The sequence below is a fragment of the Enterobacter sp. PL_is514 genome, from assembly GCF_055816715.1.
The window spans coordinates 113812-170667 of sequence record NZ_JBVPGN010000035.1 but is presented as its reverse complement, the minus strand read 5'-3'; the positions used below and the strand labels follow the sequence as shown (position 1 = coordinate 170667).

Annotated in this window: 58 protein-coding genes, 1 pseudogene and 1 other annotated feature (2 of these 60 cut by a window edge); of the genes and pseudogenes, 33 read left to right on the top strand and 26 right to left on the bottom strand. The window is 53.8% G+C overall.

The features are described from left to right. Together AC0TNG_RS19600 and trpL are read right to left on the bottom strand one after the other, a co-directional pair. On the bottom strand, positions 1-4 hold the beginning of the coding sequence (locus AC0TNG_RS19600; RefSeq protein WP_048990764.1) for an anthranilate synthase component 1. The gene continues 1559 nt to the left of window position 1, outside the view; 4 of the gene's 1563 nt are visible here — the first part of the coding sequence; its start codon is at positions 2-4; its stop codon lies beyond the left edge, outside the window. A 25-nt stretch (positions 5-29) separates the two neighbouring features. After that, positions 30-123 (bottom strand) — a sequence feature (Trp leader region). Continuing rightward, positions 100-144 (bottom strand): trp operon leader peptide, encoded by a 45-nt coding sequence (gene trpL / locus AC0TNG_RS19595; RefSeq protein ID WP_106993556.1) that lies wholly within the window; start codon positions 142-144, stop codon positions 100-102. (Overlaps the previous feature by 24 nt.) Before the next feature lie 139 nt (positions 145-283). Between trpL and rnm the strand changes: the two genes are divergently transcribed. The 3 genes from rnm (at position 284) to rluB (ending at position 2754) form a co-directional block, all read left to right on the top strand. After that, positions 284-1165 (top strand): RNase RNM, encoded by an 882-nt coding sequence (rnm, locus tag AC0TNG_RS19590; RefSeq protein ID WP_032647580.1) that lies wholly within the window; start codon positions 284-286, stop codon positions 1163-1165. Further along, the gene (locus AC0TNG_RS19585) at positions 1162-1782 is read left to right on the top strand and encodes an L-threonylcarbamoyladenylate synthase (protein WP_003856793.1); all 621 of its coding nucleotides are present in this window, start codon (positions 1162-1164) and stop codon (positions 1780-1782) included. Before rnm ends, AC0TNG_RS19585 begins: the two co-directional genes overlap by 4 nt. A gap of 96 nt (positions 1783-1878) precedes the next feature. Next, a complete protein-coding gene (gene rluB / locus AC0TNG_RS19580) occupies positions 1879-2754 on the top strand; it encodes a 23S rRNA pseudouridine(2605) synthase RluB (protein WP_023312076.1) in 876 nt (291 codons plus the stop codon). Positions 2755-2789: 35 nt separating this feature from the next. On the opposite strand, the gene cobO is transcribed toward rluB, so the two are convergent. After that, positions 2790-3380: a cob(I)yrinic acid a,c-diamide adenosyltransferase gene (gene cobO / locus AC0TNG_RS19575; protein WP_024907116.1), complete on the bottom strand. Its 591-nt coding sequence runs from the start codon at positions 3378-3380 to the stop codon at positions 2790-2792. After that, positions 3377-4138: a YciK family oxidoreductase gene (locus tag AC0TNG_RS19570; protein ID WP_463726774.1), complete on the bottom strand. Its 762-nt coding sequence runs from the start codon at positions 4136-4138 to the stop codon at positions 3377-3379. The genes cobO and AC0TNG_RS19570 overlap by 4 nt, the downstream gene beginning before the upstream one ends. A 251-nt stretch (positions 4139-4389) precedes the next feature. Between AC0TNG_RS19570 and sohB the strand changes: the two genes are divergently transcribed. Beyond that, positions 4390-5436: a protease SohB gene (gene sohB / locus AC0TNG_RS19565; RefSeq protein WP_024907118.1), complete on the top strand. Its 1047-nt coding sequence runs from the start codon at positions 4390-4392 to the stop codon at positions 5434-5436. A gap of 34 nt (positions 5437-5470) precedes the next feature. Here sohB and AC0TNG_RS19560 read toward each other — a convergent pair whose 3' ends face one another. Continuing rightward, the gene (locus tag AC0TNG_RS19560; protein WP_023312072.1) at positions 5471-5722 is read right to left on the bottom strand and encodes a YciN family protein; all 252 of its coding nucleotides are present in this window, start codon (positions 5720-5722) and stop codon (positions 5471-5473) included. Positions 5723-6121: 399 nt separating this feature from the next. Here AC0TNG_RS19560 and topA point away from each other — a divergent pair, with 399 nt between their 5' ends. The 6 genes from topA (at position 6122) to acnA (ending at position 13607) form a co-directional block, all read left to right on the top strand. Next, positions 6122-8719, top strand: coding sequence for a type I DNA topoisomerase (topA, locus tag AC0TNG_RS19555; protein ID WP_473712665.1), 2598 nt, complete (start codon positions 6122-6124; stop codon positions 8717-8719). A gap of 187 nt (positions 8720-8906) precedes the next feature. Continuing rightward, the gene (gene cysB / locus AC0TNG_RS19550) at positions 8907-9881 is read left to right on the top strand and encodes an HTH-type transcriptional regulator CysB (protein WP_024907120.1); all 975 of its coding nucleotides are present in this window, start codon (positions 8907-8909) and stop codon (positions 9879-9881) included. A 338-nt stretch (positions 9882-10219) separates the two neighbouring features. Continuing rightward, entirely contained in the window at positions 10220-10360 is a 141-nt protein-coding gene (locus tag AC0TNG_RS19545; RefSeq protein WP_213327741.1) for a YmiA family putative membrane protein, read from the top strand. A gap of 2 nt (positions 10361-10362) precedes the next feature. Further along, positions 10363-10533 carry a hypothetical protein gene (locus AC0TNG_RS19540; protein WP_048991908.1) on the top strand — a complete coding sequence of 57 codons (171 nt, stop codon included), beginning with the start codon at positions 10363-10365 and terminating at the stop codon, positions 10531-10533. A 138-nt stretch (positions 10534-10671) separates the two neighbouring features. Next, positions 10672-10770 (top strand): small membrane protein YmiC, encoded by a 99-nt coding sequence (gene ymiC, locus AC0TNG_RS19535; protein WP_032623144.1) that lies wholly within the window; start codon positions 10672-10674, stop codon positions 10768-10770. 161 nt (positions 10771-10931) lie between these two features. Then, positions 10932-13607 (top strand): aconitate hydratase AcnA, encoded by a 2676-nt coding sequence (acnA, locus tag AC0TNG_RS19530; RefSeq protein WP_248164871.1) that lies wholly within the window; start codon positions 10932-10934, stop codon positions 13605-13607. Between the two features lie 35 nt (positions 13608-13642). Here acnA and ribA read toward each other — a convergent pair whose 3' ends face one another. Further along, on the bottom strand, positions 13643-14233 hold the full coding sequence (gene ribA / locus AC0TNG_RS19525; protein ID WP_008501210.1) for a GTP cyclohydrolase II: 591 nt from the start codon (positions 14231-14233) through the stop codon (positions 13643-13645). 197 nt (positions 14234-14430) lie between these two features. Between ribA and pgpB the strand changes: the two genes are divergently transcribed. The 5 genes from pgpB to yciH all read left to right on the top strand — a co-directional run bounded on the left by pgpB (position 14431) and on the right by yciH (position 18080). Continuing rightward, entirely contained in the window at positions 14431-15198 is a 768-nt protein-coding gene (gene pgpB, locus AC0TNG_RS19520) for a phosphatidylglycerophosphatase B (RefSeq protein WP_032647569.1), read from the top strand. 148 nt (positions 15199-15346) lie between these two features. Next, positions 15347-15655 (top strand): LapA family protein, encoded by a 309-nt coding sequence (locus AC0TNG_RS19515; protein ID WP_023312067.1) that lies wholly within the window; start codon positions 15347-15349, stop codon positions 15653-15655. A gap of 6 nt (positions 15656-15661) precedes the next feature. After that, positions 15662-16831 carry a lipopolysaccharide assembly protein LapB gene (gene lapB, locus AC0TNG_RS19510; protein ID WP_023335944.1) on the top strand — a complete coding sequence of 390 codons (1170 nt, stop codon included), beginning with the start codon at positions 15662-15664 and terminating at the stop codon, positions 16829-16831. A 185-nt stretch (positions 16832-17016) separates the two neighbouring features. Next, positions 17017-17754, top strand: coding sequence for an orotidine-5'-phosphate decarboxylase (gene pyrF / locus AC0TNG_RS19505; RefSeq protein ID WP_048992046.1), 738 nt, complete (start codon positions 17017-17019; stop codon positions 17752-17754). Continuing rightward, the gene (gene yciH / locus AC0TNG_RS19500; RefSeq protein ID WP_024907124.1) at positions 17754-18080 is read left to right on the top strand and encodes a stress response translation initiation inhibitor YciH; all 327 of its coding nucleotides are present in this window, start codon (positions 17754-17756) and stop codon (positions 18078-18080) included. Before pyrF ends, yciH begins: the two co-directional genes overlap by 1 nt. 105 nt (positions 18081-18185) lie before the next feature. Here the strand turns inward: yciH and osmB are convergent, their stop codons facing one another. From osmB to AC0TNG_RS19485, 3 genes are all read right to left on the bottom strand, one after another. Next, the gene (gene osmB, locus AC0TNG_RS19495; RefSeq protein WP_008501216.1) at positions 18186-18404 is read right to left on the bottom strand and encodes an osmotically-inducible lipoprotein OsmB; all 219 of its coding nucleotides are present in this window, start codon (positions 18402-18404) and stop codon (positions 18186-18188) included. Between the two features lie 263 nt (positions 18405-18667). Continuing rightward, positions 18668-19420, bottom strand: coding sequence for a DNA-binding transcriptional regulator YciT (gene yciT, locus AC0TNG_RS19490; RefSeq protein WP_048991911.1), 753 nt, complete (start codon positions 19418-19420; stop codon positions 18668-18670). Between the two features lie 43 nt (positions 19421-19463). Further along, positions 19464-19646 (bottom strand): YciZ family protein, encoded by a 183-nt coding sequence (locus AC0TNG_RS19485; protein ID WP_032647562.1) that lies wholly within the window; start codon positions 19644-19646, stop codon positions 19464-19466. Between the two features lie 193 nt (positions 19647-19839). On the opposite strand from AC0TNG_RS19485, the gene AC0TNG_RS19480 reads away from it, so the two are divergent. Further along, entirely contained in the window at positions 19840-20709 is an 870-nt protein-coding gene (locus AC0TNG_RS19480; RefSeq protein WP_032647560.1) for a crotonase/enoyl-CoA hydratase family protein, read from the top strand. Here AC0TNG_RS19480 and pdeR read toward each other — a convergent pair. The 6 genes from pdeR to crrC all read right to left on the bottom strand — a co-directional run bounded on the left by pdeR (position 20706) and on the right by crrC (position 30844). Continuing rightward, positions 20706-22697 carry a cyclic di-GMP phosphodiesterase gene (gene pdeR / locus AC0TNG_RS19475; RefSeq protein WP_267214947.1) on the bottom strand — a complete coding sequence of 664 codons (1992 nt, stop codon included), beginning with the start codon at positions 22695-22697 and terminating at the stop codon, positions 20706-20708. The genes AC0TNG_RS19480 and pdeR overlap by 4 nt on opposite strands. Before the next feature lie 322 nt (positions 22698-23019). Beyond that, the gene (locus tag AC0TNG_RS19470; protein WP_024907129.1) at positions 23020-24954 is read right to left on the bottom strand and encodes an exoribonuclease II; all 1935 of its coding nucleotides are present in this window, start codon (positions 24952-24954) and stop codon (positions 23020-23022) included. An 88-nt stretch (positions 24955-25042) separates the two neighbouring features. After that, on the bottom strand, positions 25043-26029 hold the full coding sequence (locus AC0TNG_RS19465) for a CMD domain-containing protein (RefSeq protein ID WP_024907130.1): 987 nt from the start codon (positions 26027-26029) through the stop codon (positions 25043-25045). A 154-nt stretch (positions 26030-26183) separates the two neighbouring features. Continuing rightward, positions 26184-26972 (bottom strand): enoyl-ACP reductase FabI, encoded by a 789-nt coding sequence (gene fabI, locus AC0TNG_RS19460; protein WP_003856831.1) that lies wholly within the window; start codon positions 26970-26972, stop codon positions 26184-26186. A 270-nt stretch (positions 26973-27242) separates the two neighbouring features. Beyond that, on the bottom strand, positions 27243-30338 hold the full coding sequence (locus tag AC0TNG_RS19455; RefSeq protein WP_473712664.1) for a multidrug efflux RND transporter permease subunit: 3096 nt from the start codon (positions 30336-30338) through the stop codon (positions 27243-27245). A 95-nt stretch (positions 30339-30433) separates the two neighbouring features. Then, on the bottom strand, positions 30434-30844 hold the full coding sequence (crrC, locus tag AC0TNG_RS19450) for a colistin resistant protein CrrC (RefSeq protein WP_473723530.1): 411 nt from the start codon (positions 30842-30844) through the stop codon (positions 30434-30436). 247 nt (positions 30845-31091) lie between these two features. Here crrC and AC0TNG_RS19445 point away from each other — a divergent pair, with 247 nt between their 5' ends. Together AC0TNG_RS19445 and AC0TNG_RS19440 are read left to right on the top strand one after the other, a co-directional pair. Then, positions 31092-31796 carry a response regulator gene (locus AC0TNG_RS19445; RefSeq protein ID WP_024907133.1) on the top strand — a complete coding sequence of 235 codons (705 nt, stop codon included), beginning with the start codon at positions 31092-31094 and terminating at the stop codon, positions 31794-31796. Continuing rightward, the gene (locus tag AC0TNG_RS19440) at positions 31793-32857 is read left to right on the top strand and encodes an ATP-binding protein (RefSeq protein ID WP_024907134.1); all 1065 of its coding nucleotides are present in this window, start codon (positions 31793-31795) and stop codon (positions 32855-32857) included. The genes AC0TNG_RS19445 and AC0TNG_RS19440 overlap by 4 nt, the downstream gene beginning before the upstream one ends. On the opposite strand, the gene AC0TNG_RS19435 is transcribed toward AC0TNG_RS19440, so the two are convergent. The 10 genes and pseudogenes from AC0TNG_RS19435 to pspF all read right to left on the bottom strand — a co-directional run bounded on the left by AC0TNG_RS19435 (position 32838) and on the right by pspF (position 41602). After that, positions 32838-33779, bottom strand: coding sequence for an ATP-grasp fold amidoligase family protein (locus AC0TNG_RS19435; protein WP_061714983.1), 942 nt, complete (start codon positions 33777-33779; stop codon positions 32838-32840). The genes AC0TNG_RS19440 and AC0TNG_RS19435 overlap by 20 nt on opposite strands. Before the next feature lie 148 nt (positions 33780-33927). Further along, entirely contained in the window at positions 33928-34734 is an 807-nt protein-coding gene (sapF, locus tag AC0TNG_RS19430) for a putrescine export ABC transporter ATP-binding protein SapF (protein ID WP_023312051.1), read from the bottom strand. Position 34735: 1 nt separating this feature from the next. Further along, positions 34736-35728, bottom strand: coding sequence for a putrescine export ABC transporter ATP-binding protein SapD (gene sapD, locus AC0TNG_RS19425; protein ID WP_008501228.1), 993 nt, complete (start codon positions 35726-35728; stop codon positions 34736-34738). After that, a complete protein-coding gene (gene sapC, locus AC0TNG_RS19420) occupies positions 35728-36618 on the bottom strand; it encodes a putrescine export ABC transporter permease SapC (RefSeq protein WP_024907136.1) in 891 nt (296 codons plus the stop codon). The genes sapD and sapC overlap by 1 nt, the downstream gene beginning before the upstream one ends. After that, the gene (gene sapB, locus AC0TNG_RS19415; RefSeq protein ID WP_024907137.1) at positions 36605-37570 is read right to left on the bottom strand and encodes a putrescine export ABC transporter permease SapB; all 966 of its coding nucleotides are present in this window, start codon (positions 37568-37570) and stop codon (positions 36605-36607) included. Before sapB ends, sapC begins: the two co-directional genes overlap by 14 nt. Then, positions 37567-39207 (bottom strand): ABC transporter substrate-binding protein SapA, encoded by a 1641-nt coding sequence (sapA, locus tag AC0TNG_RS19410; RefSeq protein WP_267214943.1) that lies wholly within the window; start codon positions 39205-39207, stop codon positions 37567-37569. The genes sapB and sapA overlap by 4 nt, the downstream gene beginning before the upstream one ends. Positions 39208-39273: 66 nt before the next feature. After that, positions 39274-39471, bottom strand: a pseudogene (locus AC0TNG_RS19405) (site-specific integrase); the annotation flags it as partial. 195 nt (positions 39472-39666) lie between these two features. Continuing rightward, complete coding sequence (locus AC0TNG_RS19400) at positions 39667-39882, bottom strand: hypothetical protein (RefSeq protein WP_148769845.1); 216 nt, start codon at positions 39880-39882, stop codon at positions 39667-39669. Then, a complete protein-coding gene (locus tag AC0TNG_RS19395) occupies positions 39879-40418 on the bottom strand; it encodes a DUF2778 domain-containing protein (RefSeq protein WP_410374662.1) in 540 nt (179 codons plus the stop codon). The genes AC0TNG_RS19400 and AC0TNG_RS19395 overlap by 4 nt, the downstream gene beginning before the upstream one ends. A 206-nt stretch (positions 40419-40624) precedes the next feature. Then, positions 40625-41602, bottom strand: a complete 978-nt coding sequence (gene pspF / locus AC0TNG_RS19390) for a phage shock protein operon transcriptional activator (protein WP_024907141.1) — start codon at positions 41600-41602, stop codon at positions 40625-40627. A 166-nt stretch (positions 41603-41768) separates the two neighbouring features. On the opposite strand from pspF, the gene pspA reads away from it, so the two are divergent. The 15 genes from pspA (at position 41769) to AC0TNG_RS19315 (ending at position 56204) form a co-directional block, all read left to right on the top strand. Continuing rightward, positions 41769-42437 (top strand): phage shock protein PspA, encoded by a 669-nt coding sequence (gene pspA / locus AC0TNG_RS19385; RefSeq protein ID WP_021240283.1) that lies wholly within the window; start codon positions 41769-41771, stop codon positions 42435-42437. Positions 42438-42486: 49 nt separating this feature from the next. Beyond that, complete coding sequence (gene pspB / locus AC0TNG_RS19380) at positions 42487-42711, top strand: envelope stress response membrane protein PspB (RefSeq protein ID WP_023312045.1); 225 nt, start codon at positions 42487-42489, stop codon at positions 42709-42711. Then, positions 42711-43070, top strand: coding sequence for an envelope stress response membrane protein PspC (gene pspC / locus AC0TNG_RS19375; protein ID WP_008501237.1), 360 nt, complete (start codon positions 42711-42713; stop codon positions 43068-43070). Before pspB ends, pspC begins: the two co-directional genes overlap by 1 nt. 12 nt (positions 43071-43082) lie before the next feature. Continuing rightward, positions 43083-43307: a phage shock protein PspD gene (pspD, locus tag AC0TNG_RS19370; RefSeq protein ID WP_023312043.1), complete on the top strand. Its 225-nt coding sequence runs from the start codon at positions 43083-43085 to the stop codon at positions 43305-43307. 197 nt (positions 43308-43504) lie between these two features. Beyond that, positions 43505-45202 carry a sugar phosphorylase gene (locus tag AC0TNG_RS19365; protein WP_473712663.1) on the top strand — a complete coding sequence of 566 codons (1698 nt, stop codon included), beginning with the start codon at positions 43505-43507 and terminating at the stop codon, positions 45200-45202. A 14-nt stretch (positions 45203-45216) separates the two neighbouring features. Next, positions 45217-46509 carry an ABC transporter substrate-binding protein gene (locus AC0TNG_RS19360; protein ID WP_061714987.1) on the top strand — a complete coding sequence of 431 codons (1293 nt, stop codon included), beginning with the start codon at positions 45217-45219 and terminating at the stop codon, positions 46507-46509. A gap of 22 nt (positions 46510-46531) precedes the next feature. Then, the gene (locus tag AC0TNG_RS19355) at positions 46532-47413 is read left to right on the top strand and encodes a carbohydrate ABC transporter permease (RefSeq protein ID WP_022648300.1); all 882 of its coding nucleotides are present in this window, start codon (positions 46532-46534) and stop codon (positions 47411-47413) included. After that, complete coding sequence (locus AC0TNG_RS19350; protein WP_023335920.1) at positions 47400-48242, top strand: carbohydrate ABC transporter permease; 843 nt, start codon at positions 47400-47402, stop codon at positions 48240-48242. Before AC0TNG_RS19355 ends, AC0TNG_RS19350 begins: the two co-directional genes overlap by 14 nt. A 28-nt stretch (positions 48243-48270) precedes the next feature. Further along, a complete protein-coding gene (locus AC0TNG_RS19345) occupies positions 48271-49323 on the top strand; it encodes a zinc-dependent alcohol dehydrogenase (RefSeq protein WP_208762967.1) in 1053 nt (350 codons plus the stop codon). A gap of 17 nt (positions 49324-49340) precedes the next feature. Next, on the top strand, positions 49341-50129 hold the full coding sequence (locus AC0TNG_RS19340) for a sugar phosphate isomerase/epimerase family protein (RefSeq protein WP_048991935.1): 789 nt from the start codon (positions 49341-49343) through the stop codon (positions 50127-50129). Between the two features lie 14 nt (positions 50130-50143). Further along, positions 50144-51199: a Gfo/Idh/MocA family protein gene (locus AC0TNG_RS19335; RefSeq protein ID WP_473712708.1), complete on the top strand. Its 1056-nt coding sequence runs from the start codon at positions 50144-50146 to the stop codon at positions 51197-51199. Continuing rightward, entirely contained in the window at positions 51193-53472 is a 2280-nt protein-coding gene (locus AC0TNG_RS19330) for a glycoside hydrolase family 65 protein (RefSeq protein WP_473712662.1), read from the top strand. The genes AC0TNG_RS19335 and AC0TNG_RS19330 overlap by 7 nt, the downstream gene beginning before the upstream one ends. Further along, on the top strand, positions 53462-54127 hold the full coding sequence (gene pgmB, locus AC0TNG_RS19325; RefSeq protein ID WP_473712661.1) for a beta-phosphoglucomutase: 666 nt from the start codon (positions 53462-53464) through the stop codon (positions 54125-54127). Before AC0TNG_RS19330 ends, pgmB begins: the two co-directional genes overlap by 11 nt. 13 nt (positions 54128-54140) lie before the next feature. Next, on the top strand, positions 54141-55223 hold the full coding sequence (locus AC0TNG_RS19320; protein WP_473712660.1) for an ABC transporter ATP-binding protein: 1083 nt from the start codon (positions 54141-54143) through the stop codon (positions 55221-55223). A gap of 66 nt (positions 55224-55289) precedes the next feature. Next, complete coding sequence (locus AC0TNG_RS19315; protein WP_473712659.1) at positions 55290-56204, top strand: OmpG family monomeric porin; 915 nt, start codon at positions 55290-55292, stop codon at positions 56202-56204. Positions 56205-56238: 34 nt separating this feature from the next. Here AC0TNG_RS19315 and AC0TNG_RS19310 read toward each other — a convergent pair whose 3' ends face one another. Further along, positions 56239-56856 carry the 3' portion of a LacI family DNA-binding transcriptional regulator gene (locus tag AC0TNG_RS19310; protein WP_024907151.1) on the bottom strand. 393 nt of this gene lie beyond the right edge of the window, so the window shows 618 of its 1011 coding nt (coding positions 394-1011); its start codon lies beyond the right edge, outside the window — the gene reads right to left on this strand; its stop codon occupies positions 56239-56241.

The following is a 56856-nucleotide window of genomic DNA, read 5'->3' as shown; positions in this document are numbered from 1 at the left end:
GCATGTTGGTGTTCTCATTTATTCTGTTCAAAAAAAAGCCCGCTGAGTAGCGGGCGGGTATCTGTTTGCATTTCGCAGACGCGTGACACTGCCCGATGATCAGGAAGTACGCCACCAACCGTGCAGAGTGAAATGTGCTGTCATTTTCAGATACCTTTCTCGTGTGAACTTGCGTACTAGTTAACTAGTTCGATGGCGTGTTGTCAACCCTTGATTTCAGAATTTCGCGTGAAGTCGGTATCATGGGGTTTTCGGATGTCTCCAACCTGTTATGGGAAGTGCTTTGAGCGATACCACCTACGCCATTATTTATGATTTACACAGCCATACTCAGGCCTCTGATGGCCTGCTGACACCCGAAGCCCTGGTTCATCGTGCCGTTGAAATGCGCGTCGGTACGCTGGCGATAACCGATCACGATACGACAGATGCCATTCCGGCGGCGCGCGCTGAGATCGCCCGCAGCGGGCTGGCGCTAAATCTGGTGTCCGGCGTTGAGATTTCGACCGTCTGGGAAAACCATGAGATTCATATCGTTGGCCTGAACATCGATATAGACCATCCGGCACTTATTGCCTTTTTGCAAGAACAAAAAACGCGCCGCAACCAGCGCGCAGAGATGATCGGCGAGCGTCTGGAAAAGGCGCATATTCCGGGCGCGCTGGAAGGTGCGCAAAAGCTGGCGAACGGCGGGGCAGTCACCCGCGGTCATTTCGCCCGTTTTCTGGTAGAAGCAGGCAAAGCGACGACCATGGCGGATGTTTTTAAAAAGTATCTGGCGCGCGGGAAAACCGGATACGTTCCGCCACAGTGGTGTACAATAAAACAAGCTATTGATGTGATTCATCATTCTGGCGGTAAGGCCGTGCTGGCACATCCGGGGCGGTATAATCTTTCTGCTAAATGGCTGAAAAGACTGCTGGCACACTTTGCCGAATGCGGTGGCGAGGCGATGGAAGTCGCCCAGTGTCAGCAGGCGCCCAACGAGCGCGCGCAGCTCGCGACCTATGCCCGCCAGTTCGGCCTGCTTGGGTCACAGGGGTCTGATTTCCATCAGCCCTGCGCCTGGATCGAACTGGGGCGCAAGCTCTGGCTGCCCGCTGGCGTTGAGCCGGTCTGGCAGCTCTGGGAACAGCCGCAGCAAATTGAAGAGAGGGAAGTATGAGTCAGTTTTTCTATATCCATCCGGATAACCCGCAGCCACGTCTGATCAACCAGGCCGTGGAGATCGTCCGCAAAGGCGGCGTGATTGTCTACCCGACCGATTCAGGGTACGCGCTGGGCTGCAAAATTGAAGATAAAGGGGCGATGGAACGCATTTGTCGTATTCGCCAGCTGCCGGACGGCCATAACTTTACCCTGATGTGCCGCGATCTCTCTGAACTGTCGACCTATGCGTATGTCGATAACGTGGCGTTTCGCCTGATTAAGAACAACACGCCGGGCAACTACACCTTCATCCTGAAAGGGACGAAAGAGGTGCCGCGCCGCCTGCTGCAGGAAAAGCGTAAGACTATCGGCATGCGCGTGCCGTCGAACCCGATTGCGCAGGCGCTGCTGGAAACCCTCGGCGAGCCGATGCTCTCTACCTCGCTGATGCTGCCGGGAAGTGAATTTACCGAGTCCGATCCGGAAGAGATCAAAGATCGTCTGGAGAAGGTGGTCGAGCTGATTATTCACGGCGGCTATCTCGGCCAGCAGCCGACCACCGTGGTCGACTTAACCGAAGATGCACCGGAAGTGATTCGTGAAGGCGTGGGTGATGTAAAGCCTTTCTTGTAATGGTATAAGCAGATATACTACGCGGCCATCAAAGCAGGGCTCAGCCCTCTTTTGACCTGATTCGACGCCTGTGAAGGCGACACCTGAGGAAGCTCAATGAGCGAGAAGTTACAGAAAGTGCTGGCGCGTGCCGGCCACGGCTCACGCCGTGAAATCGAAGCCATTATTGAAGCGGGTCGCGTGAGTGTGGACGGTAAAATCGCCACGCTGGGTGACCGCGTTGAAATCGTACCGGGGCTGAAGATCCGCATCGACGGTCATCTTATCTCCGTGAAAGAGTCCGCTGAACAAATCTGTCGCGTGCTGGCTTACTACAAGCCGGAAGGCGAGCTGTGCACCCGCAACGACCCGGAAGGTCGTCCGACGGTGTTTGACCGTCTGCCTAAACTGCGCGGTGCTCGCTGGATTGCCGTTGGTCGTCTGGACGTGAACACCTGCGGTCTGCTGCTGTTTACCACCGATGGTGAACTGGCAAACCGTCTGATGCACCCAAGCCGTGAAGTGGAACGTGAATACGCGGTGCGCGTATTTGGCCAGGTTGATGAGAATAAACTGCGCGATCTGTCGCGTGGCGTTCAGCTGGAAGACGGTCCAGCGGCGTTCAAAACCATCAAATTTACCGGTGGGGAAGGCATCAACCAGTGGTACAACGTGACCCTGACCGAAGGCCGCAACCGCGAGGTGCGTCGTCTCTGGGAAGCGGTAGGCGTACAGGTTAGCCGTCTTATCCGTGTCCGTTACGGCGATATCCTGCTGCCGAAAGGTCTGCCACGCGGTGGTTATACCGAACTGGATCTGACCCAAACCAACTATCTGCGCGAGCTGGTCGGCCTGACGCCGGAAACCACCTCAAAAGTGGCGGTGGAAAAAGATCGTCGTCGCATGAAGGCGAATCAGATCCGTCGCGCGGTGAAGCGCCACAGCCAGGTGAGCAGCAGTCGCCGCTCCGGCAGCCGTAATAACAACGGTTAATGTAAAAGCCCGGTGAATGCACCGGGCTTTTTTCTTTAGTAATCAACGCCAATTTGCGCTTTGATGCCCGCATCAAACGCATGTTTGACCGGACGCAGCTCGCTGACGGTATCGGCCATCTCCAGAATATCCCGATGACATCCGCGCCCCGTGACGATAACCGTCTGGTGTACAGGACGGTTCTTCAGAGCATCCAGCACGGCCTCCAGCGGCAGGTAGTCGTAGGCGACCATATAGGTTATCTCATCCAGCAGAACCATATTCAGCGAGGGATCGGCCAGCATTCTCTTTGCATGCTCCCAGACGGCGAGACAGGCGGCGGTATCCGTTTCACGGTTCTGGGTATTCCACGTAAACCCGGTTGCCATTACCTGAAACTCGACGCCGTGAGGCTCCAGCAAATTGCGCTCGCCGTTGGGCCATGTGCCTTTAATAAACTGGATCACGCCCACTTTTTGCCCGTGTCCGACGGCGCGTGTCGCCGTACCGAATGCGGCGGTGGTTTTCCCCTTGCCGTTGCCGGTAAAGACAATGACGATCCCACGCTCGTCCTGTGCCGCCGCGACGCGCGCATCGACCTGTTCTTTCAGACGCTGCTGGCGCTGCTGATGACGTTCTTCACTCATTGCGAAATTCCTGGTTTACGGCCCGGCTGGGCGTCAAAGGTCATCCCGGTTTTGCGGCGGCTGTCGTCGCCCATCAGCCAGAGATAGAGCGGCATAATGTCTGCCGGGGTTTTCAGCTTCTGCGGATCTTCGCTCGGGAACGCACTGGCGCGCATTTTGGTGCGCGTACCGCCCGGGTTGATGCAGTTTACGCGCAGATGGCGGCTCTGGTACTCCTCCGCCAGCACCTGCATCATGCCTTCGGTCGCGAATTTTGATACGGCATAGGCTCCCCAGTTTGCGCGTCCCTCACGGCCAACGCTGGAGGAGGTGAACACCAGTGAACCTGAATCCGATTTGAGTAATAAAGGAAGCAGTGCCTGAGTCAGGAAAAACGTCCCGTTGACGTTGACCTGCATGACCTCCTGCCAGATATCAGGATCCTGTTCATCCATGGGACGCACTTCGCCTAACAAACCGGCGTTATGCAGTACGCCGTCGAGTCTCGGATAGTGGGCGCTGATGCGCCGGGCTAATTCCTGGCATACTTCGGGCGTGCAGGTCAGTAAATCGAGTGTATACCACGGGGCCGGTGTGCCGCATACAGCCTCAATCTCCTGCGCGACGCTTTTCAGTTTTTCTTCGTTGCGCCCGATCAGAATGACGTTCGCGCCGTAATCGGCGTAGGTCAGGGCCGCCTCGCGGCCAATCCCGTCGCTGGCACCGGTGACAAGAATAATCCGGTTTTGCAGCAGATTTTTTTGCGGTTGATAATGCACGGTGACTCCTCAGGCGACCGATGATGCAATGGCGCCTTTATGATGACTTTTCGGCTTTATGCCCGAATTAGCCTAATAATTCAATCAGTCTACAGGACGCATTACTGTAAAATTAACAATTTGCAAATATTTAAACGCCAGTGCGGGGATTCCTGAAGGCGGCTCGCAGAGGTAATGTCACGAGCGAGACGCATGGGCAGGGCTGATGTACACTGCCGTGAAAGATTCGTGGTTAAATCAAGGTGGAACGCGTGGAATTACTTTCTCAATATGGGTTGTTTTTGGCCAAAATCGCGACGGTGGTGATTGCCATTGCGGTGGTTGCCGTTCTGATTGTCAACCTGACGCAGCGCAAGCGTCAGCGAGGGGAGTTACGCATCACCCGCCTGAGTGAGCAGTATAAAGAGATGCAGGAAGATATGTCTCTGGCGCTGCTTGATAGTCATCAACAGAAACTCTGGCTGAAAGCGCAGAAGAAAAAGCATAAACAGGAAGCCAAAGCGGCAAAGGCAAAAGCGAAGCTCAATGCGCCGCAGGATAAGGCCACGCCACGTGTCTATGTGCTCGATTTTAAAGGCAGTATGGATGCGCATGAGGTTTCCTCTCTGCGGGAGGAAGTGACTGCCGTTCTGGCCGTGGCGACACCGCAGGATCAGGTTGTCGTGCGTCTTGAAAGCCCGGGCGGGGTGGTTCACGGTTACGGACTGGCCGCCTCACAGCTGCAGCGCCTGCGTGAAAAACAGATCCCGCTGACCGTGGCCGTGGATAAAGTGGCGGCCAGCGGAGGCTACATGATGGCCTGCGTGGCGGACAAAATTGTGGCCGCACCGTTCTCTATCATTGGCTCGATCGGCGTGGTCGCGCAAATTCCGAACTTTAACCGCTTCCTGAAAAATAAAGAGATTGATATCGAACTTCACACGGCGGGTCAGTATAAACGTACCCTGACGCTGCTGGGAGAAAACACGGAAGAAGGGCGTCAAAAGTTCCGTGAAGATCTCAACGAAACGCATCACCTCTTTAAAGACTTTGTGCATCGTATGCGCCCGACGCTCGATATTGAACAAGTTGCGACAGGCGAGCACTGGTACGGCGTCCAGGCGCAGGAGAAAGGGCTGGTGGATGAAGTCGGAACCAGCGACGATCTGCTGCTTAACCTGATGGAAGGCCGGGAACTGGTGGGCGTGCGCTTTACCCAGCGTAAGCGACTTCTTGACCGCTTTACCAACAGTGCGGCAGAAAGCGCGGACCGCCTGCTGCTGCGCTGGCTACAGCGCGGACAAAAACCGCTGCTGTAAACAAAAACGCGAGGCACATGCCTCGCGTTTTGCGTTAATCGACCAGGTGATATTTCTCGGAAAGCGTATGCGCCAGGTATTTAAACATGTTAAACACGGCGGTGCTTTTCGGGGTCGGCAACCCCTGTTCGTCAAGGAAGTATTCGCCGCTGAAAATCAGCACGCCATTACGCTGCTCTACGCCGGTGGCTTCAATGCCCGCCAGCGTATCTTCGTGGTCACGGATAAGCTTGTTTGCTTCGATAAGCAGAGAGGCTCGGTCAATAGGTTGGGTCGTATTCTGCATAATCCACTCCTTAAACAGTGACAATAGTCTACGCCGAGGGCGCTTTGGGGGCAAATTTTCCCTGTAATGTGAGGGGATAAGGTACAGGGACCTGGCTGGCGGGATTTGCTTTTGCATGCTAATAAAGTTGCGTAACGAATTTTATCAGGTAGAGTGTGCGCTTTCGTCATTCTGGCAACAGAATTGCTTGACATTCAACCGGGAATTCGTCACGAATTACACGAGATGTGAGAAAAATACCCGAGAACTCAATCACCTGGGCGTCTTTTCTTTAACGCCCGGTAAGACAAAGGGGTTGATATCTCCTGACGCAGTCGCAATATCATTGGCTCGTCGTCAGCGGAAGGGAAATCAACGTGCGGCGTATTCCTGGAAGAATTAAATTAGGTAAAGGTGAATATGGGTAAAGCTCTCGTCATCGTTGAGTCCCCGGCAAAAGCCAAAACGATCAATAAGTATCTGGGTAATGACTACGTGGTTAAGTCCAGCGTGGGTCATATCCGCGATTTGCCGACCAGTGGCTCAGCCAGCAAAAAGAGCGCAGACTCTACCTCCACCAAAGGGGCTAAAAAGCCTAAAAAGGATGAACGTAGCGCGCTTGTCAACCGCATGGGTGTTAACCCATGGCATAACTGGGACGCACAATATGAAGTGCTGCCCGGGAAAGAAAAAGTCGTTAACGAGCTGAAGCAGCTGGCTGAAAAAGCAGACCACATCTATCTCGCAACCGACCTTGACCGCGAAGGGGAAGCCATTGCGTGGCACCTGCGGGAAGTGATTGGTGGTGATGACAAACGCTACAGTCGTGTAGTGTTTAACGAAATTACGAAGAATGCGATTCGTCAGGCGTTTGAGAAGCCGGGCGAACTGAATATTGACCGTGTAAACGCACAGCAGGCACGTCGCTTTATGGACCGCGTTGTGGGCTACATGGTTTCTCCACTGCTGTGGAAGAAGATTGCCCGTGGCCTGTCCGCAGGGCGTGTGCAATCCGTTGCCGTGCGTCTGGTCGTTGAGCGTGAGCGCGAAATTAAAGCTTTCGTGCCGGAAGAGTTCTGGGAAGTTGACGCCAATGTGACCACGCCGGGCGGTGACGCTCTGCCGCTGCAGGTCAGCCATCAGAACGATAAGCCTTTCCGTCCAGAAAACCGCGACCAGACCATGGCCGCCGTAGCGCTGCTGGAAAAAGCACGCTACCAGGTGCTGGAACGTGAAGACAAACCGACCAGCAGCAAGCCGGGTGCGCCGTTTATTACCTCAACGCTGCAACAGGCTGCAAGCACGCGTCTGGGTTACGGCGTGAAGAAGACCATGATGATGGCTCAGCGCCTGTATGAAGCGGGCTACATCACCTACATGCGTACCGACTCAACCAACCTGAGCCAGGACGCGGTCAACATGGTGCGCGGTTACATCAGCGACAATTTCGGTAAGAAATACCTGCCGGAAAGCGCTAACCAGTTCGCCAGCAAAGAGAACTCTCAGGAAGCACACGAAGCGATTCGTCCTTCTGATGTCTCTGTGTTAGCGGAATCACTGAAAGACATGGAAGCCGACGCGCAGAAGCTGTATCAGCTGATCTGGCGCCAGTTCGTGGCGTGCCAGATGACCCCGGCACAGTATGACTCCACCACGCTGACCGTTGGTGCGGGTGATTTCCGTCTCAAAGCGCGTGGACGTATCCTGCGTTTCGACGGCTGGACGAAAGTGATGCCTGCGCTGCGTAAAGGTGATGAAGACCGAACGCTGCCGGCAGTGAATAAAGGGGATGAGCTCTCGCTGGTTGATCTCGTGCCAGCCCAGCACTTCACCAAGCCGCCTGCACGCTTCAGTGAAGCATCTCTGGTAAAAGAGCTGGAAAAACGCGGTATTGGCCGTCCGTCGACCTACGCGTCGATCATCTCTACGATTCAGGACCGTGGTTACGTACGCGCTGAAAACCGTCGTTTCTATGCGGAAAAAATGGGTGAGATCGTCACCGACCGTCTGGAAGCTAACTTCCGCGAGTTGATGAACTACGATTTCACCGCGCAAATGGAAGACAGCCTCGACCAGGTTGCCAGCCATCAGGCGGAATGGAAAAAGGTCCTCGACAGCTTCTTCAGCGACTTTACCGACCAGCTTGAGAAAGCGGAGAAGGATCCTGAAGAGGGCGGCATGCTGCCTAACCAGATGGTTCTGACCAGCATCGACTGCCCAACCTGTGGTCGCAAGATGGGGATCCGTACTGCCACGACGGGCGTGTTCCTTGGCTGCTCCGGCTACGCGCTGTCGCCAAAAGAGCGCTGCAAAACCACCATCAACCTGGTGCCTGAGAACGAAGTTCTCAACGTGCTGGAAGGTGACGATGCGGAAACTAACGCTCTGCGTGCCAAACGCCGCTGCAAAAAATGCGGCACGGCAATGGACAGCTACCTGATCGATCCAAAACGTAAGCTGCACGTCTGCGGTAATAACCCAACGTGTGACGGGTATGAGATCGAAGAGGGCGAGTTCCGCATTAAAGGCTATGACGGCCCGATTGTAGAGTGCGAGAAGTGTGGCTCTGAAATGCACCTGAAAATGGGGCGTTTCGGTAAGTACATGGCCTGTACCAACGACGAGTGTAAAAACACGCGCAAAATTCTGCGTAATGGTGAAGTGGCTCCGCCGAAGGAAGATCCGGTTCCGCTGCCAGAACTGCCGTGCGAGAAATCCGACGCGTACTTTGTGCTGCGTGACGGCGCTGCGGGTGTCTTCCTGGCCGCCAACACCTTCCCGAAATCGCGTGAAACGCGCGCGCCGCTGGTGGAAGAGCTGCATCGCTTCCGCGATCGTCTGCCTGAGAAACTGCGTTATCTGGCCGATGCGCCACTGCAGGATCCGGAAGGCAACAAAACCGTGGTACGGTTTAGCCGTAAAACCAAGCAGCAGTATGTTGCGGCCGAGAAAGAGGGTAAAGCGAACGGATGGTCAGCTTTCTTTGTCGATGGCAAATGGGTTGAAGGCAAGAAATAATCTTCCCTTACCGTAACTTACCTGTAAAAGGGCCGGATTTCCGGCCCTTTTTTATTGCCTTGTTATTATTTTTTGTTCCGTACTATACAGTCAGGCTATAAATGATATAGTGGTTATAGTTAACCTGTTTCTTATTATTAAATCGTCTTAAGCGATTGACCGCATGCGCTAAATCGGATGGTCTGGCATGAAATTACAGCAGCTTCGTTATATCGTTGAGGTGGTGAATCATAACCTTAACGTCTCTTCTACCGCCGAGGGGTTGTATACCTCGCAACCGGGCATCAGCAAACAAGTTCGTATGCTGGAGGATGAGTTAGGTATCCAGATATTTGCCCGCAGCGGTAAGCATCTCACTCAGGTGACGCCTGCGGGGCAGGAAATCATCCGCATTGCGCGGGAAGTCCTCTCTAAAGTCGATGCGATTAAGTCAGTGGCAGGGGAACACACCTGGCCGGATAAAGGTTCGCTGTATATTGCCACGACGCATACCCAGGCGCGCTATGCGCTTCCCGGTGTCATCAAAGGCTTTATCGAGCGTTATCCCCGCGTCTCTTTGCATATGCACCAGGGCTCGCCAACGCAAATTGCTGAAGCCGTTTCCAAGGGTAATGCAGACTTTGCCATCGCCACCGAAGCGCTTCACCTCTACGACGATCTGGTCATGCTTCCATGCTACCACTGGAACCGTTCTATCGTAGTGACCCCGGATCACCCCCTGGCGGGTAAAGGGTCGGTCTCTATCGAAGAGCTGGCGCAGTATCCATTGGTGACGTATACGTTTGGTTTTACCGGCCGCTCCGAGCTTGATACGGCCTTTAACCGGGCAGGGCTAACGCCGCGCATTGTCTTTACCGCGACGGATGCCGACGTGATTAAGACCTATGTGCGGCTTGGTCTGGGGGTGGGCGTCATTGCCAGCATGGCGGTGGATCCGGTGTCAGACCCTGACCTGGTGCGTCTTGATGCGCACGATGTTTTCAGTCATAGCACCACAAAGATTGGATTCCGTCGCAGCACCTTCCTGCGCAGCTATATGTATGATTTTATTCAGCGCTTTGCCCCTCATTTAACGCGTGATGTGGTTGATACCGCCGTTGCATTACGCTCAAATGAAGATATTGAAGAGATGTTTAAAGACATCAAACTCCCCGAAAAATAATCACACCCGGTATCTTTCCCTTAGGGAAAGATACCGAAATAACGCCTCAAAGCTAAATTAGAATTATCATCATCTACGTATCCCCTGTCATATAATGTCATTATCCATTTAGTCCGTAAGGTTATAATGTCGTGAATTGGCGACAAAAGTAGAAACTAATTTACGCCTTCGCAAATTTTTCTTTTCAATTATTTATTTCTGGTCAAAAGATTGAATATTTCATACCTCCCGGTGCGTAAATTCACTGGCTTTTCGGCTAAAGTTTCTTTAGGATTTATCTCAACAGATGATTAATTGTACCAATTGTTTGGTCCTAAATGATAAGCGATGTCGATTGTATGAGGTTAGCAATGCCTTCAGGAAGTGAAGAACCGCAAAGGGATCCTGCGCTCAAGCGTAAAGCCTGGCTGGCGGTCTTTCTCGTCTCTACCCTGTTTTGGGTGGTGGTTGCTCTCCTGGCCTGGAAATATTGGGGTTAAATATGGCAGTGACGGTACGTACAGCTTCGGTAAAACAGATGTGTCAGCATCGTGACAATGGCCACAGAGGGCGTAAAGCACCTGCGACTGTTGTACCCGCGACCTGGAAACTGACGCCGCAGCAGCAAGCGTTTATTGATGTGTTCGCAGAAGACGAACCCAAAAAACAATAATTTAGTTAATTGCGTAATGATGCAAATAGTCTGAATATCGACTCTGCACTTTTGTACTCTTTAATAAATACACATCAGCAATATAGCACTGAGGTCAAACCTCGGAACGTTTTATAAATAATGCCTGGTGTCCCTATGATGAATAACATGACGTCTCACAAATACTGGTCATGGATCGGCGTTTTTACCGTGTCGATTCTGTTCTGGAGTCAGCTCATCTGGTTGGCCCTCCACTAAATTGTAAAACCTCGCTACGGCGGGGTTTTTTGTTTTCCTGTTCTGGACCAATCCTAAATTTATCAATTTGGGTTGTTATCAAAACGTTACGACATCTTTGTGTTATCTTTAATTACGGCCCTGATAATTGTCAGGGCATCTCTGTGATTAAGGAGGAGCTTATGTCGTTAACCCTACGCGAAGCCAGTAAGGACACATTACAGGCAGAAAACAAAACCTGGCATTACTACAGCCTGCCGCTGGCTGCCAGAACGCTTGGGGACATTTCGCGTTTACCCAAGTCATTGAAAGTTTTACTGGAAAATCTATTGCGCTGGCAGGACGGTGACTCTGTCACCCTCGATGATATCCAGGCGCTGGCAGGGTGGCTTGAAAAAGCCCATGCCGACAGAGAAATCGCCTACCGCCCGGCAAGGGTGCTGATGCAGGACTTTACCGGCGTCCCTGCCGTCGTTGATTTAGCCGCAATGCGCGAGGCCGTTAAGCGTCTCGGCGGAGATACGGCAAAAGTGAATCCGCTTTCCCCTGTTGACCTCGTCATTGACCACTCCGTAACCGTCGATCGCTTTGGTGATGATGACGCCTTTGGCGAGAACGTGCGTCTGGAGATGGAGCGTAACCACGAGCGCTACGTGTTCCTGAAGTGGGGGCAGCAGGCGTTCAGCCGGTTTAGCGTGGTCCCGCCAGGTACCGGTATTTGTCACCAGGTTAACCTTGAATATCTGGGTAAAGCCGTCTGGAGCGAATTGCAGGATAAAGAGTGGGTCGCCTATCCGGACACGCTGGTGGGTACGGACTCCCATACCACCATGATCAACGGTCTGGGCGTGCTGGGCTGGGGCGTCGGGGGGATCGAAGCGGAAGCGGCCATGCTCGGCCAGCCGGTGTCCATGCTTATCCCGGATGTGGTGGGCTTCAAGCTCACCGGCAGGCTGTCTGAAGGCATTACCGCCACCGATCTGGTGCTTACCGTCACCCAGATGCTGCGTAAGCATGGTGTGGTAGGCAAGTTTGTCGAATTCTACGGGGACGGACTGGATTCACTGCCGCTGGCCGACCGCGCCACCATTGCCAATATGGCGCCGGAATACGGTGCAACCTGCGGCTTTTTCCCTATTGATGATGTGACGCTGGAATACATGCGTCTTAGTGGACGTAGCGAAGAGCAGGTCGCGCTGGTGGAAGCGTACACCAAAGCGCAGGGCATGTGGCGCAATCCGGGTGATGAGCCTGTTTTCACCAGCACGCTTGAACTCGATATGGGAAGCGTCGAAGCGAGCCTCGCAGGGCCGAAACGCCCGCAGGACAGGGTTGCGCTGAGTGACGTGCCAAAAGCCTTTGCCGCCAGCAATGCGCTGGAAGTAAACGTGGCGCAGAAGGACCATCGTCCCGTCGACTATGTTCTGAACGGACATCAGTATCAGCTTCCGGATGGTGCGGTGGTGATTGCCGCCATTACCTCCTGCACCAACACGTCCAACCCCAGCGTATTGATGGCAGCCGGTCTGCTGGCTAAAAAGGCGGTAGAGCTTGGGCTAAAACCTCAGCCATGGGTCAAGGCCTCGCTGGCCCCGGGATCCAAAGTGGTGTCGGATTACCTGGCGCAGGCCAAACTGACGCCGTACCTTGACGAGCTGGGCTTTAACCTCGTGGGCTACGGCTGTACGACCTGTATTGGTAACTCTGGTCCACTGCCTGAACCCATTGAAACGGCGATTAAGCAGGGTGACCTGACGGTAGGCGCGGTCCTGTCCGGCAACCGAAACTTTGAAGGGCGTATTCACCCGCTGGTAAAAACCAACTGGCTCGCCTCACCGCCGCTGGTGGTCGCTTATGCCCTGGCAGGGAACATGAATATCAACCTGGTGACCGATCCGATTGGCCACGATCGCAAGAATGACCCTGTCTATCTGAAAGATATCTGGCCATCTTCGCGTGAAATCGCGCTGGCCGTTGAAAAGGTCTCAACCGAGATGTTCCGCAAAGAGTATGCGGAGGTCTTTGAAGGCACGCCGGAATGGAAAGCCATCAACGTCATTGGCTCTGATACCTATGACTGGCAGGATGACTCGACCTACATTCGTCTGTCGCCGTTCTTTGATGAGATGCTGGCCGAGCCGGCGCCGCTTAAGGATATCCACGGCGCGCGTATCCTGGCGATGCTGGGGGATTCTGTCACAACTGACCACATCTCACCGGCGGGGAGTATCAAAGCCGATAGCCCGGCGGGTCGTTATCTGCAAAGCCGGGGCGTCGAACGCCGTGATTTTAACTCCTACGGATCGCGCCGCGGTAACCATGAAGTCATGATGCGCGGGACCTTTGCCAACATCCGCATTCGTAACGAAATGGTGCCGGGCGTGGAAGGGGGCATGACGCGCCATCTGCCGGGGACGGAAGTGGTGTCGATTTATGATGCGGCGGTCAAATATCAACAGGCAGGTACGCCGCTGGCGGTGATTGCCGGGAAAGAGTACGGTTCCGGCTCCAGCCGCGACTGGGCGGCGAAAGGTCCGCGTCTGCTTGGCGTTCGCGTGGTTATCGCCGAATCGTTCGAACGTATTCACCGCTCGAATCTGATTGGTATGGGGATCCTGCCGCTTGAGTTCCCGCAGGGCGTGACGCGTAAAACGCTGGGCCTGACCGGGGAAGAGCAGATTGACATTAGCGGCCTGCAAAACCTGCAGCCGGGTAAAACGGTGCCGGTAACGTTAACGCGGGCAGACGGCAAAACCGAGGTGCTGGATTGCCGATGCCGTATTGATACGGCAACCGAGCTGACCTACTACCAGAACGACGGCATTTTACATTACGTGATTCGTAAGATGCTGGATTGATGAACGAGCCCGGCACGCGTGCCGGGCTTTTTATATCACTCTTTCAGCAGATGGCCCATTTTGGCAGCTTTAGTATCCAGGTAGTGGGCGTTTTTCGGGTTACGGCCGACAATCAGCGGTACACGCTCGACGATGTTGATCCCCGCTTCGGTCAGGATCTCCACTTTTTTCGGGTTATTGGTCAGCAGACGAACTTCGTCCACGCCCAGCAGCTTGAACATATCGGCGCACAAGGTGAAGTCGCGTTCGTCAGCGGCGAAGCCGAGCTGATGGTTTGCTTCCACCGTATCGTAGCCCTGGTCCTGAAGCGCGTAAGCGCGGATTTTATTCAGCAGACCAATATTACGACCTTCCTGACGGTGATAAAGCAGCACGCCGCGGCCTTCTTCTGCAATATGAGACAGGGCGGCTTCCAGCTGGAAACCACAATCACAGCGCAGGCTGAACAGCGCGTCGCCGGTAAGACACTCTGAATGGACGCGGGACAGCACCGGCGTCTGCCCTGAAATGTCGCCATACACCAGCGCGACATGATCCTGTCCGGTTGCCAGTTCTTCAAAACCCACCATCAGGAAATCGCCCCATGGGGTTGGCAGTTTGGCTTCTGCCACACGTTTAAGCTGCATGTGATTCTCCAGAGTAGGCTGACACGTTTCGTGCCTTTGCCCTGTTTTGCTTTCTGTATCAGTTCATTTTGCCACAAGCTCAGCAGGTTCGCCTAATAGGCACCATGCTATATGAACGTTAAACGCACGATCCGACATATCCACCCATCGAATGAATTTCAGTTATGATTGTGAGGCTTAGCGAAAAAGGAGAAGACATGCTTTCAATCGCCAGACGTACGGCAGCAGGCGCGGCCATTTTACTGATTATGCCCCTGGCCGTATGGCTCTCAGGCTGGATGTGGCAGCCGGGGCAGAATGCCACGTGGCTGAAAACGTTATACTGGATAACGGAAACGGTCACCCAGCCGTGGGGAATTATTACCCATGTCCTCCTCTGCGCCTGGTTTCTGTGGTGCCTGCGCTTTCGTTTGCGTGCGGCGCTGATGCTTTTTGCGATCCTCGGAGGCGCTATCCTTGTTGGTCAGGGCGTGAAGTCCTGGGTAAAAGATCGCGTTCAGGAACCGCGTCCTTTTGTCGTCTGGCTGGAAAAAACGCATCATGTTCCGGTGGATGAGTTCTACAATTTAAAGCGTAAAGATCGCGGAACCCTGGTGAAAGAACAGCTTGCGGAACAGCAGGATATCCCGAAATTCTTGCGTAAACACTGGCAGAAAGAGACGGGATTCGCGTTTCCTTCCGGTCACACCATGTTTGCGGCCAGCTGGGCGTTACTGGGGGTGGGGCTGCTGTGGCCAAGGCGTCGAACGGTCACGCTCGTGATTTTACTGGTCTGGGCGACAGGGGTTATGGGCAGCCGCTTACTGCTGGGGATGCACTGGCCGCGGGACCTGGTCGTTGCCACGCTTATCTCATGGCTGCTGGTGACGCTGGCGACCTGGCTCGCTGAACGATTCTGCGGCCCGCTTACACCACCGCCAGAAGAGAAAGAAGAAATAGCCGAAAGGGACCAAACGGACGCCTGACGGTTGATAAACCGTATTATGCCCATAGATACATGACTGGCGCGTCACTTTTTCCGTTTCGCGCCCGTCGCTAAAATGGTAGTTTATAAGGCTGATTGCGGTGAGTTGAACACACTTTATTCGCTTGAACCACATAACGGGAAGTAATGTGAAATATTTACTCATTTTCTTACTGGTATTGGCGATTTTTGTCATTTCAGTCACGTTGGGTGCACAAAACGATCAGCAGGTGACGTTTAACTATCTGCTGGCTCAGGGTGAGTATCGCGTCTCGAGCCTGCTGGCGGTCTTATTTGCTGCTGGCTTTGCCATTGGCTGGCTGGTTTGCGGTCTGTTCTGGTTGAAAGTCCGTGTTTCTCTTGCGCGCGCTGAACGTAAAATTAAGCGACTCGAAAATAACATTGCCCCTGCGTCTGACATCCCGGAAAGCTCTGGTGTGCCGGTCGTGAAGGAATAATCGACTATGCTGGAGTTGTTGTTTCTGCTTTTGCCTGTAGCCGCAGCCTATGGCTGGTATATGGGCCGCAGAAGTGCGCAACAAACAAAACAGGATGAGGCCAACCGGCTCTCCCGCGACTACGTTGCGGGGGTGAACTTCCTCCTGAGCAATCAGCAGGACAAAGCGGTAGACCTGTTCCTCGATATGCTGAAAGAGGATACAGGGACGGTTGAAGCGCATCTCACCCTGGGTAACCTGTTCCGCTCGCGCGGCGAGGTCGATCGCGCCATTCGTATTCACCAGACCCTGATGGAAAGCGCCTCGCTGACCTACGATCAACGTCTCCTTGCGGTGCAACAGCTGGGGCGTGATTACATGGCTGCGGGGTTGTACGATCGCGCCGAAGATATGTTCGCGCAGCTGGTGGATGAAACAGATTTCCGCATCGGCGCGCTGCAGCAGCTCCTGCAGATTTATCAGGCCACCAGCGACTGGCAAAAAGCCATTGATACGGCTGAACGTCTGGTGAAGCTGGGTAAAGATAAGCAGCGCGTTGAGATAGCCCATTTCTACTGTGAGCTTGCGCTTCAGCAGATGGGTAACGACGACATGGATAAAGCCATGGCGCTGCTGAAGAAAGGCGCCGCCGCGGACCGCAACAGCGCGCGAATCTCCATCATGATGGGGCGCGTCTTTATGGCGAATGGCGACTATGCCAAAGCCGTTGAAAGCCTGCTGCGGGTTATCGACCAGGATAAAGAGCTGGTCAGTGAAACGCTGGAAATGCTGCAAACCTGCTATCAACAGCTGGACAAGCAGGAAGAGTGGGTAGCATTCCTGCGTCGCTGCGTGGAAGAAAATACCGGCGCCACCGCTGAACTGATGCTCTCAGACGTTGTTGAGCAGTATGAGGGAAGCGACACCGCGCAGGTGTATATTACGCGCCAGCTGCAGCGTCATCCGACCATGCGGGTGTTCCATAAGCTGATGGATTACCACCTGAACGATGCTGAAGAAGGGCGCGCCAAAGAGAGCCTGATGGTCCTGCGCGACATGGTTGGCGAGCAGGTGCGCAGCAAGCCGCGCTATCGTTGCCAGAAGTGTGGTTTTACCGCTTATACGCTCTACTGGCACTGTCCTTCCTGCCGCGCCTGGTCCACCATCAAGCCCATTCGTGGTCTGGACGGGCAGTGATTTTTTAAAACGCCCCATTTTAGTTACAACATACTGATGGTTTTTACCGTATCCTTTACTCTGTGCGGTTTGCCGGCCTGGCAGGCGCGTAAATGGATCCTGTCAATTTGCGGCGTCGGCAGGTAGAATGCTGGCCGTTTATCTGTTCCGCGCCGCTGCGCGCCCATAGACGAAAAGGGCTGGTCATGACGTCTGTTACATCCTCCACTTCCCGCGCAATTACGGATTCTCCTGTTGTTGTTGCGCTTGATTACAATAAGCGTGACGCTGCACTGGCGTTTGTCGACGGTATCGACCCTCGCGACTGCCGTTTGAAAGTTGGCAAAGAGATGTTCACGCTGTTTGGACCGCAAATCGTTCGCGATCTGCAACAGCGCGGCTTTGACGTTTTCCTCGACCTCAAATTCCATGATATTCCGAATACTACGGCCCGCGCCGTTGCCGCAGCCGCAGAGCTGGGCGTATGGATGGTCAACGTCCATGCGTCGGGTGGGGCAAGAATGATGACCGCCGCTCGTGAGGCGCTCCTGCCGTTCGGTAAAGATGCGCCGCTGTTGATCGCAGTCACCGTGCTGACCAGTATGGACGAAAGTGATTTACGCGACCTTGGCGTGACGTTGTCACCTGCGGAACATGCCGAACGTCTCGCGCGTCTGACGCAGCAGTGTGGCCTGGATGGCGTCGTCTGCTCCGCGCAGGAAGCGGTACGTTTCAAATCAACGCTGGGCCGGGATTTTAAACTGGTCACGCCGGGGATCCGCCCTGCAGGCAGCGACGTGGGCGATCAGCGCCGCATTATGACGCCTGAGCAGGCGCTTGCGGCGGGCGTTGACTATATGGTCATCGGGCGTCCGGTGACGCAGTCTGCAAACCCGGCTGAGACGCTTAAGGCTATCAACGCATCGCTGAAAAAGGGGGCGTAATGACCGATTCCAACAGTCGTCTGGTCTATTCAACCGAGAGTGGGCGTATAGACGAACCGAAAGCGAAAGTGGAACGTCCTAAGGGGGACGGCATCGTTCGGATCCAGCGCCAGACCAGCGGACGAAAAGGGAAAGGCGTTTGCCTGATCTCCGGCATTGACCTGGATGATGCTGAACTGACTGCGCTGGCGGCCGAGCTGAAAAAGAAATGTGGCTGCGGCGGTGCCGTGAAAGATGGCATTATTGAAATCCAGGGCGATAAACGCGATTTAATAAAATCGCTGCTGGAAGCCAAAGGCCTGAAAGTCAAACTGGCAGGCGGCTAAAATAAATGAGCCACGGCAGATGCCGTGGCTCGTGTTATATACGTGCGTATGTCAGACCTGAAATGCGTTTAAATATCGCAATATCGAGGAAGGCTTAGATAATAATTATTTGCCAACCTGGTGACCGATAATACCACCGACAGCAGCGCCACCTAATGTACCCAGCGTACTACCATCCGTTAATACTGCACCACCGAGAGCACCGGCACCGGCACCAATAGCGGTGTTACGGTCACGTTTAGACCAGTTAGAGCATGCGCTCAGGGACATTGCTACAGTGATTGCCAGAACAGCGGCGGCTAATTTTTTGCTGGTTAAGGTCATAATACTTTCTCCTGAATTATCGATTCACGGAAAGATGTACACGTTAAGTATAGACGAATCGAATACTTAATTCTGTTCTCCGTGAAAGCTGGTCGCGCAGGCGTTACGTAATCACGCAGGTGATAGTCACTTCCTGTTATATCGCTAACATTAATTTTACGACTTTAAGGCGGGTTAAACAGGTAAAAACTCTTAAAGCAGGGTTAAGAATCATCTCAGAGAAAGAAGGGCGTATGCGCCCGAAATTCGGGCGCGGAGGGGACTCAGGCGGTCGTTTTAATAATATTGACGATCAGTCCGTCATCTTCCAGTTTATTACGGTGCGCGTCGCTCAATCTTTCGTCGGTAATCACGCGGCTAAAGCGTGAAGCGGGGCCCATCGTATACGGGTGAACGGCGCCAAATTTAGAGCTGTCGGTGAGCACAATGGCTTCACACTCTTTTTCCAGCACCGCATTCACGACGTCAGAGCGCATCATATCCCGACCGGTAAAACCTGTCTCCGGTTGCCAGCCGTCAATCCCGATAAAGGCCTTGCTGAAATGAACCTGCTGGACATACTGACGGGTCAGCGGGCCTACCATGCTTTCGCTTTTTTTCTGGTAAATACCCCCGAGCAGAATCACCTCGCAGCGCGTCTCTTTGAGCAAATGCGCGATATAGCTGCTGACGGTGATGATAGTAACGTCCTTTTGATCGGCAAGCGTGCGTGCCAGAAGGGCATTACTGCTGCCGTTTTCAATAAAAACGGTCTCGCCGTTGTTCACCAGGGACGCGGCAAATTCCGCCAGTTCACGTTTGAGCGCGTAGTTATTCATCATGCGCGTCTCAACGTCATCACTGTCCAGCGGGACAGCATATCCGTGCGCGCGACGCAGGTAGCTCTGTTTTTCCAGCAGATTAAGATCCTGACGGATTGTGACTTCAGACACGCCGGTGGTTTTAGCGAGATCGACTACGCTTACGCGTCCCTGATCGATGACCATCTGCAAAATGAGTTGTTGTCGGGAATTCATAGCATCCATTTAATAAAGCGAAACGAGGTCGGAGACGGTGGGGTTAAACTTCCCACGGCGCTTTTGGCTGTCTTTTTTCAGGCGCGTTGTCAGCACCATTCTGAGCAAGAAGTTCAGACTTCAGGATCTCGAGATTACGGATAGCAGAGTGATAATCGCCCGCCACCAGGATATCCAGCACGGTATCAATTCGTTGTGCTACAGCTTGTGCGTCAATAGTAGACATAATCTCACCCCAGGCGCGAAAAGTTAATATTTTCAATGATGCAGAAATTAGAATCAAAAGAGAAGGGAAAAAATGCAATAACTAAATTACATAAACGTAAGTGATAAATTTATCCCCCCTCATGCAGTGGGCTTATTGAGTGGATTAGTCTAAAACGGCGCGCAAGGCGCTTTTTTATAAGAGGAATTAGACTATGACAGTTATCAATCAGCCTACCTGCACACTGTTTACCGATACTGAACGGTTCACGCAGCTGTCAGGGTATTACGAAGCGGAGCGTCACACCGTCTGGATGATGTTGCGGGCCCAGCCACGGCCTTGTTTTAACCATGCGTTAATTGAGGAGATCATGAACTTCTCATGGCTGGTTCGCCAGTCTGGCTTTGCGGTTGATTTTTGGGTAACCGGTTCGCTGGTTCCCGATATGTACAATGTGGGCGGTGATTTACAGTTCTTCGTCGAGTGCATTCAGAACGGACGTCGGGAGGCGTTACGGGCGTACGCTCGCGCCTGCGTTGATTGCGTCCATGCGGCCTCACGGGGGTTTGATACAGGGGCCATCTCTCTGGCGATGGTCGAAGGCAGTGCTTTAGGGGGCGGGTTTGAGGCTGCTCTGGCGCACCATTTCGTCCTGGCTCAGCGCGATGCCCGTCTGGGTTTTCCGGAGATTGCCTTCAACCTGTTTCCGGGTATGGGGGGATATTCCCTGGTTGCACGCCGTTCTGGCATGAAGCTGGCGGAGGAACTCATCTATAAAGGGGAATCCCATACGGCTGAATGGTATGAACAACACGGGCTGGTGGATGTCCTGTTTGAGCCCGGACAAAGCTATGTCTCCACCCGAACCTTCATCGATACGCTGCGGCCAAAACTGAATGGCGTAAGGGCGATGCTGCGCGCCCGCACGCGCGTTCTGCAATTGCCCCGCAGTGAACTGATGGATATCACGGAAGACTGGGTTGATGCCGCTTTCTGCCTTGAGCCGAAAGATATCGCCTACATGGAGCGTCTGGTCACGCTGCAAAACCGCCATCACGCGGCAGGGTTGCGTAAAGCCAGTTAACGTTGATTTCGCGCTTGATATCGTTTTAGCCATCGCTCGAATGCGGCAGCGGGCATCGGCTTAGCAAACAGAAAACCCTGCCGTTCGTTGACGCCGTTCTTGGTGAGAAAGGCGTCTTCTTTTGCGCTTTCCACACCTTCGGCAATCACCTGCAGATTTAACGCCTGCGCCACCGCGACGATAGCGCGCACCAGAGACTGGGAGATGGACTGCTTATGAATATCCCTGACAAACGATTGATCGAGTTTAATGGCATCGATAGGGAAGCGGGCCAGTTGAGAAAGGGAAGAGTAGCCGGTGCCAAAATCATCCAGATGAATTTGCGCCCCGAGTCGGCTGAACTGCTGGATCACGGACAGCGCCAGCTCTTCGTTCTCGATAAGACAGCTTTCGGTTAATTCGACATCGACAGGGCAGTATTCAAAATTCAGATCCTTCAGCGCCTGCTTTAAGTCACTGAAAATAGTCTGGTCGGCCAGCTGGCGTGCAGAGACGTTCACCGCCACGCGCAGGTTTATTCCCTTATCACGCCATTTCGCCACCTGGCGAACCACATCGAGCATCACCCAGCGGCCCAGCGGCACAATCAACCCCGACTCCTCGGCATAAGAGATAAACTCCAGCGGCGGGATCAAACCCCGTTCTGGTGATTGCCAGCGGACCAGCGCTTCAAGGCTTCTGACCTCCCCGCGCCAGGTGATTTTCGGCTGATAGTGAATCAGGAGCTGATCGTTATCCAGCGCCTTACGCAGGTTGGTATCCAGCCAGAGATACTCAAACACGCGCTGGTTCATCTCGGGCGAGAAGACGCAGAACTTGCCCCGGCCGTTCTCTTTGGCGGTGTACATGGCGGTATCGGCGTTACGAATGACGCTTTCCCGGTCGTTGCCATGCTGAGGGGCGAGGGCGATGCCCAGGGAGCAGCCGGTATAAATCTCAATCAAACCGATGCGGAACGGCTGGCGCAGACGGGTTAAAATGCGCGATGCCATCGCCTCCAGAGAGCCCTGAGAGGTATTGGTGGCCATGACGATAAACTCATCACCGCCAAGTCGCGCCAGCACCTGTTCCTCATCCAGGCAGCTCAAAATGGCGAGGGCAACGGCCTGTAACAGCTGATCGCCAAACATATGCCCGTAAGCGTCGTTGACCTTTTTAAAATTATCCAGATCGAGATACACCACGCCCACCTGCGTGTCCCCGCGGTTGGCGATGGCGTCAGAAATCAGGTCGTGGATCGCATTACGGTTTGGCAAGCCGGTGATGGTATCGGTATTGGCCAGCACGCGCAGCCGCTCCTGAGCGCGGCGCTCCTCGGTAATATCGGTACCGGAACAGATAAGGAAAATTTCATTTTTACCGCTGCCGCTGTGTACGAATTTGTTTCTGAACAGAAACAGCCGTTGCCCTTTACGCGTTTTGATCCAGCGTTCGACTTCGTAGGAGCTGCCGTTGCGAAAAAAACCGGTAATATTGCGCTTTGAAGCTGCCGCTTCGCTGCGGCTCATAAACAGCTTAAAGACGTTCTGGCCAATGACTTCATGTTCTTTCAGGCCGGTGTACTCTTCGCTAAGCCGATTAAAACGCTGGATATTGCCGTGCCGATCGAGAATAACAATGACGGAGTTAGCCTCTGAGACAACCTGTTCCGCGAAAGAGAGCCCCTGAGCCAGATCGCGTGCCACGGAGGGGGTATCGTTCCAGGCAGAAGCGGTTCCGGCCCACTCGTTACGGGTAATTTTACGGCCCACAAGATGAACCGGAACATCTTCACCGTAGAGGGAGAGCGACATTGAAATACTGGAGGTAATAACGGTTAAATGACGGATGAGATCGGCCTGTTCATCGTCCAGCGCCACGACCTGAGTGACATCGGCATTTTCGCTGGTGGAAAGGTGCAGAGCGTTGCTGTCAGCTGACAAGCGCCACCACGGGCTGTAAGTCCCCATGTAGCGAAACAGCAAATTCGGCTCCAGATCGTCCATCATGTTTTCTCCCGCAGCTTTCATTAGCGCACAAATTATTCATTTGCAGTCGACTTTTCCGTTGAGAAACAGCGGCAAAACCGAAGTGAACTTATTGTTTTTCCCTAATTTCTTATAATAAAACGAGTCAGGCAAAAAAGGATACGGAGCGTATAAAAATTCACGTAACCGAATATAACAACACTCTTTTACTGTAGATAATTATGGCGAATTTGGGCGAAGGGAGACTGAAAATAGTAAGGAAAAATAATGATTTTGTGGCGGGGATAAACAGAAAAATTGCCGGCCTTTCCGCGAAGGAAAGGACCGACAATTGAACCGGTTATCAGGCGACAGGGCGCGCGATAATACTGCGGGTTTCCATGCGAACTTCGGCGATAGTGACGTCAATCACGTCGGTGACCTTGTAAACTGTTTCACCCTTAATTTGCACGGTACCGTTTTCCTGACTACAGACCATTTCGTCACGAACCGCATGCAGGAACGGCGCAGGAATAAACGCGACAGCACCGTTATCGACCAGGCGGACGCGCATTCCCCCGCGGCTGATATCGATGATCTCCGCGGCGAAACGGGTATCCGTCCCGGCTTTATCCTGCAGGAAGCGAGCGTACAGCCAGTCTCCAACGTCACGTTCCGCCATGCGATTCAGACGGCGGCGATCGGCCATCTGCAGCGTGGTGTCCTCCTGAGGACGAGCAACGGTTTCGCCTTTGATAATCGCTTTCAGCAGACGGTGGTTAACCATATCGCCATACTTACGGATTGGCGATGTCCAGGTGGCGTATGCTTCGAGGCCAAGACCAAAGTGCGGGCCCGGCTCGGTACTGATTTCCGCGAATGACTGGAAGCGACGAATGCGGCTGTCCAGGAAGCCCGACGGCTGCGCGTCCAGTTCGCGGCGAAGCTTGCAGAAGCCCGGCAGGGTCAGCACTTCTTCCGGATCAACATGCACATCGTGATTCTTCAGCAGGGCCGCCAGCGCTTCGGTATTCGCCGGATCAAACCCGGTGTGGACGTTGTAAATGCCAAAGCCCAGCTTGTCGCGCAGCACGCGTGCGGCGCAGATGTTGGCGGAAATCATCGCTTCTTCAACAATGCGGTTCGCAATGCGTCGCGGTTCGGCCACGATATCCAGCACTTCGCCTTTCTCACCCAGAACAAAGCGATAATCCGGGCGATCTTTGAACACCAGCGCATGGGTTTGACGCCACTCGCCGCGGTTGAGACAGATGCGATGCAGCAGACGGATCTGCGCGGCAATGGCGTCTGATTCAGGTTTCCAGCTACCGGTATTTTCAAGCCAGTCGGAAACGTTATCGTAGGCCAGCTTGGCTTTCGATTCGATAGTGGCAGCAAAGAACTCGATATCGTCTTCAATCGCGCCATCCGCAGCAATGGTCATGCGGCAGGCAAGGACCGGGCGCACTTCATTTGGACGCAGCGAGCAGAGATCGTCTGACAATTCGCGCGGCAGCATCGGAATATTGAAGCCAGGCAGGTAGTTTGTGAAGGCGCGGATTTTCGCCGCGTCATCCAGCTTGCTGCCTTCGGCAATCCAGGCGGTGGGATCGGCAATGGCAACGGTCAGGTGCAGTTTGCCATCGTCGCTCTCTTCAGCGTAGAGCGCATCGTCCATATCTTCGGTGCTGGCGCTGTCGATGGTGACAAACTCCAGCGCGGTGAGATCGCGACGCGTCAGACCTTCGTCCTGCATCTCGGTCGCTACGCCGTTCGGCGCTTCTTTTTCAAGATTGTGGCGTGCCAGCGTGACCCACCATGGCACGAAATGGTCGGCGCCAAAGGTGATGAATTGAGTCAACTCAGCATAAAAACCGCGATCGCCTTTCAGAGGATGACGGCGCATTTCTGCTACGGCCCAGTCACCTTCTTTAAAATCATGCTCAACGCCACGGGCGGCGCGGCAGGGAATGGCATCTTTCAGCAGGGGATGATCCGGCACGATAGAAAGACGATCGTCTTTTCGCTGCACCTTACCCACAAAACGGGTCAGGAACGGTTCGATCAGTTCTTCTGGTTCAGCGGACTCGCGATCCTTCTCGGTATGAATGACGGCCATGACGCGATCGCCATGCATCACTTTCTTCATCTGCGGTGGCGGAATGAAGTAGCTTTTCTGCGCGTCAACCTCAAGGAAGCCAAAGCCCTTTTCCGTGGCTTTTACGACCCCTTCTGCACGCGGCGTCTGGGAATGCAGTTGCTGTTTAAGCTGCGCTAGCAGCGGGTTGTCCTGAAACATAATGTTCTATTTTCGTAGCCATTGAGCGGCTGACAGTTTTACGCGATTCTCACTGTCTCAGCAAGCGGTCTTTGGGTAATGAGTGTGGTTATTCCTCTTTACCAAACGCCACTTTCAGACGATTGAGCCAGCCATCAAACGCACTTTGGGTAAGCAGCGTGATGGCATATTCGCCCTGGAGTCCTTGATCCGTGAGCGGGGTAAACTGCGCGGCGCTGAAGCGGTCCGGAGAGCGGGTCAGCAGTTCGACCGCCGCCGAAAGTGCGGGTGACGTCTGCGGGATCTCTGCGCGGCTGTTTAACAGGATCTCTCCGGTCAGGTCGAGCAGCGACGGCTCATGGCAAAGCACCGGCGTCAGCGCCTCCAGCGCGGGTTCGGCCTGCCAGCGAGACAGCGACTCAAGCTGATGCGCACTCGCATAGCGCAGCTCCACGACGGGCAAAAGCGGCACCCATGCATCGTGGCTCGCGGGAAGCGTGTGCGGCTGAATATGATGCCCCGGCAACCAGCGAACAGGATGCCCCAACAGGGCCTGAAAAATCGCGACGACGCGCGCCTGAAAACCGATAAACCCGATAATCTGGTTTATCACCACAATGTCATACGTTGACAGGCCAACCTCATCAAGCTGGTTCTGCGCTTTATCATCAATGACATCAGGAGAGCTGGCGAGCTGGCGGGCATACTGGGTGATCTGTGCCAGGCGGCGGTTGCTTTCGCGCGAGGAGTCCGGGCCGGGAAGCGGGGCGAGCAGGGCGGCGTAGTGGTTACAGAGCCGCTGAACGCCACAGGCCTGTGCGACCGTTAGCGCGGTACTGAGCCGATCGTAAGCGCTGAGCGTATGCAGGCGGTTCACGGGGATCGAGAGCGGAAACAGCTGGTGGCATAAGGCTCTGGCAGGAGTAAGCCAGCCAGAACAGGCGGCGACAATCTCATCAGGCAAGGCTAAATCGAGCAAAAAACGATCGTCGACGTTAGCGGCTTCGGGCACCAGGGGCAGAACATCCGTCTGCGCGTGGTTTGACTGGGTTTCGTGATACCAGTGGCCTTTGCCGGAAAAACGGCGTTGTTCCATGTGCGTTCCTTGATCTCAAAATGGCGATCAATATCCTGGCGTAAGGCAGATAAAGGGAAAAATATTGTTAGGTGATAACAAATAGCAGAACGGAATAACGAAGGGGTAACGCGGGGAGAAATACTCTCTTCCCGGGCGGGAAGAGAGTCACAGCTTATTTAATTTCCAGCTCGTTCATTGCAGCGATGTTGAAGCCGCCGTCAACGTGAACCACTTCGCCGGAGATACCCGCGGAAAGGTCAGAGCACAGGAATGCTGCAGAGTTACCCACATCTTCAATGGTAACGGTACGACGAATCGGGGTAACCGCTTCGCAATGTGCCAGCATTTTACGGAAATCTTTAATACCGGAAGCGGCCAGGGTGCGGATAGGACCTGCAGAGATGGCGTTAACGCGCACGCCTTCAGGACCCATTGCGTTCGCCATGTAGCGTACGTTCGCTTCCAGAGACGCTTTAGCCAGACCCATAACGTTGTAGTTAGGGATAGCACGTTCAGCGCCCAGGTAGGACAGGGTCAGCAGGGCTGCACCCGGGTTCAGCATCGCGCGGCAGGATTTTGCCATCGCAACGAAGCTGTAGGAGCTGATGTCGTGCGCGATTTTGAAGCCATCACGGGTAACCGCATTCACGTAGTCGCCGTCCAGCTGGTCGCCAGGAGCGAAGCCGATGGAGTGAACGAAACCGTCGAATTTCGGCCATGCTTTTGCCAGTTCAGCAAACATGCCGTCGATGCTTTCGTCTTGTGCAACGTCACATTCCAGAACAATGCTGGAACCCAGCTGCGCGGCAAACTCTTCAACACGGCCTTTCAGCTTGTCGTTCTGGTAGGTGAACGCCAGCTCAGCGCCTTCGCGATGCATTGCCTGTGCGATGCCGTATGCGATGGACAGTTTGCTGGCAACGCCAGTCACCAGAATGCGCTTACCGGAAAGAAAACCCATAGCTTTAATCCTTATATTCATTGCTTATTTTGCCTTGTAATTCATAGCGTTACAGGCAGTATTTCAAAATCATTCGAAATTAGCTCGAAATTATAGCCCACTCACAGCCCCTTGTGTCACGATATTTCTCGCACTTCTCCGAAGTCGCATGTCCCGAAGAATGCGTCGAGGACACGCGGGGGCGCGAAATTTCAGCATTCGTCCAGTATATCACCCGGCAACAGCTTCGCCTCATCCAACCAGAGGGGCAGCGTGATTCCACCAGGGTATTCACGCTTTCCTGATGTTGTCGACGAAACGCGCAATGACGATAAAGAAAACCGGTACGAAGAAGATCGCGAGAAGCGTACCGCTAATCATGCCACCAAATACGCCGGTACCGATGGCATGCTGCGTACTGTCGCTCGCCCCCCTGGCCAGCATCAACGGAACAACCCCTAAGCTGAAGGCTAACGATGTCATCAGAATCGGACGCAGGCGCTGACTGGCGGCATGAATGGTCGCCGCCAGCAGGGGTTGCCCTTCGCGATGCAGCTGCCTGGCAAACTCCACAATCAGAATGGCGTTCTTGGCCGACAGGCCGATAAGCGTAATCAGGCCGACCTTAAAGAACACGTCATTGGTCATGCCGGCAACAAACACCGCTATCACCGCGCCGATAAGGCCCAGTGGAACAACCAGCATGACCGCAAAAGGAATAGACCAGCTCTCATACAGGGCGGCGAGCACCATAAACACGACCAGTATCGACAGGGCGATCAGGCCCGGAAGCTGCGATTCCGATTTTTTCTCCTGCAACGAACTCCCGGCCCACTCGCCCGCCATGCCCTGAGGCAGGCTCCTGGACAAACCCTCCATGATCTTCATTGCGGTGCCGCTGGATACGCCTGACGCCGCACTTCCGGTAATCCGTATAGCAGAATAACCCTGGTAGCGCGTCAACTGCTGCGGCGCAACGTTCCAGGAGATCGTCGCAAACGTTGATACCGGCACCATCTCACCCATCCGGTTTTTCACTGATAGTTTCAGTATCTGCTCAGGCTGCATTCGGTAGGGGGCATCGGCCTGCATAATCACCTGTTGAACGCGGCCGTTGTTCGTATAGTCGTTGACGTAATTTGAGCCCAGGGTGACGGAGAGCGTCTGGTTAATTTCATCGAATGGGACGCCCATCGCTTCCGCCTTTTCCCGGTCAACCAGGAGCGCAAGGCTGGTTCCTTCCGGCAGACCGTCTATATAGACATCACTGAGTTCAGGGCGTTGATTAGCCTGCAGAACCAGCGCGTCGGCGGCCCTCTTCAGAGCCTCATAGCCCGCTCCCGCTCTGTCCTGAACGTACCAGGTGAAGCCCGAGGAGGTGCCCATATCCGAAATGGCTGGCGGGAGCAGGCTCATTGTGACGGCATCAGTGACGTTCGTCATGCTGGCCTGTATGTGGTCGGCTTCATCCTGAGCCGTCGAGCCCTGCCGATTTTTCCAGTCCTTCAGCGTGGTGAAGGCCATAGCCGAATTCGGTCCTGAACCTGAAAAGCCAAACCCCAGGATCATAATGTTGCTTTCAATGTCCGGCCGGGCCGCAATTTCTGCTTCAAATTTTTTAACCACGTTGAGGGTGCGCTGGATCGTGGCATCAGAAGGCAGCTGGATAGAGGACATAAAGTAGCCCTGATCTTCATCCGGCAGAAAGGACGACGGTAGCGAAGACAATCCAACAAACAGCGCCGTGCAAAGCGCAACGTACAGGAGCAGCATACGCCCGGTTCGCTTCAGAACGGCACCCAGCCCGGCTTCGTAACAGGTGGTAAGCCTATGAAAGCGCGCATTAAACCCTGCCGCGAACCGCCCACCTCCGCTCTTTTCTCCCTGATGCGGCTTGAGTAGCGTAGCGCACAGGGCAGGCGTCAGCGTCAGGGCAAGAAACGCGGACAGCAGTATGGAGACCGCCATGGAAATACAAAATTGTCGGTAGATAATCCCGACGGATCCTTCAGCAAACCCCATGGGGATAAAGACGGCGGTCAGCACCAGCGTGATCCCGATAATCGCCGGAGTGATCTCCTGCATGGCTTGCCGGGTAGCGTCCCGTGGGGACAGACTTTTTTCCTCCATCAGTCGTTCAACGTTCTCTACGACCACAATGGCATCATCAACGATAATCCCTATCGCCAGCACCATGCCGAACATCGTCAGAATATTGATGGAGTATCCGCTCAATAACATCACCGTGAAGGTGCCAAGAAGTGCGACGGGAGCAACAATCGCCGGGATAAGCGTACAGCGTATCTTGTGCAGAAACAGCAGCATAACCAGAAAGACGAGGACCATCGCTTCCACAAATGTCTGAACAACCTTCACGATAGAAAGTTTCACAAACGGCGCGGTATCGAAAGGAACCGTAAACACCATTCCGTCGGGTAACACCCGGGAAAGCTCGTCGATGCGCGCACGCACGCCTGAAGCCGTACTCATTGCATTGGCGCCTGGCGACAGCTGGATTGCCGCCGCCGTCGAGGGCACGCCATTTTCACGGATACCAAAAGCGTAGCTTTGCAGGCCGGATTCAATCCGCGCAATGTCGGATAATTTCAGGCGGGCGCCGGATGCGTCAGATTTCAGGGTGATATTCCTGAACGCCTCGACCGAGGAGAGCTGTCCCTTTACGGTGATGGGATACGTTACCCCTTGTCCTTCAGATGCGGGCTCATCTCCCGTTTTGCCGGGCGAAACCAGGGCATTTTGCTGGCCAACAGCAGTAAGCACATCGCTCACCGAAAGGCCGTAGCTGTGGAGCTTCATTGGATCCAGCCAGATACGCAGCGCTTTTTCGCCGCCAAACAGCTGGACTTTCCCTACGCCGGGCACGCGACGAAGCTCGTCACTGACGTTTCGGGCAAAATAGTCGCTTAAGTCGGCTTCCTCGAATTGACCGTTGGTGGACTTCAGCCCCACCATCATTAAAAATCCAGAATTAGCGGCCTCGACGTTAATGCCATTTTGTCTTACCGCCTGAGGAAGACGAGGCTCGACGATCTTAATCTGATTCTGTAGATCCATCTGTGCCAGCTTGATGTCCGTGCCGGGTTTAAACGTGACGGTAATCGATGCCGAGCCGGTTGTGTCACTGGATGATTCGAAATAGAGCAAATTATCGACTCCAGAGATTTCTCGCTCGATTAACGACACCACCGACGTATTCATGATATCGGGGCTGGCCCCCGGGTAACTGACGGAAATGATGATGCCTGGCGGCGCCACCGCCGGATACTGCGCAACCGGCAAACGAGGAATAGACAGGAGACCCGTCAGGACGATAAACAGCGCCACTACCCAGGCGAAAATGGGACGTTCGATAAAAAAATGAGGCATTGAGTTATTTTTGTGCAAAAGAGTGAGGTAGAGACTCTACCGCGCACCTGTTTAGCGGAAGTGGGCGGTTTATGGAGGCCGTGTGGATCAAGGGCTCAAATCATTCTCATAATGAGGTACAGCGGTGATCCACCAAAAAAAATGATCAAATAACACTCGTAATAAAAGACCAGATCCTCGATATCGGGCATCGCGTTTAACAGCACGGTGAACGTAATAATGAGATAAACAAAAATCACCATCAGCCAGAAGGCGACGACAAATAGCTCAGTTAGCGCACCAGCTTTATTTTGGATGATCAGTGAGACCACCGACAACGCGATGCAGCCATAGATAATAGGGGAAGAGAGCAGCGTCGAGGCGACTTTTTCATCCACTCTGTGTACCAGCACCAGCCAGGTATAAAGTAATCCCCACGATAGCAGCAGAAACAGGGAATATATGCCCAGTTTTTTAGGAGAGAAATATTTTGAAAGTTCCATGTTCATTATTTCAGCCAACTTCATAAAATCTTTAAGAAACAGTGGTAATTTGCAGCGCGCAATGCACAACGCGTTATGCCTCAATAGCGATTTTGAACGGACATTGTCGAGTCTTTATTGACTGAATGTGTAGGCTGTGTGGAGAAATAACCGGGCATTTAAATCAACCGGGAAATTTTCGTAACTACGGCACTTTTTCCCGGAGGCTGTGTCTTATTGTGCTAAAGATATCTGATAGCGTGCTTAAAGGGATTTCACCCGCGGAGATAATATGAACAAAAATACGCTGATCCTTGTTGTTGAAGATGAAGACGAAATCGCCGATATACTGATGAGCTACTTAGAGCGTTCGGGAATGAAAACGCTGAGGGCAAGGCAGGGCGAGCAGGCGATAACGCTTAATCGCCTCCATAAACCGGATCTCATCTTGCTGGACATTCACCTGCCCGTGTGTGACGGCTGGAGCGTGCTTACTACGCTTCGCCACGAAAGTGCTGTCCCCGTCATTATGGTTTCCGCTCTCGATCAGGACGTCGATAAGCTTATGGGTCTGAGGCTCGGGGCGGATGATTACGTAATCAAACCCTTTAACCCCTCTGAGGTTGTCGCACGGGTTGAGGCGGTGCTGCGCAGGACAAAACCTGCGCTTCAGCAGGCGGGTTCCCTGCCGCTCAGAACGCCCTTTATTACGGTCTATCCGGATGATTTCTACGTGGAAGTCACCGTGGGCGAAGAGGTTATCTCCCCGGTATTAACGACGACCGAATTTAAATTACTTACCTGGCTGGTGCGTTATCCGCGAAAGGTCTGTTCCCGTGAAGAGTTACTCAACGCGTGTCTGCCAGAAGGCGATACGCTCGACAGAACGGTCGATAGCCATATGAGCAAGTTGCGTAAAAAACTGGAGCTTGCAGGCCTTTACGGTGTTCCCGAGAGCATCAGAGGCATGGGATACCGGCTTGGGGAAAAGAAATGAACAAAGAGTCTGTCCTGAGTCGTCAGATCTTAACGTATATGCTGTTGCTGACGTTTACGATAATTGCCATCGCCATTCTGGGCTCCTGGTTTTTTTACTCCTTTATTCTGGATCACCTCCCGGGCGGCCCTGCTGCGGGCGATGATGAGCAGATGACGATGTGGGACTGGGCATGGATTGGGACCGCGACTACGATCAGTATGATTATTGCCCTCTTTTTCACGGTCAAACTGTCATCGCGAATACTCACCCCGCTAAACGCGGTCGCGTCCAGCCTGAGAAAGATTTCTCAGGGAGATCTGGATGCCCGGGCATTCTGTGCCAGTTCCCGGCTGGGTGAGATCAATCACCTTGTGACGGATTTCAATGAAATGGCGGAAAAATTACAGACGCTGGATATTCAGAGGAAATCCTGGAATGCGGCTATTGCGCATGAGCTGAGAACCCCGGTCACGATCTTGCGCGGACGGCTTCAGGGGTTGGTTGACGGTGTTTTTACCCCGGACCCGGTGCTGTTTAATAATCTTCTCAAACAGACGGAAGGGTTAACCCGCCTGATTGAAGATCTCCGGGTTGTCAGTTCGGATGGCGGGGCGGGATACACGCTATACCAGTCCAGAACAGATTTAAAAGGGACAATACAGGACGCGCTCGATACCTTCATGCCCGAGTTCAGCCGTAAGGCATTTACCGTCAATACAGAACTGAGGGATCAGCAATGCGTATTCGATCCGTTACGCATCAATCAATGTCTGACCGTTTTATTTGACAATGCCTTACACTATTCTACCTCGCGCAAACTCATCGTGAAAAATGGCGTTTCTGATAAAGGCAATTTTATCCTTATTCAGGACGGGGGACCGGGCATTCCCAGGGAATTTCATGATTTCTTATTTCAGCCCTTTCAGCGCGATAATGGCGCCAGGCAGTTGAACCCGGAAGGCTGTGGTTTGGGCTTGTCAGTGGTAAAAGCCATCATGCTGGCGCATGGTGGCGATGTTACCTATACCTTATCGACGCAAAACCACTCGATATTTAAACTTACCTGGCCCGACTCGTGAGTTTCAGCGGCAGGTCAAATGCACCTGCCGGCGATAAATGCCATATTTTTCCTAACTTAGCATCCCATTCCTGCGGGGTAATCGTCAGTTTACCGCGTCTCGGGCTTAAGGTTATTTCACTGAAATAGATGTCTTCTTTTTTTAGCATGAGGTCAACGCGGCAGTAGTCAATGCCATCCGCCAGCTCCTGGGATGCCAGCAACGCTTGTCGGAACAAGACCGGTTCGTCTGGATTTACTGAAGTATTCGGATACTCCATCTGGAAGGGTTGTAAGTTCCAGTGCCTGTCGTAAACGTTGATAAAACCGTTGCCGTTATCATCCGTAAAATCCGCTTCAACATAGTGGGCGACGCCATGAAAGCAATGGATCCTCAGCATTTCGGGCGTCGTATTCCTGTCAGCATCATCGAAGAGATCGACGAATGGCTCGCAAAGTATACTCGGCGTAATGTTTTTGTACTGCCACTCACGCGTGGTGTAGTACAAATTTTTCTTTAACGCGAGGCTCAGTTTTTTACGCGCTTTCTTGTCGTTAAATTGCGCTTTGTTCGTACATATTATTGTGCTGCCGCTATCATGGTTGCACTTAAGGACGAATTTGTCAGGGAGCACGGAAAAATCAATCTGCGACGCCCTGGTATAAACGCCAATTAATGGCACCGTTTTCACGCGCGTTGTTCTGGAGGAAACGTATGCCCGAACGGCGAGTTTATCGGCAAGCATCGTGTAGAGGTTATTATGGTCATAGACCAGACGATGACATATTTTTTCACTCAACGTCGTGGGTGATTGAATATCAGGTTTTGTCCCGGATGTTTTCTTGAGCCTCACAGTATGAAAGTGCAGGTCCGTCATTAAGAATGAACGGCATTTTCTGATGAGATACTCTGTGTATTTTAGAGCATAAGTGGCGGTATTCATTTCTTCTCCTCCGTAATGTCCGGATATTCTGGAGAAGAACTGTTGAATGATATTGCTTAAAAGATGGAGCAGGGATGGAGACGAAAATTAAAAGGATTAAATAGCGTGTAAAGGCTATTTAATCCTTATTGAGCGGTGCAACGTTTGTTTACCGGTCTTTGCGCCATGCATCGGCGGTTAATGCTTCACCGAAATGACCGGCTATCAGTCGTTTTGTCAGCTCATGAAGCGGGGAGGCCATCACATCCGCCGTGCTGCCGCGCTCGACAACCTCTCCCTGGTGCATGACCATCACCTGATCGCTGATGTGCTTCATCATTCCCAGATGTTGGGTGACATAGATATACGAGATACCCTGTTTTTCCTGCAATTCCAGCATCAGGTTAATCAGCTGAGAGCGCATAGACATATCCAGCGAGGCAAGCGCTTCATCAGCAATGATCACTTTTGGCCGCAATATCAACGCACGCGCCAGACCCAGACGCTGTTTCTGGCCGGGGGCCAGCATATGCGGGTAGTAGCTTTCGTGATCCGGTAACAGCCCAACCATGCGCAGAGTTTCAAATACGCGCTTACGGCGCGCCTCTGGCTCCAGGTCGGTGTTCAGACGCAGCGGAAAATCGAGGATCTGCGAAATGCGCTGGCGTGGATTAAGCGAGGTAGACGGATCCTGGAAGATCATGCGGATGCGCTGGCTGCGGAAAGAGTAATCCCCGAACGTCAGAGGATGATCGTCAATCAACACTTCGCCTGCCGTCGGTTCAACCATGCCGGCGAGCATTTTTGCCAGGGTGGATTTCCCGGAACCGTTTTCGCCAATGATCGCCAGCGTCTGTTTTTCACGCAGCGTAAAGCTCAGCGGCTTCACCGCGTCGACAGTTTGGCGATGAAACAGCCCCGTGCGGTAGCGAAAGGTCTTACTCAGGTTGCGGACTTCCAGTAAGGTTTCGACCATTTCACTCTCTCTCCATGTTCAGCGGGAAATGACAGGCGTAAAGATGATTTTTCGCCCCGGTCAGGCGTGGCGTCTCGATACATTTACGCTGAGCATAGGGACACCGCGGCCCCAGACGACAGCCTATCGGCAGGGATTCCAGCAGCGGAATCGCCCCCGGCAGGGTATTCAGGCGGCTTTTATGCGGCATCGCGCTGCCAAAATCCGGAATCGCACGGATAAGCGCCTGCGTATACGGATGATGCGGCGCGGTGATCAGGTCTTCACTCGGCGCGGTTTCGACCGTTTGCCCGCAGTACATCACGTCAATTTTATCCGCCCATTTGCTGAGCATTTGCAGGTCATGGCTGATCAGCAAAATGGTGGTGTTGTTATTCTGGTTGAGACGCGACAGCAGGCGGAAGATTTGCGCCTGCGTGGTGGGTTCCATCGCGTTGGTGGGCTCATCCGCAATCAGCAAACGCGGCTGATTGGCCAGCGCGATGGCAATCATTACTTTCTGACATTCGCCGTCGGTCAGCTCGTACGGGAAGCTGCGCATCGCATCTTTGTGATCTTTGATCCCGACGCGGTGTAAAAGCTCGATGGCGCGACGCTTGCGCCAGCCAACGCGCTGCCACCAGCGGCCTTTATAGGTCCAGCCGGGGATGTTCTGCATCAGCTGTTTGCCCACGCGTTCGGACGGGTCGAGACAGGACTGCGGCTCCTGGAAAATCATCGAGACGTTATGCCCGACCAGCTTACGCCGCTCGCGGGGGGAGAGGCGCAGCAGATCGATATCATCAAAACGCATACGGTCTGCGGTGACGCGCCAGTTGTCTTTCGCTACGCCGCAGATGGCTTTGGCGATCAGGCTTTTGCCTGAGCCGGATTCACCCACCAGCCCACGAATTTCACCCTCGGCGAGGGTAATGCTGATGCGATCGACGGCTTTAACCCAGCCTTCACCGGTTTTGAATTCGATGGTGAGGTTGCGAATATCAAGAAGCGGCATTATTGCACCCCCGCATTAATTGCACGGCGAATACCGTCGCCCAGCAGGTTGATGAGCAGCACGCTCACCATAATGGCCGCACCCGGCAGCATAACCGTCCACGGTGCCACGTAAATTAATTCCAGCGCGTCACCGAGCATCGCACCCCATTCGGGCGACGGCAGCTGCGCGCCGAGGTCGAGGAAGCCGAGCGCCGCAATGTCCAGGATCGCCATCGACAGGGCGCGGGTGATCTCAGTGACCAGCCCGGCGGCGATGTTAGGCAGCACGGCAAACCACAGAATGTTGAAGGTCGTCGCGCCGTCCAGACGGGCTGCGACGACATACTCTTTTTCCAGTTCATCATGCACCATGCTGTAAACCGAGCGCACGATGCGGGGCAGGATAGCCAGCCAGACGGCGAACATGGCATGCGACAGATGGGGACCGGCAAAGGCAACCACAATGATCGCCAGCAGCAGGGACGGAATCGACAGCAGCGTATCCAGAATGTGGTTAAGCACCGCCGAGCGCAGGCCATGTGTGGATCCTGCAAAAATACCGAGCGCCAGCCCGCAGATCGTTGCCGCGAGCGTCACCACAAATGCGCCGCCAACCGTCGGGGCTGCACCGCTCAGCAGGCGGCTCAACACGTCACGTCCGAGGTCGTCCGTTCCCAGGAAGAAAGAGACTTCACCGTAGCGCGACCAGGACGGTGGCAGCAGCTGATAGCCAAGGAACTGCTGGTCAATGCCGTACGGTGCAAACCACGCGCCAAAGACGCACAGCAACACCAGACCGGCACAGCCATAAAGGCCGATCATTGCCGTGGTGTCACCATAGAATTTACGCCACACGGTGCGCAGCACACCGGGCGTGCGCTTTTCACTGTATACGCTATCGTAAGGCATACCATTCCTTATGCTTCAATGGGTTAGCCATAGCACCCAGAATATCGGACAACACGTTGACAATAATTACCAGCGAACCAATCACCATCACACCCGCAGAAATAGCGGCGTAGTCCTGCTGGCGGATGGCGTTAATCAGCCATCGCCCAAGTCCTGGCCAGCTAAAGACCATCTCGGTGATCATGGCCAGCGTCAGCATGGTGGAAAACTGTAATCCCAGACGCGGAATAACCGGCGGTAGCGCGTTGTGCAGGACGTTGCGACGCAGTATGGTCAGGCGTGACAACCCGCGCGTGGCGGCGGCTTTGACGTAGTTCTGGTCAAATACCTCGATGGTGCTCAGGCGCATCAGGCGGATCACTTCGGTTGTCGGCGCAACCGCCAGGGTCAGCACCGGCAGTACCATATGGCGCAGGGCGCTGACGATCATCTCGTGGCGCCACACCGAATCGGACAGCCACGCGTCAATAATGGCAAAACCCGTCACCGTTTTAACCGTATAGAGCAGGTCAAAACGCCCCGAAACCGGCAGCCAGCCCATCGTCAGCGAGAAGAAAAGCGTCAGCAGCAGCGCCAGCCAGAATACCGGGATGGAGAAGCCGAACAGGGCGAGGGCGCTGATAAACTTATCCTGCCATTTGTTGCGATAGATCCCGGCCAGCATGCCCACGGGAATGCCAACCATCAGGGCAAAGCCGAAGGCCAGAATGCACAGCTCCATCGTGGCCGGGAACACCTCTTTCAACTGCTGGGAAATCAGCTGCCCGTTAATGCTGGACACGCCGAAATCCCAGTGCAGGAGCCCGTTAAACCAGAAGAGCCAGGCATCCCACAGCGACGACCCCTGAAGCGGGGCATGGGGCGTGAAATAGCTCAGGCTGAAGCCGACAAAGTTCAGGAAAAAGAGCGTCACCAGCAGCAAAAGGAGCCGACGTAAGGTAAAAATAATCATGGTTTTTTCACCTCTTGTTCTTTTTCACGCGACACGCCAGCGAACGAGGCGTTGCCGAACGGACTCAGTACCAGACCTTTAATATCATAACGATAGGCCTGAAGACGCAGGGAAGAGGCCAGCGGCAACACCGGCAGTTCCTGGGCGAGGATCTTCTGCGCTTCATCATAGGCGTCAATACGTGAGGCCAGCTGCTGGGAAGCCAGCGCTTTTTGCAGCACGGCGTCAAACTCCCGGTTACACCAGTGGGCGTAGTTGGTCTGCGAGTTTATCGCCGCACAGCTCAGTAGCGGCCGGAAGAAGCTGTCCGGATCGTTACTGTCGGTCGCCCAGCCGGTAAGGGTTAAATCATGATTCATGTCCATCAGGCGCGCCTCCTGGAAACGGCCCTCAACCGGTACGATGATCACTTTGACACCCACCTGCGCCATATCTGCCTGCAGCAGTTCGGCGGTCTTGAGCGGGCTGGGGTTCCACGCCTGGGAACTGGTGGGCACCCAAAGCTGCAGCGTCAGGTTTTCTGCCCCCAGCGCTTTCAGCTGTTCACGCGCTTTTGCCGGATTGTATTCCGTAATTTTAGCTTCACCGTCATAGGCCCACGAGGCGCGCGGTAAAATTGAGGCAGCGGTTTCCGCCGTGCCGTAATAGATCGACTGCATCAGACGCTGGTTGTTAATGGCCAGCGCAAGGGCGTGCCGAACGGCAGGGTTGTTCAACGGCGGTTTATCTGTGTTAAAGGCCAGATACGCGATGTTCATCCCCGGGCGTAGCGTCAGACGCAGACGCGGATCGTCGCGCAAAATCGTGAGCTGGCTGGCCGCGGGCCAGGCAAGGACGTCACATTCCCCGGTGAGCAATTTCGACAGACGTCCCGTTCCTCCAGAGCCGAGATCCACCACCACCTGCGGCATCAGCGGCGTACCGCGCCAGAAGTGTTCATGGCGCTGCAGACGAATATATTGACCGGCGCGATATTCGGCCAGCTGGAACGGACCGGTGCCAACCGGCTGGCGATCGAGCAGTTCCTGACGATCCTTTTTCGTCAACTGAGCCGCGTATTCGGCCGACATGACGGATGCATAGTGGGTTGCCAGGTGCCAGAGGAAGGAGGCATCCGGGCGCGTCAGCGTGAATTCAACCGTGCGGTTGTCCAGTTTACGCACGCTTTTCACGGTGTCGGCAAACTGCAGGCTGTCGAAATAGGGGAAATTGCTGCCGTTAACGTTATGCCACGGGTGGTTGCGGTTAAAGATACGCTGGAAGGTGAAGACCACGTCATCTGCGTTCAGCTTGCGCGTAGGGGTAAACCACGGTGTGCGTTGAAACGCGACGTCATCGCGCAGGTGAAAACGGTAGGTTGCGCCGTTATCCAGCACTTCCCAGCTTTCCGCAAGCTCAGGCACCAGACGGTAGGTGTACGGGTCAACATCAAGCAGACGATCGTAAAGCTGCGCGGCAAGGGTATCCACAATCAGGCCGCTGCCCGCTTTTTGCGGGTTGAAGGTATCCACCTGGCCGCTTACGCAATAGACGAAGCCGCTGTCACGAATGTCAGGCTGCGGCGCTAGCCCGGGCGCGGCAAAGGCCAGGCTGCTAAACAGACCAAGTGCAAAAAAGGACGATAAAACCAGACGCATAATTTTTAAGGTATTATATATGAAGTGGCTATCCTACTAATTTTAAACGACATTATCCAGTGTCGTTTAAGCCTGAGGGCATAATGGGGGCAGTAACGTTTGCAGTCGGTCACTCAGCGTCACAACCAGATGCACGTTCATACCTGCAATCCACTTTGAATATACCTCATGGACTATCTTAGCATTTTCGTGGCGCATCTGACTCGCTATAAACGAAGGATTCGCTCCGGCGGATAGCATCAAGCTTGTGAATGTATGTCGCGAATGACAGGAAGACATGTTGTCGCTATCAGATCTGGGATCATACTTTCTGAAGAAAAATAGCTGGTAAAATGCGGCCGTTTATCACCAGATCTGAGAGCAGATCAAGTACGGGTAAGGCAATGGCATACGCACAGTCTAAATAGCATAGAGTAAAAATGCTCACTTTGTTGTTACGTGCGTACCTGCCACCCTGGTTCATTTTTTCAGCACTTTCATAAGCATCATCAGTACAAACGCTATCATTGCAGACAGGCCAAACTTGATCAGAATTGCTGTGAAATCATAGTTATTCATGGCTTCTTCACCATCGCCTGAAATCTGGATATGTTGCATGAAAACATCATTAATCCAGCTGTCCGGTAAGAGGATAAAACAGGCAATAAGTAAAACAACGAATATTATGATTTTCATCTCACACCACATTTACTGAAGTCAGGTACACCACGAACATCAATACGTCCGTAAGCCATCAATCCTTTACCGCCGGGTACAATCACTTTTTTCCGGTTGAGTAACGTATTCCGTAAAATCTGGAAGTCGGCCGCTCTGTAAAGGGTGATACAGCCCCACGACACACCAGAACCATCGGTGTTGAGAGGATGAAGTCTGAAACTCCCGCGTCTCGCCCCATTAACATAGACGTAATCGCTCATGGTTTGTGCGCTATACAAACCGAACCATTCAGAGTGATGGTTTTTGTACAGGTGTACCATATCGATAAATTCTGCTCTGACCTGGTTAACAAAACTGCCAGCGGGGCGGTCAACAATCCAGTAAGTACCCGGCGGTATAGCGGCTTTTTCGATATCTGAACAGTTTGGATTGTTTATATACCGTTCAATTCCTGACAGTACGTCAAACGATCCAATACCGTAACAATCCAGCTTGAGCGTTTTCCCATCTGGCGACAGCCGACCATAATCCATCATGCAAATCTGCAAGCTCATACTCCCGTTGCGATTGTCATTTTGCAGAAATGATAATCGATAATAAATGGCTGGTTAACCTACTAAATTTTCATTACAGGCAGGTTAGTGATTAAGCATGTTTGGTAGTAACGGGGTGAGGATGCCAGCAGAGTGCTGTAAACCTTATGAAGAATATCTATCAGACCATGCTCCGTGAAAATCTCTGCGGTTAAGTGCTGATATTGTCAGCGCATTTGATGCTTTTTAAGCAATGCCCTTAACTGATGGTAGGTCAGACCCAGCAGTTCAGCCGCCCGTTTCTGGTTGTATTTCGCCATCTTTAGGCTTTGCTCCAGCAGCTGTTTCTCCTGGTCGTGCTGGAACTGGCGTAAATCAAGGGGGAGAGTAGGGTGATCGCCTGAAGACGTTGGCACGGTCAGAGACGGTACGCTGCGCTGAAAAGGATCGATAATGATGTTGTCCAGCTCGGTCTCGCTGCTGCCGTGGCGATAGACGGAACGCTCCACGACGTTTTTCAGTTCGCGGATATTTCCCGGCCAGTGGTAAGCAAGCAGCGTCTCCTGTGCATAATCGCTGAAGCCGGGGAACAGCGGCAGTCCGAGCTCGCGGCACATCTGAATCGCAAACTGGTCTGCCAGCAGCATGATGTCGCTTTTGCGCTCGCGCAGCGGAGGAAGCTGAACGACGTCAAAGGCCAGGCGGTCAAGCAGGTCGGCACGGAATTTCTCCTCCGCCACCATCTCCGGCAGGTTGGCGTTCGTGGCGCACACCAGGCGCACGTTGACCTGCAGCGGCTGGCTACCGCCGACGCGCTCCAGCTCGCCGTATTCAATCACGCGCAGCAGTTTTTCCTGCACCAGCATGGGCGCGGTGGCCAGCTCATCAAGAAACAGCGTACCGCCGTCGGCGCGCTCAAAGCGTCCGGGATGGCGCTTCTGGGCACCGGTAAATGCGCCCGCTTCATGGCCGAAGAGCTCGGTATCGAGCAGGTTTTCATTCAGCGCCGCGCAGTTAAGGGAAATGAAGGGGCCGTCCCAGCGCCCGGATAAATAGTGCAGACGGTTAGCTATCAATTCCTTTCCCGTTCCGCGTTCACCGATGATCAGTACCGGTTTGTTGAGCGGCGCCAGGCGAGAAACCTGTTCCAGCACTTCCAGAAAACTGTTTGCTTCGCCGAGTAAATTGTCTTTGTATCCAGGCATGATGAAATTAACCACTCCTTAGCGATATTCACCAGGCAAGAATAGTTCTTTACTGCATGAAAATCAATCAGTCTCAGTAAAATCAATAAGATAAAAAGTTGGCATGATGTTTGTATTATCTGTACAGCAGGGCATAGCCCGATAACAGAACTATGAGGATTTAATTATGGGTATTTTTTCTCGTTTTGCCGACATCGTGAACGCCAACATCAACTCACTGCTTGAGAAGGCGGAAGATCCGCAGAAGCTGGTTCGCCTGATGATTCAGGAGATGGAAGACACGCTGGTTGAAGTGCGTTCTACCTCCGCCCGTGCGCTGGCGGAGAAAAAACAGCTTACGCGTCGTATTGAACAAGCTACCGCTCAGCTGAACGAATGGCAGGAAAAAGCGGAACTCGCGCTGCGTAAAGATAAAGAGGATCTGGCTCGTGCGGCGCTGATCGAAAAACAGAAGCTGGCAGAGCTGGTCGCGACGCTCGAGCATGAAGTGACGCTGGTGGATGACACGCTCACCCGTATGAAGAAAGAGATTGGTGAGCTTGAAAACAAGCTGAGCGAAACCCGCGCGCGTCAGCAGGCGCTGACCCTGCGTCACCAGGCGGCAAGCTCTTCCCGCGACGTGCGTCGCCAGCTGGACAGCGGTAAGCTTGATGAAGCGATGGCGCGTTTTGAATCGTTTGAACGTCGTATCGACCAGATGGAAGCGGAAGCCGAAAGCCACGGCATCGGTAAGCAGAAGTCGCTGGATCAACAGTTCGCCGACCTGAAGGCCGATGATGAAATCAGCGAGCAGCTGGCGGCACTGAAAGCCAAAATGAAGCAAGACAACCAATAATAATTCCTGCGGCACCTGAGCGTGCCGCATCGTAAGACAAGGAGTACACATGAGCGCGCTTTTTCTGGCCATTCCCCTGACAATTTTCGTGCTGTTCGTTTTGCCGATTTGGCTATGGCTGCACTACAGCAACCGTTCTTCACGGGGCGAACTTTCCCAGAGTGAACAACAGCGTCTGGTTCAGCTCTCCGATGAGGCGAACAAAATGCGCGAACGCATTCAGGCGCTGGAAGCCATCCTGGATGCTGAACATCCAAACTGGAGGGACCGTTAATGTCTGGACTGAATCTGAACAAAAAGTTGTGGCGTATTCCGCAGCAGGGCATGGTGCGCGGCGTTTGTGCCGGGCTGGCTCATTATCTTGATGTCCCGGTAAAACTGGTGCGCGTGGTCACGGTGCTATCGATCTTCTTCGGACTGGCGTTTATTACCCTGGTGGCATATATCGTCCTGTCGTTTGTCCTTGACCCGATGCCGGAAGGAGAACTGGCTGCGGAAGGTGCCCCCACCAGCAGCGATCTTCTCAATGCGGTTGATGCGCAACTCGCCGCCGGTGAGAAGCGGCTACGGGAAATGGAACGCTATGTCACGTCGGATACCTTTACGCTGAGAAGTCGTTTTCGTCAGCTTTAAGAGAGAGATGAGATGAAACAACACTGGCAACAGGCCGGTCAGAAGGTAAAACCCGGCCTGAAAATCGCAGGTAAACTGGTCCTGCTGACCGCGTTACGGTTCGGACCGGCAGGTGTGGCGGGGTGGGCAATAAAATCCGTTGCCCGCAAGCCGGTCAGAATGGTGCTGGCCGTGGCGCTCGAACCGCTGTTGCAAAAGGTGGCAAAACGGCTTTCTCGCCGCTACTTATCCCAATAACCCCCGCTGGCGTTAGCCCTTTCCCTTCCGGGAGAGGGACTGACGACGGTTAACCGCATTTTCTCTTTTTCCCGTGCTTTCTTTGCGGCAGCTCACAATATTACGCTGAGCTGCTTTGCAATCACCTTTTTCCTCTTCCCGGTCCGTTGACAGATATTTTTCATGGGAGTAGATTGCCACTTCGTGGGACCGCTACCATGGAAAATGAAATGAAGGCAAAAATTAAAGAACTCATTAATCTTGTTTATGGGGTAACGTTTTCTGAAGCCCAGTTTAAGGTGCTGATGGAAAATATTGGAAAGGCCGCTTCTGTTATTACAGAGAAGCGTAAAACGGGATGGGATGAAAAAGATGTTGTTCTGATTACCTATGCCGATCAGTTTTCAGCGAAAGGGGAGATAGTACTGCCGATTTTTACACGTTTTTATAACAAATGGCTTTCCCAATCTTTTTCTCATGTCCATCTTTTGCCTTTTTATCCATGGTCTTCGGACGACGGATTTTCTGTTATTGATTATCATGAGGTTGCGCCTGAAACGGGTACGTGGCGAGATGTAGCTGAATTAAAACAGTCCACCAGCTTAATGTTCGATTTCGTCTGCAACCACATGTCATCCAAAAGTAAATGGTTCTCTAATTATCTGAAGCAAACGCCTGGCTATGATGATTTCTTTATTTCTGTCGATCCTGAAACAGATTTATCCGCGGTGACGCGTCCGCGTGCCTTACCGCTTCTTACACCTTTCACGCTGCATGATGGCAGCGTGCGACACCTGTGGACCACCTTCAGCGAGGACCAGGTTGATCTTAACTTTGCCTCTCCGCAGGTGCTGATCGCGATGGTGGACGTGTTGCTGCATTACCTGATTGAAGGGGCGCGATACATTCGTCTGGATGCTGTGGGCTTCATGTGGAAAATACCCGGAACAAACTGCATCCACCTTGAGCAAACCCACCAGCTTATCCAGCTTTTCCGCGCTATCACTGAAGCTGTCGCCCCGGGGACGGTGATTATCACCGAGACGAACGTTCCGCATAAAGATAACGTCGCTTACTTCGGTGACGGTGAAAATGAAGCGCAGATGGTTTATCAGTTCTCTTTGCCGCCGCTGGTATTGCATGCGGTGCATTGTCAGGACGTCCGGACGCTGAGCCAGTGGGCAGCGTCGCTGAGGCTGCCTTCGACGAAAACCACCTGGTTTAACTTCCTGGCCTCGCATGATGGGATTGGTCTGAATCCGTTGCGCGGAATTTTACCTGAGTCGGAAATCCTCTCTCTTGTGGAGAAACTTCAGGCTGAAGGGGCGTTGGTTAACTGGAAAAATAACCCGGATGGTACACGCAGTCCTTATGAAATTAATGTGACCTATCTGGATGCATTAAGTACACGTGACAGTCTTGATAGCCATCGGATTGCCCGGTTTATTCTGGCGCATGCCGTCCTCTTAAGTTTCCCCGGCGTGCCCGCGGTTTATATCCAGAGTATTCTCGGCTCGCGTAATGATTATGCAGGTGTTGAACGTCTGGGATACAACCGCGCGATAAATCGTGAAAAATACATTGCAGGACAAATTGATAGCGTGCTTGAAGATAAAAATAGCCTGCGCTCTCAGGTCTATTGCGCATTAAGCCAGTTAATCGCGCTGCGTCGGGCGGAAAAAGCATTCCATCCTGACAGTGAAGCTTATTTTAGTGCGTCAGGTGAGCATGTATTAAAAATCGTTCGCGTTGCGGATTGTGGCGAAAAAATAACGGCGCTGTTTAATTTCAGCGATGGCATTCAAACGGTGGAGTCCGATATTCAATCCGGAACGGAGTTGATTGCCGGAAAAGATATTACAGATAAAACGCTGACCCTATATCCATGGCAGGTGTTGTGGATTAAAGAAAACTAAAAAGGACCTTAAAAATGAAAATGCCCAGAATTGTGCTGATATCAGCACTGGTTTCGTGCGCCCTGTTATCAGGCTGCAAGGATGACAAAAAGTCTGCTGTCACCATTGAGTTTATGCACTCATCTGTCGAGCAGGAGCGTCAGGCGGTTATCACGAAGCTGATCGAAAAATTTGAGAAAGAGAACCCCGGCATCACGGTGAAACAGGTGCCGGTAGAAGAGGATGCCTACAACACCAAGGTTATTACGCTCGCCAGAACGGGCGCACTGCCTGAGGTAATTGAAGTCAGTCATGACTACGCGAAAGTCATGGACAAGGAACAGCTGCTGGATCGCAAAGCTATTGGTGAAGCCATTAAAGCGGTAGGCGAGAACACCTTCTATGACGGCATCTTGCGTGTTGTGCGTACGGAAGATGGTTCTGCCTGGACGGGGGTGCCAGTCAGTGCCTGGCTATCCGGCGTCTGGTATCACAAAGATGTGCTTGCTGCAGCGGGTATCCAGGAGCCGCATAACTGGGAACAGCTGCTGAAAGCCAGCCAGAGCCTTAACGACCCGGCCAAAAAACATTACGGCATTGCGCTGCCCACCGCGGAAAGCGTGATGACAGAGCAGGCATTCTCCCAGTTTGCGCTTTCCGGCGGCGCGAACGTTTTTGATGCCAAAGGGAACGTCGACATCGATACCCCTGAAATGGCAAAGGCCCTGGCGTTTTATAAAGCCCTGGCCGCGACCACCATGCCGGGTTCAAACGACGTCATGGAGATCAAAGATGCCTTCATGAACGGTTCTGCGCCGATGGCGGTTTACTCCACCTACATCCTGCCGGCGGTATTCCAGGATGGAAACCCTGCCAACCTGGGTTTCGTCGTCCCAACAGAAACATCTTCTGCAGTTTACGGCATGGTCACGTCGCTGACGATTACCACCGGTCAAACCGAAGATGAAACTCAGGCGGCTGAAAAGTTTGTGACCTGGATGGAGCAGGCTCAAAACGCAACCGACTGGGTCATGATGTCGCCTGGCGCGGCACTGCCGGTGAACAAGCTGGTGGTGGGCACTGATACCTGGAAAAACAACGATGTGATTAAAGCGTTTGGGCAACTGCCTTACGAACTGATTGCGCAGTTCCCAAATGTTCAGGTGTTTGGTGCCGTGGGCGACAAAAACTTCACCCGCATGGGCGATGTAACCGGGTCCGGCATCATCAGTTCCATGGTGCATAACGTCACGGTAGGTAAACAAGATCTCAGCAACACGCTTAGTGACAGCCAGAAGCGACTGACTGATCTGATTTCACAACGATAGGAGCGCTCTGCGGAAGGAAATTATGAAGACGTTGTTTTCTGGTCGTTCAGATATGCCTTTCGCCATGCTGCTGTTGGCCCCCAGCCTGATTTTGCTGGGGGGCCTGGTGGCCTGGCCAATGATTTCCAATATTGAAATCAGTTTCTTACGTCTGCCACTGAACCCGCGTATAGATGCGGTGTTCGTCGGGCTCGATAACTACATCCGCATTCTCGGGGATGCTGCTTTCTGGCACTCGCTGTGGATGACCTTCTGGTACACCGCGCTGGTGGTGATTGGCAGCACGGGGCTGGGGCTGGCTGTTGCGATCTTCTTTAACCGTGAATTCCGTATGCGGAAAACGGCGCGTTCACTGGTAATTCTGTCCTACGTTACGCCGTCCATTTCGCTGGTGTTTGCATGGAAATACATGTTCAACAACGGCTACGGCATTGTGAACTATCTGGGCGTTGACCTGCTGCATCTGTATGACCAGGCGCCGCTGTGGTTCGACAATCCTGGCAGCAGTTTTGTACTGGTGGTGCTGTTCGCCATCTGGCGTTACTTCCCGTACGCGTTCATTTCGTTCCTGGCGATTTTGCAGACCATTGATAAGTCGCTGTATGAAGCGGCGGAAATGGACGGCGCGAATGCCTGGCAGCGTTTTCGAATCGTTACGCTACCCGCGATTATGCCGGTGCTGGCAACGGTGGTGACGCTGCGCACTATCTGGATGTTCTACATGTTTGCGGATGTCTACCTGTTGACGACCAAGGTCGATATTTTGGGCGTCTACCTCTACAAAACGGCATTCGCATTCAATGATTTGGGTAAAGCAGCGGCGATCTCCGTCGTGCTGTTCGTGATCATCTTCGCGGTGATTCTGCTGACCAGAAAAAGGGTAAACCTCAATGGCAACAAATAAACGCGTACTGAGCCGCATTGGTTTTTATCTGGGGCTGGCGGTGTTTCTGGTCATCACGCTGTTCCCGTTCTTCGTGATGCTAATGACGTCATTTAAGAGTGCGAAAGAGGCGATATCGCTTAACCCGACCATATTGCCGCAGGCGTGGACGCTGCAGCATTACGTCGACATCTTTAACCCGCTGATTTTCCCGTTTGTGGACTACTTCAAAAACAGCATGGTGGTGTCGCTGACCTCATCGGTGATTGCCGTATTTCTCGGCACGCTGGGGGCCTACGCCCTGTCCAAACTGCGTTTTAAGGGCCGCACGACGATCAATGCGAGTTTTTACACCGTCTACATGTTCTCCGGGATATTGCTGGTGGTGCCGTTGTTCAAAATCATCACTGCCCTTGGGATCTACGACACCGAGCTGGCGCTGATTATCACCATGGTGACCCAAACGTTACCGACAGCGGTGTTCATGCTGCGCAGCTATTTCGACACCATCCCGGACGAGATCGAAGAAGCCGCGATGATGGACGGCCTGAACCGCCTGCAAATCATCTTCCGCATCACCGTGCCGCTGGCGATTTCCGGGCTCGTGTCGGTGTTTGTCTACTGCTTCATGGTGGCGTGGAACGACTACCTGTTTGCGTCCATTTTCCTGTCCAGCGCCAGCAATTTCACCTTGCCGGTCGGGCTGAACACGCTCTTTAGCACGCCAGATTATATCTGGGGTCGCATGATGGCGGCATCGCTGGTGACGGCGCTTCCGGTGGTCATCATGTACGCCCTGTCTGAACGTTTTATTAAAAGTGGTTTGACCGCCGGTGGCGTGAAGGGCTGAGGCGGCCAATTTTAACAAGGAGTCAGTCATGAAAAAATTAGTTGCGACAGCGCCTCGTGTGGCGGCGCTGGTGGAATATGAAGATCGTCCGGTTGCGGTTCATGAAGTGAAAATTCGCGCTCGCTTTGGCGCGCCGAAGCACGGTACCGAAGTGGTGGATTTCCGCGCCGCCAGTCCGTTTATCGATGAAGAGTTCAACGCGGAGTGGCAGATGTTTACCCCGCGTGAAGAGGGTACGGCCCGCGGGATCGAATTCGGTAAGTTCCAGCTGGGCAACATGATTGTTGGCGACATTATCGAATGCGGTGATGACGTCACTGAATATCAGATCGGCGACAGCGTCTGCTGCTACGCACCGCTGCAGGAAACGGTGATCGTTAACGCGGTGAACAACTACAAGCTGCGCAAAATGCCGCAGGGTGCCTCCTGGAAAAACGCCGTTTGCTACGATCCAGCGCAGTTCGCCATGAGCGGCGTGCGTGATGCCAACGTGCGGGTCGGCGATTTTGTAGTCGTGGTGGGGCTGGGGGCGATTGGGCAGATTGCTGTCCAGCTGGCCAAAAAAGCCGGGGCGTCCGTCGTGATCGGTGTCGACCCAATCGAACACCGCTGCGAGATCGCCCGTCGTCATGGGGCCGACCACTGTCTGAACCCAATCGGCACTGATGTCGGTCTGGAAATTAAAAAGCTGACCGGGAAGCAGGGCGCGGACGTGATCATCGAAACCAGCGGCTATGCAGATGCACTGCAGTCCGCGCTGCGCGGACTTGCCTATGGCGGCACCATCTCCTACGTAGCCTTCGCAAAACCGTTCGCGGAAGGCTTTAACCTTGGCCGCGAAGCGCATTTCAATAACGCGAAGATTGTCTTCTCCCGCGCCTGCAGCGAACCCAACCCGGACTACCCGCGCTGGAGCCGCAAACGTATTGAAGAGACATGCTGGGAACTGCTGATGAACGGCTATCTGAATTGTGAGGATCTGATCGACCCGGTCGTGACCTTCACCACCAGCCCGGAAAGCTACATGACGTATGTCGATCAGCACCCGGAACTCAGTATCAAAATGGGCGTCACTTTTTAAGCTAAGGAGAGCAAATCATGAAAATCGCAACGCAAAACCAGGCCTTTTTCCCGACCAATATCATGGAAAAATTCGAGTACATCAAAGCGATGGGTTTTGATGGCTATGAAATTGATGGCCGACTGCTGGTAGAAAACCTCGCCGAGGTAAAAGCGGCCATCAAAGCCACCGGTCTGCCGGTGACGACGGCCTGCGGTGGATACGATGGCTGGATTGGCGACTTCATCGAAGAACGTCGTCTGAACGGGTTAAAGCAGATTGAACGCATTCTGGAAGCGCTGGCTGAGGTGGGCGGCAAGGGCATTATCGTGCCTGCTGCCTGGGGAATGTTTACCTTCCGCCTCCCGCCAATGACCTCCCCACGCAGCCTGGAAGGAGACCGCAACGCGGTAAGCGCCTCCTTGCGCTGGCTGGATGAGGTCGCGGCGCGCACAGGGACGACCGTCTACCTGGAGCCGCTGAACCGCTATCAGGATCATATGATCAACACCCTTGCTGATGCGCGTCGCTATATCGAAGAGAACGGCCTGAAGCACGTGCAGATCATCGGCGATTTCTATCATATGAACATCGAAGAAGACTCGCTGACGGATGCGCTGCATCAGCACCGCGATCTGCTGGGCCATGTGCACATCGCAGATAATCACCGCTATCAGCCGGGCAGCGGTAGCCTCGATTTTGCCAGCCTGTTCGATCAGCTGCGTGCGGATAATTACCAGGGTTACGTGGTGTATGAGTGCCGTGTCCGCGCCGAGGATCCGGCGCAGGCTTATCAGGACTCCCTCACTTATTTGCGTGAATGCTAAGGATGACGAGCGTGATGAGTGCTTCTTCACCTTTGCCTCTGCGCGTCGCCATTATTGGCGCCGGGCAGGTCGCGGACAAAGTGCATGCCTCGTATTACGCCACGCGCAGTGATGTTCAGATGGTGGCTGTCATGGACAACCATCCTGAACAGGCTCGGGCGTTTGCGGAGCGTCATGGTATTCCCTCGGTATGGCAGGATGCGCGAGAGATGCTCGAGGCGGTTAAGCCGGATGCGGTGAGCGTCTGTTCGCCTAACCGGTTCCATTTCGAGCACGTCATGGCCGCGCTGGAAGCGGGCTGCCACGTAATGTGTGAAAAACCGCCGGCTATGACGCCGCAGGAGGCCGATAGGATGCGCATGGCCGCGCGCAAGGCGGGGAAAGTGCTGGCGTATGATTTTCACCATCGTTTTGCTCTCGATACGCAGCTGCTGCGTGAGGCTGTGATGAAGGGGGCGCTGGGAGAAGTTTATTACACCACGGCCCAGGCGCTACGCCGCTGCGGGGTTCCAGGCTGGGGCGTCTTTACCAACAAAGCGCTACAGGGCGGTGGGCCTCTGATTGATATCGGTATCCATATGCTCGATGCCGCAATGTACGTGTTGGGGTTCCCGGCGGTAAAAAAGGTGACGGCACACGGCTTCCAGAAGCTGGGAAACCGTAAAAGCAGCGGCCAGTTTGGCGAGTGGGATCCCACGCAGTTTACCGTTGAGGATGCCCTGTTTGGCACGATTGAGTTCTGCAACGGTGGCATTCTGCGCCTCGACACGTCGTTTGCGCTCAATATCCGGGAGCAATCGATCATGAACGTCGCATTCTGCGGTGAAAAGGCGGGCGCTACGCTGTTCCCGGCGCACATCTACAACGATGAAGGCGGTGTTTTAGTCACCCTCACGCAGCGTGAAGAAGCTGACGACCAGCGTCATATGCGCAGTATGGATGCCTTCGTACGGCATGTGCTGGGAGAGCCCGTTACGATAGCTGATGCGGAGCAGGGGCTGGTTATCCAGCAGCTTGTCGCCGCGCTGTATGAATCAGCAGAAACAGGGGAAAGCGTGACCTTATGCTAAACGTGTCTGTATTAACCGACCCGGGCTTTTGTCCACACAGCCTGAATAAATACGCCTCCATCATGGCCTGCGGTAATGGCTACATGGGGGTCCGCGCTGCGCATGAAGAAGATTACACCCAGCAAACCCGAGGCATGTATCTTGCGGGTCTCTATCATCAGGCGGGTCGTAACGAGACCACTGAGCTGATCAATCTGCCGGATATCACCGGTATTGATGTTGAGCTGGATGGCGTCAATTTCACGCTCCTGTCAGGCGAAATTCTCGAGTGGCAGCGCGAGCTGGCGTTTGCCAACGGCGAACTTCATCGCCGCGTCGTCTGGCGCTCCCCCAACGGAAAGCGCTATCGCCTGGAGAGTCGTCGTTTTGTCTCTCTGGATCAGCTGCCGCTTGTGGCCATGCAGCTTTCGATCACACCGCTTGATGATGTCACGCAGGCCGTGCTGAAAACCGGCATTGATGCAACGCAAACGAACAGCGGCAGACAGCATCTGGATGAAATGTCGGTCAGAGTGTTTGACCAGCAATACATGCAGGGCGTGTATGAAACGCAGGACCGTGCGTCAGAAGTTGTTGTTTCGGCGTTTTGTCAGCTCTCTGCGAAGAGCGACAGCTGCTTCACCGCCAAAAATCGTCGTCTCAGCGTTCATCATTCGCTGACGATTGCGAAGGGTGACACTGTCACGTTAGAAAAGATCGTCTGGGTGACGCATCGCAGTGATAAAGCACTGTCGCAGGCCTCTTTCGCTCGCAACGTGCTGGCCGATCTTAAGGTCTGTGCGGCAAGAGGCTACGACGCGTTGCTTGAGAGCTCATCGTATGCCTGGGAAGAGGTCTGGCGTGACGCTCGGGTGGAAGTGGACTCTACGGAGTATCAGGATCAGATGGCGCTGGATTACGCCGTCTGGCATTTGACGACCATGACACCTGCCCATGATGAGCGAAGCAGTATCGCCGCCAAAGGGCTGACGGGCGAGGGGTATAAAGGCCACGTCTTCTGGGATACCGAAATTTTCCTGCTGCCTTTCCATCTCTTCACGCGGCCCCGAACCGCCCGCAGCCTGTTGCGCTATCGTTGGCTGAACCTGGCCGGGGCGCGGGAAAAAGCCCGTCGCAACGGCTGGCCAGGCGCGCTGTTCCCATGGGAGAGCGCCGCGAGCGGCAAAGAGGAGACGCCGGAGTTCGCGGCTATCAACATCCGAACCGGCACGCGCCAGAAGGTGGCCTCTGCGCTGGCGGAACACCACATCGTGGCGGACATTGCCTGGGCCGTCGTCGCTTACTGGCAGGCGACACACGATGATGCCTTTATGCGGAATGAAGGTCTGACGCTGCTGATGGAAACCGCTGCGTTCTGGATGGGCCGCGCAACGGAAATCAATGGTCGTCTCGAAATCCATGACGTCATCGGACCGGACGAATACACCGAGCATGTGAACAACAACGCTTATACCAACTATCTGGCCTGGCACAACGTCGCCTGCGCTCGCCAGTTTATGGCGATGTTTGGGCGCGAGGATGAAGGTTTTACGCAGAATGCCTCACGGTTCCTGGCGAGCTTATGGCTACCAGAGGCTGACGCGGACGGTGTGCTCCCCCAGGATGATACCTTCATGGCAAAACCTGCCATCGATCTGAGCCGCTACAAAGCCAAAGCGGGTAAGCAGACCATTCTGCTCGATTATTCCCGCGCGGAAGTGAACGAGATGCAGATTCTTAAGCAGGCCGATGTGGTGATGCTTAATTATCTACTACCGGAGCGGTTTACCCCGCAGCAGTGTGCCGCCAATCTGGCGTTCTACGAACCCCGCACAATCCATGACTCTTCGCTGAGCAAGGCCATCCACGGCATTGTGACCGCCCGCTGTGGCGATACGGAAGGGGCCTACGCCTTCTGGCGCGCCGGCGTGGCTATCGATCTGGGCGACGATCCGCACAGCAGCGACGACGGCATTCATGCCGCGGCCACGGGTGCTATCTGGTCCGGCGTCATTCAGGGCTTTGCCGGCATGCAGATAGTGGAAGGGGAGCTGCACCTTGCGCCCAGGGTGCCAGCCCACTGGCGAAGACTTGCTTTCCCCCTGCGCTGGCGGAACACCACGCTGCGCTTTACGTACGAAAACGAGGTTTTAACCATTGAAGCTTCGGCACCTGTCACGCTGACGCTGTGGGGCAAAACGCTACACGTATCGGGGCATAAAGTTTGTGCCTGTAAGGACTTTCTTGCATCTGTGAATGGGACCGCTACCACGGAGGTGCACCATGACGCTTAAGGCTGTTGTATTCGATCTGGACGGTGTGATCACCGATACCGCACACCTCCATTTTTTGGCCTGGCGTGCAGTGGCGGAGGAAATCGGCATCACCATCGATGAAGTGTTTAACGAACAGCTGAAGGGTATTAGCCGCATGGATTCCCTTCAGCGCATCCTGAAGCATGGCGGGAAAGAGGGAACGTTTAGCGATGAGCAGTGCCTGGCGCTGGCGACGAAGAAAAACGCGTTCTATGTCCAGTCTCTGGCGTCACTGACGGAAGATTCACTGCTTCCCGGTATTCGCGACGTGCTGGCGGATATCCGTGCGGCGAACGTCAAAATTGGGCTCGCCTCCGTTTCCCTGAATGCCCCTGGCATCTTGCGCGCCCTGGGCATTCAGCACGCTTTTGATTTTTGCGCTGATGCTTCCCTCATTATCTGTTCGAAGCCTGACCCGGAGATCTTCCTCGCCGCCTGTGCTGGCCTGAATGTGCGTCCTGAAGAGGCCATGGGTATCGAAGATGCACCTGCAGGCGTTGAGGCGATCAACGCGGCGGGCATGCTGTCGGTCGGGATTGGCTCAGGCCTGACCCATGCGGGATTACAGCTTCATTCAACGCAGGAACTGACCTGGAAATGCCTGACCGATTTCTGGGCCTCCCGGGCGTATTGATAAGGAATTAAAAATGGCACAACTGTCACTGAAACATATTCAGAAAATTTACGATAACCAGGTCCACGTGGTGAAGGATTTTAATCTCGAAATCGAGGACAAGGAGTTTATCGTTTTTGTCGGTCCGTCTGGCTGCGGTAAATCGACAACGCTGCGCATGATTGCAGGGCTGGAGGAGATCAGCGCGGGTGAACTGGTCATTGACGGCGTTTGCATGAACGACGTGCCCGCCAAGTCTCGCGATATCGCGATGGTGTTCCAGAACTATGCGCTTTACCCGCATATGACGGTCTACGACAACATGGCGTTTGGCCTGAAGATGCAGAAAATCGCTCCGGCGGTTATCGAAGAGCGCGTTCACTGGGCGGCACAGGTCCTCGGCTTACGGGAGTACCTCAAGCGTAAACCCGGCGCGCTGTCCGGCGGACAGCGTCAGCGCGTGGCGTTGGGCAGGGCGATCGTGCGCGAAGCGGGCGTGTTCCTGATGGATGAACCGCTCTCCAACCTCGATGCCAAGCTTCGCGTGCAGATGCGGGCTGAAATCAGCAAGCTGCACCAGAAGCTTAATACCACCATGATTTATGTGACCCACGATCAGACGGAAGCCATGACGATGGCAACCCGCATCGTGATCTTAAAAGACGGCATTATCCAGCAGGTCGGTGCCCCGAAGCAGGTGTACAACGAACCGGCGAACATGTTTGTCGCAGGGTTTATTGGCTCGCCAGCCATGAACTTCATTCGCGGCGCTATCGATGACCGCTATTTCGTCACGGAAACGCTGCGTCTGGCGATCCCGGAAGACACGCTCGCTTCACTGAATGCCGCAGGGTATCAGCGCAAAGCCGTAGTCTTTGGCATCCGCCCGGAAGATATTCTCACTCTGCAGAGCCGCGGTGAAAACATCGCGGCGAAAGTTAGCGTCGCCGAACTGACCGGCGCGGAGTTCATGCTCTATGCCACCGTTGGCGGCCATGAACTGGTGGTTCGCGCAGGCGCCGCGAATGACTATGCCGCTGGGGATAATATCGACATCCAGTTCGATATGAGTAAGTGCCATTTCTTCGACGCTGAAACCGAAGCGGCTATTAGATAAGAAAGGTGTTTGCCGGAAATGCAAATTTCCGGTTTTTTTGTTTGTAAATTATAAAGGGAATATTTAATGGGTACTCTACTAAGAAGTGCTGCGCTCGTTCTGTGCGCAGGGGTTAGCTGCGCACAAGCATCAGAAACAGCTAAACAGTGGGAATTTAATATTGGCGCGATGTATGAAATAGAAAACGTTGAAGGTCAGGCCGACGATAAAGATGGATTATATGAACCCTCCGTGTGGTTTAATGCAACCTGGGATGCGTGGACTATTTCTCTGGCGATGTATCAGGAGGGGCCGGTTGATTACAGCAGTATGACCCGTGGAACCTATTTTGACCGTCCTGAATTTGAATTACGCTATCGCTTTATCGGAACCGATGATTTTACTTTCGGTCTGACCGGTGGTTCCCGAAATTATAGTTATCATTTTAAAGATGAACACGGTGCCAAAGACGGCAGCGCGAATATGCAGCGCTACAAAATTCAGCCTGACTGGGACATTAAATTAACCGATGACTGGCGCTTTAGCGGCTGGTTTGCCATGTATCAGTTTGCCAACGATCTGGAAAAAACCGGCTATGCTGACAGCCGCGTCGAAACCGAAACGGGCTTTACATGGACCATTAACGAAACCTTTGCGGCTAAAGTGAATTACTATTTAGAGCGCGGCTTCAATATGGACAGTACCCGTAATAACGGTGAATTCTCCACCCAGGAAATTCGCGCCTATCTGCCTATTTCATTGGGCCAGACGACCCTAACGCCTTACACGCGACTGGGACTTGATCGCTGGACGAACTGGGACTGGCAGGACGATCCTGAGCGTGAAGGGCATAATTTCAACCGACTGGGTATGCAGTACGCCTATGACTTCAACAACGGTTTATCCATGACGCTGGAATACGCCTATGAGTGGGAAAATCATGACGAGGGTGAAAACGACCGCTTCCACTATGCGGGGGTTGGCGTAAACTACGCGTTCTGACCGACGGCATGCCAGGGGCACTAAGCCCCTGGTTTTAGCGAAGGGAAGCAGCCAACAAAAAGTGGGTATCAACCAGCACTTTTTGCGGGGCGGGCTGACCGGCAATACGCCTGAAAAGAAGATCGCAGCTCTCTTCCCCCAGTTTTCGTGTGGGGATATCAAAGCCGCCAGGTGCGGGCGTTAAAATGAGAGACAGCATCGGGTCGCTGTATCCGGCTATCACCACCTGTTCCGGGATCATCAGATTCAACTCATCCGCCGCACGATAGAGGCTGAGCAACTTCATGCTGTCGGTCGCAAATACCGCATCAGGCGGCGTGGGTGACGACAACAGTTCCAGAGCCGCCGCGAGCGCACTCTCATGGGTATAACCGCCATCCCTGATCCAGTCCGGGTTAATGGCAATACGGTGCTTTTCCAGACTGGCTTTATAACCCGCCAGACGATCGATCGAAACATGATAATCAAGCGGCGCATGCAGACAGGCAATTTTTTGCCGACCGTTTTTTATAAAGGTTTCGGTCAGCGTGGCGCTGTCATGAAAATTATCCGTGTCGACGGAATAAATATTCTGATACTCACCTTCCACTTTGCCGATAACTACTACCGGTACGCCATATGCATCCAGCGTGGTGAAAAAGGATTCATTTGC

Bases quoted from the DNA above. Each gene is read 5' to 3' on its own strand.
- acnA (WP_248164871.1), top strand. From the start codon at position 10,932: ATGTCGTTAACCCTACGCGAAGCCAGTAAGGACACATTACAGGCAGAA.
- AC0TNG_RS19585 (WP_003856793.1), top strand. From the start codon at position 1,162: ATGAGTCAGTTTTTCTATATCCATCCGGATAACCCGCAGCCACGTCTG.
- osmB (WP_008501216.1), bottom strand. From the start codon at position 18,404: ATGACCTTAACCAGCAAAAAATTAGCCGCCGCTGTTCTGGCAATCACT.
- ribA (WP_008501210.1), bottom strand. From the start codon at position 14,233: ATGCAGCTTAAACGTGTGGCAGAAGCCAAACTGCCAACCCCATGGGGC.
- AC0TNG_RS19360 (WP_061714987.1), top strand. From the start codon at position 45,217: ATGAAAATGCCCAGAATTGTGCTGATATCAGCACTGGTTTCGTGCGCC.
- pspB (WP_023312045.1), top strand. From the start codon at position 42,487: ATGAGCGCGCTTTTTCTGGCCATTCCCCTGACAATTTTCGTGCTGTTC.
- AC0TNG_RS19400 (WP_148769845.1), bottom strand. From the start codon at position 39,882: ATGAAAATCATAATATTCGTTGTTTTACTTATTGCCTGTTTTATCCTC.
- AC0TNG_RS19560 (WP_023312072.1), bottom strand. From the start codon at position 5,722: ATGCAGAATACGACCCAACCTATTGACCGAGCCTCTCTGCTTATCGAA.
- AC0TNG_RS19315 (WP_473712659.1), top strand. From the start codon at position 55,290: ATGGGTACTCTACTAAGAAGTGCTGCGCTCGTTCTGTGCGCAGGGGTT.
- AC0TNG_RS19545 (WP_213327741.1), top strand. From the start codon at position 10,220: ATGAGGTTAGCAATGCCTTCAGGAAGTGAAGAACCGCAAAGGGATCCT.
- AC0TNG_RS19330 (WP_473712662.1), top strand. From the start codon at position 51,193: ATGCTAAACGTGTCTGTATTAACCGACCCGGGCTTTTGTCCACACAGC.
- AC0TNG_RS19395 (WP_410374662.1), bottom strand. From the start codon at position 40,418: ATGAGCTTGCAGATTTGCATGATGGATTATGGTCGGCTGTCGCCAGAT.
- yciH (WP_024907124.1), top strand. From the start codon at position 17,754: ATGACCGATTCCAACAGTCGTCTGGTCTATTCAACCGAGAGTGGGCGT.
- AC0TNG_RS19355 (WP_022648300.1), top strand. From the start codon at position 46,532: ATGAAGACGTTGTTTTCTGGTCGTTCAGATATGCCTTTCGCCATGCTG.
- pspD (WP_023312043.1), top strand. From the start codon at position 43,083: ATGAAACAACACTGGCAACAGGCCGGTCAGAAGGTAAAACCCGGCCTG.
- topA (WP_473712665.1), top strand. From the start codon at position 6,122: ATGGGTAAAGCTCTCGTCATCGTTGAGTCCCCGGCAAAAGCCAAAACG.
- cobO (WP_024907116.1), bottom strand. From the start codon at position 3,380: ATGAGTGAAGAACGTCATCAGCAGCGCCAGCAGCGTCTGAAAGAACAG.
- AC0TNG_RS19445 (WP_024907133.1), top strand. From the start codon at position 31,092: ATGAACAAAAATACGCTGATCCTTGTTGTTGAAGATGAAGACGAAATC.
- sapA (WP_267214943.1), bottom strand. From the start codon at position 39,207: ATGCGTCTGGTTTTATCGTCCTTTTTTGCACTTGGTCTGTTTAGCAGC.
- rluB (WP_023312076.1), top strand. From the start codon at position 1,879: ATGAGCGAGAAGTTACAGAAAGTGCTGGCGCGTGCCGGCCACGGCTCA.
- AC0TNG_RS19485 (WP_032647562.1), bottom strand. From the start codon at position 19,646: ATGTCTACTATTGACGCACAAGCTGTAGCACAACGAATTGATACCGTG.
- AC0TNG_RS19335 (WP_473712708.1), top strand. From the start codon at position 50,144: ATGAGTGCTTCTTCACCTTTGCCTCTGCGCGTCGCCATTATTGGCGCC.
- AC0TNG_RS19340 (WP_048991935.1), top strand. From the start codon at position 49,341: ATGAAAATCGCAACGCAAAACCAGGCCTTTTTCCCGACCAATATCATG.
- fabI (WP_003856831.1), bottom strand. From the start codon at position 26,972: ATGGGTTTTCTTTCCGGTAAGCGCATTCTGGTGACTGGCGTTGCCAGC.
- AC0TNG_RS19435 (WP_061714983.1), bottom strand. From the start codon at position 33,779: ATGAATACCGCCACTTATGCTCTAAAATACACAGAGTATCTCATCAGA.
- AC0TNG_RS19540 (WP_048991908.1), top strand. From the start codon at position 10,363: ATGGCAGTGACGGTACGTACAGCTTCGGTAAAACAGATGTGTCAGCAT.
- AC0TNG_RS19320 (WP_473712660.1), top strand. From the start codon at position 54,141: ATGGCACAACTGTCACTGAAACATATTCAGAAAATTTACGATAACCAG.
- pgpB (WP_032647569.1), top strand. From the start codon at position 14,431: ATGCTTTCAATCGCCAGACGTACGGCAGCAGGCGCGGCCATTTTACTG.
- AC0TNG_RS19470 (WP_024907129.1), bottom strand. From the start codon at position 24,954: ATGTTTCAGGACAACCCGCTGCTAGCGCAGCTTAAACAGCAACTGCAT.
- pspA (WP_021240283.1), top strand. From the start codon at position 41,769: ATGGGTATTTTTTCTCGTTTTGCCGACATCGTGAACGCCAACATCAAC.
- lapB (WP_023335944.1), top strand. From the start codon at position 15,662: ATGCTGGAGTTGTTGTTTCTGCTTTTGCCTGTAGCCGCAGCCTATGGC.
- AC0TNG_RS19350 (WP_023335920.1), top strand. From the start codon at position 47,400: ATGGCAACAAATAAACGCGTACTGAGCCGCATTGGTTTTTATCTGGGG.
- AC0TNG_RS19345 (WP_208762967.1), top strand. From the start codon at position 48,271: ATGAAAAAATTAGTTGCGACAGCGCCTCGTGTGGCGGCGCTGGTGGAA.
- pdeR (WP_267214947.1), bottom strand. From the start codon at position 22,697: ATGATGGACGATCTGGAGCCGAATTTGCTGTTTCGCTACATGGGGACT.
- ymiC (WP_032623144.1), top strand. From the start codon at position 10,672: ATGAATAACATGACGTCTCACAAATACTGGTCATGGATCGGCGTTTTT.
- AC0TNG_RS19465 (WP_024907130.1), bottom strand. From the start codon at position 26,029: ATGGAACAACGCCGTTTTTCCGGCAAAGGCCACTGGTATCACGAAACC.
- pspC (WP_008501237.1), top strand. From the start codon at position 42,711: ATGTCTGGACTGAATCTGAACAAAAAGTTGTGGCGTATTCCGCAGCAG.
- crrC (WP_473723530.1), bottom strand. From the start codon at position 30,844: ATGAAGTTGGCTGAAATAATGAACATGGAACTTTCAAAATATTTCTCT.
- yciT (WP_048991911.1), bottom strand. From the start codon at position 19,420: ATGAATTCCCGACAACAACTCATTTTGCAGATGGTCATCGATCAGGGA.
- pyrF (WP_048992046.1), top strand. From the start codon at position 17,017: ATGACGTCTGTTACATCCTCCACTTCCCGCGCAATTACGGATTCTCCT.
- sapB (WP_024907137.1), bottom strand. From the start codon at position 37,570: ATGATTATTTTTACCTTACGTCGGCTCCTTTTGCTGCTGGTGACGCTC.
- AC0TNG_RS19455 (WP_473712664.1), bottom strand. From the start codon at position 30,338: ATGCCTCATTTTTTTATCGAACGTCCCATTTTCGCCTGGGTAGTGGCG.
- sapF (WP_023312051.1), bottom strand. From the start codon at position 34,734: ATGGTCGAAACCTTACTGGAAGTCCGCAACCTGAGTAAGACCTTTCGC.
- pspF (WP_024907141.1), bottom strand. From the start codon at position 41,602: ATGCCTGGATACAAAGACAATTTACTCGGCGAAGCAAACAGTTTTCTG.
- cysB (WP_024907120.1), top strand. From the start codon at position 8,907: ATGAAATTACAGCAGCTTCGTTATATCGTTGAGGTGGTGAATCATAAC.
- AC0TNG_RS19480 (WP_032647560.1), top strand. From the start codon at position 19,840: ATGACAGTTATCAATCAGCCTACCTGCACACTGTTTACCGATACTGAA.
- AC0TNG_RS19365 (WP_473712663.1), top strand. From the start codon at position 43,505: ATGGAAAATGAAATGAAGGCAAAAATTAAAGAACTCATTAATCTTGTT.
- AC0TNG_RS19440 (WP_024907134.1), top strand. From the start codon at position 31,793: ATGAACAAAGAGTCTGTCCTGAGTCGTCAGATCTTAACGTATATGCTG.
- pgmB (WP_473712661.1), top strand. From the start codon at position 53,462: ATGACGCTTAAGGCTGTTGTATTCGATCTGGACGGTGTGATCACCGAT.
- sapD (WP_008501228.1), bottom strand. From the start codon at position 35,728: ATGCCGCTTCTTGATATTCGCAACCTCACCATCGAATTCAAAACCGGT.
- sapC (WP_024907136.1), bottom strand. From the start codon at position 36,618: ATGCCTTACGATAGCGTATACAGTGAAAAGCGCACGCCCGGTGTGCTG.